Origin of the sequence: Terrabacter sp. Soil810 (assembly GCF_001429645.1) — a bacterium.
In the GTDB taxonomy this organism is placed as follows: Bacteria; Actinomycetota; Actinomycetes; order Actinomycetales; family Dermatophilaceae; genus Terrabacter.
Genome location: NZ_LMSW01000013.1, coordinates 56,738 through 98,863, shown reverse-complemented (window position 1 = coordinate 98,863; position 42,126 = coordinate 56,738). Strand labels below are relative to the sequence as shown.

Sequence of the window (42,126 nt, the reverse complement as noted above, 5' to 3'; positions counted from 1 at the left end):
GCGCCGGCCACGGGCGTGCGTGTGGAGGCGGTCCAGGACCGCGGCGATCGTGGCGGCGTCGGTAGTCACGGTGAGACAGCCCATCCCGTCCTGCGTGAGGCGGCCGAAGACCCCGCGCCGGGACCGGGCGTGCGCGTGCCGCTCCTGGCTGCCGCGGGCATCGACCGACGCGACCGCCCGCCGCAGCCGCGCGGTGAACGTCCGCTGCGGCACGGGTCGACCGTCGCGGGACGGGGCGAGCACGGCCTCGGCGACGGTGGTCACGTCCGGATCGGGCAGCTGGGCGGTCTCGGACGCGACCTGCAGCGCACGCTGCAGCGAGGTCGCCCCGGCGCGCAGCGCGCCCAGGACGACCCGGTGCCGGCGCGGCGCGGTCGCCAGGGACAGCCGGCGGGCGACCTCGCCGGTGCCGACCCCGGTCGCGAGGGCGATCTCCTCGGTCACGACCCGGTCCGGGCAGACCCGCGCGGACACCCGGGCGACGGCGCCGGCGGGGAGGGCGTCGATCTGCTGGGCCTCGATGGTGCGCAGCGCGCCGTAGGCGGCGAGCAGGTCGGCCTCGAGGCGCGCCTTGGCGACCTCGAGCGCCTCGATCTGGGCCAGCACCCGCTCACCCGCACGCGCGAGCCCCTCCAGGGCCGTCGCCGCCTCCGCCCGCCCGCCGTCGGTCGCCGTCACGGGATCGACTCCACGCCCTCGCCCTCGCCCATGCGCTGGCCGCGACGTGGGCTCGACCGTCGATGTCACCGATGACGTCGCACTCGTCATCCCCGTGGTCGTCGTGGCCGCAGCGTCGACGCGCAGCCGGGTCAGGACCGGCTCAAGCGACCGAACGAGAAGCTCATGGCCGGTCGACCACGCCATCCGGTGAACCGGCCACGGCCCTCTCGCGGGCGCGCCGAGCGGCCCGTTCGACGGCGTGGCGTACGGCACGGCGCTCTCCTCCCCTGTGGCGTGTCCAACACCTCAAGTAGAACAGGTGTTCGACTGCTTTGCAAGAGGTGGACGCCATCTGTGGACAACGAATCTGACTGTGCTGCAACCTGTCTCGCGCCGCCATCACTCCATCATCGATGCGAGCAAGTGCGCATCCGCCCCGCCGAACCCCTAGGGTCGGCGGATGGCGAGAACGAGACTGACCGTGACCGACACACCGGTCGGGGACGTCGAGACCGTCGTCGTCTCCCCGGTGGGCACCCGTCGATCCGACCCGCTCCCGCTGCTCGTCGCGCACGACGGACCGGCGTACTCCCGTCGCGCGCACCTGCCCTCGCGGTTGCGCGCGGCCACTGCCGAGGGTCGCGTCCCGCCGACCCGCGTCGTCCTGCTCGAACCCGGTCCCCGCAACGAGCGGTATGCCGCCAACCCGCTCTGGGCCGAGGCGCTCACCGCGCACGTGCTCCCGACGGTGCGGACGGCATACGCCATCGACGGGAGGCCGACCCTCATGGGAGCGAGCCTCGGAGCGCTCGCCTCGCTCCAGGCCGAGTGGTGCCACCCGGGGACGTTCGGCGCCCTCTTCCTCCAGTCGGGGTCCTTCTTCCGCAAGCGCGTCGACGACGAGGAGGACTTCGAGTTCTGGGACCGCGTCACGGCGTTCGTCACCCGGGTGCGTCGGGCGCGCCGGCCGCACACCGACGCCCGCATCGTCCTCACGTGCGGCGCCGACGAGGGCAACCTCGCCAACAACCGCCAGATGGCGCAGTCGCTCGCCGCCAGCGGTCACGACGTGTCGTTCACCGAGCTGCCGGGGCGACACGACTGGCGCTCGTGGGAGGCGGCGTTCGACCCCTACCTGCTCGACCTTCTCGCCCGAGCGGGCACCCGCTGACCGGCGACAGATCCCGCCGTTCCTGCAAGGATCGCAGTCGATGACCCGACCCACGACGGTAGGAGCAGCACGATGACCGACACCGCACAGCAGGACTCGTCCGCCTCGTCGAGCACCTCGTCGACCAGGACGCATCTCGTCGGCCTCCTGCTCGGTGCCGAGGAGGACTGGCCCACGGCGTTCGAGGAGCTGCTCGCGCTCGTCGGACCGATCACGACCGACGACGGCGTCACCCACGAGCTGACGAGCGAGCGCCTCACCATCGAGCCGTTCGACCTGCGCCAGCCGGTGCGCACCGAGCTCGTCATCGACCGCCTCGCCTACTGGTACTACCACCCGCGCGAGTGGCTCAAGAAGGCCGCGCTCATGGACGACACCTACCTGCTCAACAGCCCGTTCACCTTCCAGTCCATGGAGAAGCACAGCGCGTACGTCGCTCTGATGCGCCTGGGGCTCAAGGTCCCCGAGACGTGGCTGGTGCCCTACAAGCACCCCGTCGACAACGTCCGGTGGGCCTACACCTCCGCGAAGTACAACCGTCCCTTCGACCTCAAGGCGATCGCCAACCGGCTCGGCTACCCGATGTACATGAAGCCGTTCGACGGTGGTGGCTGGCGCGGCGTCTCCCGGATCAACGACGAGAGCGACCTCGTCAAGGCCTACGACGAGTCCGGCGAGATGCTCATGCACCTGCAGTCGACCATCGAGTACGACCACTTCGCGCGGGCCCTGTCGATCGGTCCCGAGACGATGGTCATGGACTTCCGTCCCGAGCAGCCGATGCACAACCGGTATGCCGTGAGCTACGACTTCCTCCAGCCCTCGGCGGGCAAGCAGGCAGCCGCGATCAGCCGCATCGTCAACGCCATGTTCGGCTGGGAGTTCAACTCGTGCGAGATGCTCGTCAAGGGTGACGACGTCTACCCGATCGACTACGCCAACGCCTGTCCCGACGTCGCCGTCACGTCGTTGCACTACTACTTCCCGTGGGCCATCAAGGCGCTCGTGCGGTGGTCGACCTTCTGCGTCATCACCGGCCGCCGTGGCCCGATGGACCTCGAGATGCGCCGCTACTTCGACGTCGCCGACCGCGACGACCTCACCGACGCGCAGAAGCTCGACGAGTTCCTCGCGATCGCCGACGAGTACTTCGACACGGCCGCCTACTGGGCGTGGTGCGAGCGCTACCTGCCGCACCTCGACGCCGCGGTGCTCGAGTGGGTGCAGTCCGACGTCTTCACCAACCTGCTCCGCTCGACCGTCGTCACGACCTACCCGGCCCACGAGCGGGACCGGTTCATGGCGCACTTCGGCGGTCTCATCGGCCTGTGGGTCAAGGACGAGAAGGTGCGGCTCGGGATCGCCTAGGGCTCCCGGGGCTCTCAGGGGCCGGCCTAGCGGAGGGAGCCGCCGATGCCGGCGACGAGGTTGATCGTCGAGGCGATGACGATGGTGCCGTAGAGGTAGGCGAGGAGCGTGTGGCCGAGCACGACCCGGCGCACGGCGGAGCTCTTGAGGTCGGTGTCCGAGACCTGGTAGGCCATGCCGAGGTTGAAGGAGAAGTAGGCGAAGTCCGCGAACGTCGGGTCCTCGTCCTGGTTGAAGTCGATGGGTGGGCGCGGACTCGCGTAGTAGACGCGGGCGTAGCGCAGCACGTAGACGGTGTGGACGCAGAGCCAGCCGACCGCGACCGCGCCGACCCCGACGAGCGCGTCGACGACCTCGGCCCCGCCGAGGGCGCGCCCGCCGACGAGGAGGATGGTCACGCCGGCGAGGCTGGCCAGCCCGACGAGGATGACGACCACGTCGTACCACGCGGCGTCGCCGTCGCGGCCCTGCACCTTCTCCCGCGTCGCGGGGGCGTCGTGGCCGAGGATGTGGACGAGCAGCGGCACGGCGAAGGCGAGCCCGGCGACGACGAAACCGGCGAGCCCGTGCACGAGGGCACCGTGCGCGGGTCCCAGCGGCACGAGGACACCGGCGAGCACCCCGACGACGACCGCGAGGGCCAGGCGACGTCGGATGGTGGGCACCTTCGGAGGCTACCGCCGGAGGCGACCCGGCGGCTGGACGCCGGCTGGAGGTGCGCTGGTGGTCGGCTGGGTGCCGGGTCGGGTATGTCTACGACTGGCCCGCTCGACGGCCGCCCCCTCCCGCCCCGAGCCCTAGGATCCGCACATGTCAGACACCCCCAGCGCTCGACGCAGCCTCACCGTCGTCTACAACCCGGTCAAGGTCGACGACCTCGTCGCTGCCCAGGAGCTCGTCGCAAAGGCCGCGGCCCGGCACGGCTGGGAGGACCCCGCGTGGATCGAGACGACCGAGGACGAGACCGGCGAGAAGCAGGGCCGTGAGGCCGTGCGTGCCGGGTCCGACGTCGTGGCCTCGCTCGGGGGCGACGGCACGGTCCGCGCGGTGGCCTCGGCACTCGTCGGCACCGATGTCGCCCTCGGCCTGCTGCCGGGCGGCACGGGCAACCTCCTCGCCCGCAACCTCGGCCTGCCCGTCGACTCCCTCGAGGACGCCGTCGAGGCGATGCTCGGCGGCACCGACCGCCGCATCGACGTCGGCCTGATGCGCGTGGCCGACCAGCCGATCCATCCGCGCGAGAGCCACGGCACCCACGACGGCGGCCCGCAGGTCGACGACGACGAGGAGGTCTTCCTCGTCATGGCCGGCCTCGGCCTCGACGGCCAGGTCATGGCCGGCACCAACGAGAAGGTCAAGGCCGCGGTCGGCTGGGTCGCCTACGTCTTCAGTGCGCTGCGCCAGGTCTTCAGCCGCGGCTTCCGCGTCGACGTCGCCTCGAAGGGCGGCTCCGGCGTGACGGGCGAGAGCGGCGACCACGAGCGCGACCACGACGAGCCGAGCGGGTCGGTGAGCCGGCACGCGCGCACCGTCGTCGTCGGCAACTGCGGCACCCTGCAGGGCGGCATCGAGCTGATGCCCGAGGCGAAGATCGACGACGGCATCCTCGACGCCGTCGTCGTCGCCCCCAAGGGTGCGCTGGGCTGGATCTCCGTGCTCTCCGACGTCGTGACCCGTCACCGGGCCGGCCACGGACGTCTCGACCGCCTCCGGGGCCGTGAGCTCACCGTCACCGCGGCCCGCCCGGTCGAGGCGGAGATCGACGGCGACCCGATCGGCGAGCACGTCTCGCTGGGCATCCGCATCCTCCCCGACTCCCTGGTGGTCCGGGTTGGCTGAGCGACGTCCTCACGGCCGGCGACCCGAGGGTCGCGGCCGCCGCCTGCTCAAGGCCGTCGGTTTCGGGCTCGCGTTCGCGGTGCCCGTCACGGCCCTCGCGTTCGTCGTCCGCGAGAAGTTCCTCCCCGTCATCGAGCTCGACGGGCGGCTCATCGTCGCCGCGACGGACATCACCCGCGACAACCCGTGGCTCAAGACCGTCCTGCTCGTCTGGCAGGAGGCCACCCAGCCGAAGTGGGTCTACATCATCGCCTCGGGCGTGTGCCTCGTCGTCTGGCGCCGGCACCGCGAGCTCGCCACCCGGTGCCTCTGGGCGTTCCTCACGATGATGGTCGCCTGGAACCTCCAGCTCGTCCTCAAGGAGGTCGTCCGCCGGGCCCGCCCGGTCGTCAGCGACCCCGTCTCGCACGCCCCCGGCTACAGCTTCCCGTCCGGTCACGTCGCCAACGCCGCGGCGATCGCGACCGTCATGACGCTGCTGCTCTGGCCGGTGCTGTCGCCCGTGGCGCGTCGGTGGCTGGTGGCCGGCCTGACGGCATACGTCGTCCTCACGGCCCTCGACCGCGTCTTCCTCGGCGTGCACTACCCCTCAGACGTCCTGGCCGGTGTCCTCTTCGGCATCGGCCTGGGTACGGCGTCCTACGTCGGCTACCTCGGGTGGAACCCCCAGGGCCTGGACGAGACCCCTCCGCCGGAGGGGGACGTCGGGCCCGAGTCATCGAAAGGCAGCACGTGAACCACACCTTCATCCACCGATACGAGATCGACTCGTCGCGACCGACCGTGGGGTCGGCGCTGCGTGACGTGGCCCTGCGGGTGCTCGCCCCGGCCATCGTCCTCTTCGGGCTCATCGTCGGCCTGGGCCTGCTGATCATGGGGCCACTCGACAACCTCCCCTGGGAGGACGACCTCAGCAAGTCCGTCGCGGCAGGGCGCACCGAGATGATGAACTCCGTCACCGCGGTCTGGTCGCACATCGGCAACACCGAGATCGTCATCGGTGTCTGCGTGATCGTCGTGGCCCTGGTGTGGTGGCGCACCAAGCAGTGGTGGTATGCCGTCATCCCCGCCATCGCGATCGCCACCCAGGCGAGCGTGTTCGTCGCCGCCACGACCCTCACCGACCGCAAGCGGCCGGCGGTCGAGCACCTCGACCCGGCGCCCCCGACGTCGAGCTACCCCAGTGGTCACATGGGCGCCGCGACGGCGCTCTACCTGACCTTCGCGATGATGGCCCAGCGCATCGAGACGGTGTGGCTGCGCCGCCTCGTCACCGTGGTGTGCGCGATCGTGCCGCTCCTCGTCGGCTACGCCCGCCTCTACCGCGGCATGCACCACCTCGTCGACATCCTCGTCGGGCTGGTCAACGGCGTCATCTGCGCGCTGCTGGCGTGGAACTACCTGCGCCGCCGGACCAGTGGTGACCGGGCGACCTCCGCGGTGCGCGAGGCCGTCTCGCGCTGACGCGTCAGCCCCCGCAGAGACGGCGATGGCCGGAAACCCGGACGGGTTCCCGGCCATCGCCGTTCTCGTGGCTCACCCGGGGGACACCTGCGAACGGCGCGTGCGCCACCCGAGGATGAGGATCATGCCGCGGCGCGGCGTCGACTGCGGGTCGACGACGGGTCGCTGTGCGCGTCGGGTCCGGCGACCGAGGTCGGCGGTGCGCTGACGGGCGATGGCCTCGTTCAGGTATGTCGTGTTCATGGTGCCCTCCTGCACTCGTGATGCGTGCTCACACAGAGCAGGAGAGGGCCGCCGTGATGCAGGCGGACCGAGAACGGCCCCGAGTGCCCGGAAATGTCCGGGTGCTCGGGGCCGTGGGAGTTCTGGCGTCGGGGCCAGGGAGGTGGCTCAGACGTCGATCGTGCTCAGACGTCGGCGTGCCGGGCGCGGCCGAAGGAGTAGACGCCGAACGCGATGAGGCCGAGCGCGACGAGGGCGAGCAGCACCGGTCCGCCGGGGGCGCCGAGCAGGTTGCGCAGCGCACCGTCCAGTCCCTGGGCTTCGCTGGGCTTGTGCCGCACGGCCGCCAGGACGAAGAGGCCGCCGACAATGGCGAGGGCGATGCCCTTGGCGATGTAGCCGATGCGGCCGGCCTTGACGATCCACTCGCTCGGGTGGGTCTCGAGGTCCTCGAGGAACTTCTTCCTCCAGCCCTTGACGACGTGGTAGACGCCGACGCCGATGATGGCGAGGCCCACGGCCGCGACGAGCCACTGGCCGGCCGGCTTCGACATGAGCGTCGCCGTGAAGTCGGTCGACTGCTTCTTGCTCGACGAGCCGCCGCCGCTCGCGAAGCGGAACGCCGTCCACGACAGGAGGAGGTAGACGATCGCCTTGGTGACGGCCTTGACCTTGTCGCTCGTCTCGCGGCCGCCCGAGATGGCCTCGGTGACCTGCCAGACGGCGAGGCCGAGCCAGGCGATGACGGCGATCCAGAGGGTGACCAGGCCGAGGGGGTTCTCAGCCATCGACCCGAGCGCGCCGGACTGGTCGGCACTGGCGCCCTTGGCGCCGAAGGCGAGTCGCAGGGCGATGGCGCCGATGATGATGTGCAGCACGCCGTTGACGGCGTAGCCGATGCGCGCTGCCGTCTCGAGCGCCGGGTGGTCACCCGCGCGCTGTGATGCGGCCTTGACGTCTGTGGAGTCCATTCACGTGATCCTGTCGGTAGAGGGGTCCCCGATGGGCCACTGGGGAACATACCCACGTGGGGTCGGAAACTGGCACCTCGGCCGCAGGCTCTTCTGGACGGCGCAGGCGGGCGCGCTCCGCGCGGCGTCGGAGGTCGGCCTCGCGCTGGGCGAGGAGGGCACTGACGATGTAGGAGGAGAGCATGGTGTGGATCCTTCGAGGTCGGTTCGTGCTGACCTCTCCAGCGTCGTTCTGAGGCGTGCCCGGCCACATCGGGAGATCGGCGTATGCCGGCCGGTCGGGTGCCTCAGATCCGTGACCTCCCGCGTCACTGCAGGTCGAGCACGCGCCGGATCTCGGGCCAGGCCCGCTCGCCGAGCTCGCGGTCGGCCACCTCGGTGCCGCCGCGCGCCATCTGCTGGCCGCTGGCCGCGACGGGTTCGCCGGGCAGGATGACGCGGTGTCCGGCGTCCGGGTGGGTGACGAGTGTCGTCGGCAGGTCGAGGGCTTTCCTCCGGGCCTGCACAGCCCTCGCGAAGGTCACCGACGGCCAGACCTGGTCGTCGCCCCCGGCCACGAGCAGCACGTCGCCGAAGAAGCGCTCGACCGGGATCGTGGCGGCCGCGACCCGGTCGCCCGCGGAGCGCAGGCTCTGGGCGTAGACGGGGGTGAACGCGGGCGGGTCGCCGAGCGGGTCGGCGTCGTCGTCGTACGGCACGAAGGGGAGCGGCGCCCCGCCTCGGGACCACGACGAGTGCTGCGGGCGCAGCTCGCCGTCGGGCCCGGCACCGACGTTGGCCCACACGACGTGGCTCGGCGCGAGCGCGACGACGGCGTCCACGGCGGGGTCGTCGGCGGCATACGCCAGGAAGGCCTCGGCCGTCTTCGAGGCGCCCACCAGCACCACGCGGTCGCACCGCGCGACGAGCGTCGCGACGGCGGGGGCGAAGGCCTCGAGGGGGTACTCCCAGATGGCGGCCGGCCGGCCGTCGCCACCGAACCAGCGGTAGGTCAGGGCTGCGGAGACGCCGGCTCCGGCGAGCACGCGCGCACGGTCGAGCTCGACGCGGCCGCTCGAACCGGACAGCACGAGCACGCCCGTGCCGTTGCCGCCGTCTGCTGCCTCGACGAGGACGCCCTCGTGGTCGGCGGGGTGCTCGCGCAGGGCCATCGTCAGCCTCCGAGGCGTTCGAAGCCGGTGACGGTGAGGACCGCGGCGCCGACGTCGTCGCTCGCCGCGAGGTCGATGACCGCCGTGATGCCCCAGTCCTTGTCGTCATCAGGGTCGACGACGACCTGGCGCAGCCGCCACTCGGTCGGGGTCCGCTCGACCTGGAGCAGCGCGGGTGAGCGGGCCCCCTGGTCGGTCGCGATGGCGTCGTGGTCGTCGTAGTAGGCGCCGAGGGCGTCGTTCCACGCCTGGGCGTCCATGAGCACCTTCTGCGGCGGGTCGGTGAGCTCGGCGACGCGGGACTCGAGCTCGCCGAGGGCCTCCCACTCGTCCCGCGAGGCCAGCTCGACCCGGTGGAACATCGCGTTGCGGATCATGACGGTGAAGGCGCGCTCGTTGGCGGTGATCGGCCGGGCCGGCGGGGCGACGTCGGTCTGCGCGAGCACGGCGTCGCTCGGGTTGACGAGGTCCTCCCACTCGTCGAGCAGGCTCGAGTCGGTCTGCCGGACGAGCTCGCCGAGCCACTCGATGATGTCCTCGAGCTCCTCGGTGCGGTGGCTCTCGGGGACCGTGCGGCGCAGGGCTCGGTAGGCGTCGGTGAGGTAGCGCAGGACGAGCCCCTCGGACCGGGACAGGCCGTAGTAGGAGACGAACTCGTTGAACGTCATGCCGCGCTCGTACATCTCGCGCACGACGGACTTCGGCGAGAGGGCGTCCTGGGAGATCCAGGGGTGGCTCTGGCGGTAGGCCGTCAGCGTCACCTCGAGGAGGTCGGCGAGCGGCTTGGGCCACGTGACCTCCTCGAGCCGCTCCATCCGCTCCTCGTACTCGATGCCGTCGAGCTTCATGGCGGCGACGGCCTCGCCCCGTGCCTTGAACTCCTGGGCCCAGAGCACCTGGCGCGGGTCCTCGAGGATGGCCTCGATGACCGAGACGAGGTCCTTGGCGTAGGCGTCGCTCTCGGGGTCGAGGGTGTCCATGACGGCGAGTGCGAAGGGGGCGAGCGGCTGGTTGAGCGCGAAGTCGCGCTGGAGGTCGATCGTCAGCGCGTGCCGACGGCCGGACGCCTCGACGGTCGCGAGGCGCTCGACGACGCCGGAGGTGAGCAGCTCCTTGGCGAGCACGAGCGCGTGCCGCTGGAGGCGTCGCTGGTCCTTGACCTCGTGGTGGTTGTCGGAGAGCAGCCGCGCCGCGTGGGCGACCGGGTTGCCCTCGCGGGCGAGGATGTTGACGAGCATCGAGTGCGAGACGCGCAGGCGGGGCTGGAGCGGCTCGGGCTCGGCGACGATGAGCCGCTCGAAGGTCTCCTCGGACCAGTTGACGAAGCCGTCGGGGGCCTTCTTGCGCTGGATCTTCTTCTGCTTCTTGGGGTCGTCGCCCGCCTTCTCGACGGCACGGAGGTTCTCGACGACGTGGTCCGGTGCCTGCGCGACGACCCAGCCGCGGGCGTCGAACCCCGCCCGTCCGGCGCGGCCGACGATCTGGTGGAACTCGCGGGCCTTGAGCAGGCGCTGCTTCGTGCCGTCGTACTTCGTCAGTCCGGTCAGCAGCACGGTGCGGATCGGGACGTTGATGCCGACGCCGAGCGTGTCGGTGCCGCAGATGACCTTGAGCAGGCCGTCCTGCGCGAGCTGCTCGACGAGGCGCCGGTACTTCGGCAGCATGCCCGCGTGGTGCACGCCGATGCCGTGCCGCACGAGCCGCGAGAGCGTGCGGCCGAACCCGGCCCCGAAGCGGAAGCTGCCGATGCGCTCGGCGATCGCCTCGCGCTCCTCGCGGGTCGTGATCTTGACGGCCATGAGGCTCTGGGCGCGCTCGAGGGCGGCCGCCTGCGTGAAGTGGACGACGTAGACCGGTGCACGGTCCTTCTCGAGGAGCTCCTCGATGGTCTCGTGGAGGGGCGTCACGGCATACGAGAACTCGAGGGGAACGGGGCGCTCGGTGCCGGTGATGACGGCCGTGGAGCGGCCGGTGCGCCGGGTCAGGTCGTCCGTGAACATCGTGACGTCACCGAGCGTGGCCGACATGAGGACGAACTGCGCCTGCGGCAGCTCGATGATGGGCACCTGCCACGCCCAGCCGCGGTCGGGCTCGGAGTAGAAGTGGAACTCGTCCATGACGACGAGACCCACGTCAGCCGAGCTGCCCTCTCGCAGAGCGAGGTTCGCGAGGATCTCGGCGGTGCAGCAGATGATCGGGGCGTCGGCGTTGACCGATGCGTCGCCGGTGATCATGCCGACGTTGTCGGCGCCGAACTGCTCGCAGAGGGCGAAGAACTTCTCGGAGACGAGCGCCTTGATGGGTGCCGTGTAGAAGGAGACGCGGTCCTCGGCGAGGGCGGTGAGATGGGCGGCCGTCGCGACGAGCGACTTCCCCGAGCCGGTCGGCGTCGACAGGATGAGGTTGCTGCCGCTGAGGATCTCGAGGAACGCCTCCTCCTGGTGCGGGTAGAGGGTCAGGCCGCGTTCGGTCGTCCACTCGGTGAAGACCTCGTAGAGGCCGTCGGGATCGGGATCCCGCGGGATGCGCTCGCTGAGGTTCTTCGTCACCACGTGAGTATGCCGCCGGGCCGGGACGTGTGCCGAATCGCCGGCACGCAGCGGGCCGGTGGTGTCAGAGTGGGACTCGTGCATGCGGAGGCCAGCGCAGTCGTCGAGCCCTTCATAGGCGGGATGCGCCTGCTCGCGACCGGGGTCCCCGGCGGCTACCAGAAGGTCGGACGCGGTGTGGTCCTCAACGTCATCGGGCTGCCCTCGGCGTCGACGAACACCATTCACGTGCTCAGCCCGGACGCCGAGCGCGACGACGCGGAGGCGTATGCCGACGAGCTCGCCGGTGCGGGCCTGCCCTTCGTCGTCCGCGAGCGTCCAGGTGCGCCGTCCTGGGTGGGAGACCTCGCCGCCCAGCGTGGCCTGGGCAGGCGAGCGGACTTCCCGATCATGGTGATGGACGAGCCCACGATCCTGACCCTGACGGCTGGGCCCCGGGCGGACGTCGACTCCATCGTGGAGCTGGACGGCGACGCCCTCGACCTGCTGCCTCGGGTGGCGGAGGCGTTCGCCCTCGGGAACGAGCTGCCGCGAGGCGTCTACGACGCCCTCGTGGGCCGCCGCATGGTCGAGCAGCCGGGCGTGGCGGTCTATGCATCGTTGGCCGGTGGTGCCGTCACCTCGGTCGGCATCCGGCTGCAGGTGCCTGGAGCCGTGGGAGTCTTCGGGATCGCGACGCCTCCCGAGCATCGCCGTCGTGGCCTCGGGCGAGCCGTCACCGCGCGAATCCTGGCCGACGGGGTTCGAGAGGGCGCCACCATGGCGTTCCTCGGTGCGTCGCCGATGGGCTTCGGCATCTACCAGCGGCTCGGCTTTCGTGTGGCGGAGCGGTGGATCTTCCATCTCCCCGGCTGACGTCCGGCTGGTCAGGTATCGCGGTCGGACCGAACGCGCAACGGCTACAAGGACAGCACCGACGCGACGCAGGTCTGGTCGGGCCACGACCTCCTCGCCCTCGGCAACCCGCGTTGGGTCGGGGGCATGGGCGTCTGGACGACCGCCTGCTTCTGCGGCCCCGGCGGCGCCGAGGTCATCAACGGCGGCGGGCGTTGTGGTGTCGGCGGGGGATGGCAGGCTGGGCCCGATGGCCAAGGGCAAGCGAGCCGACGTGCTCGACCGTTTCTCTCCGGCGACCGCCGAGTGGTTCCGGAGCAGCTTCAGCGCGCCCACGACGGCCCAGACGGGGGCGTGGGACGCGATCAGCTCCGGCCACCACACGGTCGTCGTCGCGCCCACCGGCTCGGGCAAGACGCTCTCGGCCTTCCTCTGGGCCATCGACCGGATGGCGAGCGTTCCGGTGCCCGAGGAGAAGCTCGAGCGTTGCCGGGTGCTCTACGTCTCGCCCATGAAGGCCCTCGCCGTCGACGTCGAGCGCAACCTGCGCGCCCCGCTCGTCGGCATCGGGCACGCGGCCACCCGGCTCGAGCTGGCTCCGCCCGACATCAGCGTCAGCGTCCGCTCGGGCGACACCCCCGCCAACGAGCGCCGTGCCTTCGCGCGCACGCCCACCGACATCCTCATCACGACGCCCGAGTCACTGTTCCTCATGCTCACCTCGTCGGTGCGCGAGGCGCTCCGGGGCGTCGAGACGGTCATCATCGACGAGGTCCACGCCGTCGCCGGCACCAAGCGCGGCGCCCACCTCGCCCTCAGCCTCGAGCGGCTCGACGCCATCCTGCCGAAGCCGGCCCAGCGCGTCGGGCTGTCCGCGACGGTGCGCCCCGTCGAGGAGGTCGCGCGCTACCTCGCCGGCGGCCGCCCGGTCGAGATCGTGCAGCCGGTGTCGACCAAGCAGTGGGACCTCGAGGTCGTCGTGCCCGTCCCCGACATGGGCGAGCTGTCCGGCTCGGCCGCCGAGATCTCGCCGGGCGTGCCCGACCTCTCGGGACCGGCCGCGGGACAGGCCCCGCAGGCGAGCATCTGGCCGCACGTCGAGGAGCGCATCGTCGACCTCATCGCCGAGCACCGCTCGACCATCGTCTTCGCCAACTCGCGGCGCCTCGCCGAGCGGCTCACCTCGCGCCTCAACGAGATCTGGGAGGAGCGGCTCGCCGAGCAGGAGGGCCTCCCCGTCCCCAGCCTCGCGGCCCTCTCGACGCGTCCACCGGCCCAGGTCATGGCCCAGGCGGGAGTGTCCCGGGGCGCGCCGGCCGTGATCGCCCGCGCCCACCACGGCTCGGTGAGCAAGGAGCACCGCGCCACCATCGAGGAGGACCTCAAGGCCGGTCGTCTGCCCGCCGTCGTCGCGACGAGCAGCCTCGAGCTCGGCATCGACATGGGCGCCGTCGACCTCGTCATCCAGGTCGAGAGCCCGCCGTCGGTGGCGAGCGGGCTGCAGCGCGTCGGCCGCGCCGGGCACCAGGTCGGCGCCGTGAGCCAGGGCGTGATGTTCCCGAAGTTCCGCGGTGACCTCGTGCAGACCGCCGTCGTCGTCGAGCGCATGCGCGCCGGCGCCATCGAGTCGCTGCGCGTCCCGGCCAACCCCGTCGACGTGCTCGCGCAGCAGGTCGTCGCCATGTGCGCCATGGACGACTGGAGCGTCGCCGACGTCGAGGCGCTGGTCCACCGGACCGCGAGCTTCGCCTCGCTCCCGCGCTCGGTGCTCGAGGCCACGCTCGACATGCTCGCGGGCCGCTACCCCTCCGACGAGTTCGCCGAGCTGCGCCCGCGCATCGTCTGGGACCGCGTCACCGACACGCTCTCCGGCCGACGGGGTGCCCAGCGCCTGGCCGTGACGAGTGGCGGCACCATCCCCGACCGCGGGTTGTATGCCGTGTTCCTCGCCTCCGGGGAGGGGCCCGGTCGCCGGGTCGGCGAGCTCGACGAGGAGATGGTCTACGAGTCGCGCGTCGGCGACGTCTTCACCCTCGGCACCTCGACGTGGCGCATCGAGGACATCACGCACGACCGCGTCCTCGTCACTCCCGCTCCGGGCCAGGCGGGCAAGCTGCCCTTCTGGAAGGGCGACCAGCAGGGCCGGCCCGCCGAGCTCGGCCGGGCGCTCGGGGGCTTCGTGCGCGAGATCGTCGGCCTCAGCCCCGAGCGGGCCCGGGCGCGCGTCACGGCGGCAGGCCTCGACGAGTGGGCTGCCGACAACCTCATCGGCTACCTCACCGAGCAGAAGGAGGCGACGCGGCACGTCCCCGACGACCGGACCATCGTCGTCGAGCGCTTCCGCGACGAGATCGGCGACTGGCGCGTCGCGGTGCTCTCGCCCTTCGGTGGCCAGGTGCACGCGCCGTGGGCGCTCTGCGTCGCGGCGCGCATGCGCGAGAGGTTCGGCATCGACGTCCAGGCGATGCACGGCGACGACGGCATCGTCTTCCGGCTGCCCGACCTCGAGTTCGAGGACGGCGCGGCCGTCGGCCAGCAGCTCGTCGAGCTCGTCACCCTCGATCCCGAGGAGGTCAGCGAGCTCGTCACGCAGGAGATCGGCGGATCAGCCCTGTTCGCAGCGCGGTTCAGGGAGTGCGCGGCCCGGGCGCTCCTGCTGCCACGCCGCCGCCCCGACAAGCGGCAGCCCCTGTGGCAGCAGCGCCAGCGCGCCGCGCAGCTGCTGTCGGTGGCGAGCCAGTACCCCAGCTTCCCCATCGTGCTCGAGGCCGTCCGCGAGTGCGTCCAGGACGTCTTCGACGTGCCGGGCCTCGTCGAGCTCATGGGCGACATCCGCTCGCGCGCCGTCAAGGTCGTCGACGTCGAGTCGAGCCAGCCGAGCCCCTTCGCGAAGTCGCTGGTCTTCGGCTACGTCGCCCAGTACCTCTACGAGGGCGACTCGCCGCTCGCCGAGCGCCGGGCGGCGGCGCTCGCGCTCGACCCGTCGCTGCTGTCCGAGCTGCTCGGCCAGGGCGAGGCGCTCGCCCTGCGCGACCTGCTCGACCCCGAGGCGGTCGCCCGCACCGAGGCCGAGCTCCAGCGGCTGACGCCCGAGCGGGGTGCCCGTGACGCCGAGGACGTCGCCGACCTGCTCCGGGTGCTCGGCCCCCTCTCGGTGCGTGACGTCGTCGCCCGCGCGGCTGAGGGCTTCGAGCCGGCGGCCGTCGAGTCGGCTCTCACCGAGCTCGAGGCGGCCCGCCGGGTCATCGCCGTGCGCGTCGGCAGCGAGGACCGCTGGGCCGCCATCGAGGACGCCGCCCGCCTGCGCGACGCCCTCGGCACCGCGCTGCCCGTCGGCGTTCCGCAGGCCTTCCTCGAGCCGGTGCCCGACCCGCTCGCCGACCTCGTCGCGCGCTTCGCCCGCACGCACGGACCCTTCGCCGTCCAGACCGTCGCGTCCTGGTGGGGCGTCGGGCCGGCCGTCGTCCACGACGCGCTGCGCCGGCTCGTCTCGGCCGGCCGGGTCGTCGAGGGCGAGCTGCTCCCCACCGAGAACGGCGGCGGCCACGGCCCCGAGTTCTGCGACGCCGAGGTGCTGCGCCTGCTCCGGCGCCGGTCGCTGGCCGCGCTGCGGCACGAGGTCGAGCCCGTCGCGCAGCCCGACCTCGCGCGCTTCCTCCCGCAGTGGCAGGGAGTCGGCGGCGGACTGCGTGGCCGCGAGGGTCTCCTGCGCGCCGTCGAGCAGCTGACCGGTGCGATCGTCCCGGCGAGTGCGGTCGAGTCGCTCGTCCTCCCGGCGCGCGTGGCCGACTACCGACCGGCCCTGCTCGACGAGGTGATGAGCTCGGGCGAGGTGGTCTGGCGCGGGCACGGCTCGCTGCCGGGCGACGACGGGTGGGTCAGCCTGCACCTGGCAGACGCCGCGCACCTCACGCTGACCCCGCCCGAGCTCGTCGAGCTGACCGACGACGAGCAGGCCGTGCTCGACGCGCTCGAGGGCGGCGGCGCGTACTTCTTCCGCGCCCTCTCGACCCGCGTGGGTCTCGGTGATCGCGAGCTCAACGACGCGTTGTGGTCGCTGCTGTGGTCGGGCCGCGTCACCAACGACACCATCGCCCCGCTGCGTGCCCTCCTCGCCGGAGGGCGCACGGCGCACAAGCGCACCGCCTCCGGTCCGCGCTCGACGAGGTATGCCGGCCGGCGCGGTTCGCTGGGCCGGTTCGGCTCCCTGCGTGGTCCCCTGGCCGGCACGAGCCCGGCCCGGGTCGAGGCTGCAGAGGACGCGGCGACGTCCAAGGCGCTGGCCGCGGGTCGGGCGGTCGGGTCCGGGCCCTCCACCGGCGTCGGCCGATGGACCGTGCTCCCGCCCGCCGAGTCCGACCCGACGGTGCGAGCCGTCACCAACGCCGAGCTGCTCCTCGACCGCTACGGCGTCCTCACGCGCGGGTCGGTCGTCACCGAGGACGTGCCCGGCGGCTTCGCGGCCGTCTACCGCGTGCTCGCCGCGGCAGAGGAGGCCGGCAAGGTGCGGCGCGGCTACTTCGTCGAGGGCCTCGGCGCCTCGCAGTTCGCCTCGACCGGTGCCGTCGACCGGCTCCGGTCCATGTCGCGCCTGCCGGGCGCGGGGGCTGACGCCCCGGAGCGCTCCGGACCGCCGGCGCTCGTCCTCGCCGCGAGCGATCCCGCCAACCCCTACGGCGCCGCCATCGGATGGCCCGAGCGCGGCCTCACCGACGCCGCCGACGAGCCGGCGACCGATGCGGACGCCGGTGACGAGGCGGGGGCCCGGACGCCGCCGCGTCGCAAGGGCCACCAGCCCGGGCGCAAGGCCGGGGCTCTCGTCGTCCTCGTCGACGGCGAGCTCGTGCTCTACGTCGAGCGCGGCGGCAAGACGATGCTCTGCTGGTCCCACGACCCCGAGCCGCTCCAGGCTGCCGCCGACGCGCTGGCGCTCGCCGTCCGGGAGGGCGCGCTCGGGCGCCTCACCGTCGAGAAGGCCGACGGCGCCTCGGTGCTCGGCTCGGACCACCCGCTCGTGCGGGCCCTGTCGCAGGCCGGCTTCCACCTGACACCGCGGGGCCTGCGCCTGCGCCGCTGACCGGTCGAACGGCGCCTCGAACGGCGACTCGCGCTGCGACGCGAAATGCGGCGATCGTGCTGGTACGACGGGGAATCCGACGTGAGTTGAGTCATGCTGCCCCCAGCATCCTGCCGATTCGCCGGTTCGACAGCCCTTCCGGTGCGACGCTGGCGGGAAGGGGACAGGGAGTCCCCGACGGTCGCCGAGCGCGAGCGGGGACACGCCATTGACCAGTTTCGTCGAACTGGATGGTGAGCACGATGATGGATCCGAAGGACATGGGCCGACTGCAGCTGAGCCGGCGGACGTTCATCAGGGCAGCGGGTGTGGCGGGCGCGGGCTTCGTGCTGTACGTCCATACGCCGGGCGGCACGCCACGTGCCGTCGCAGCGGTTCCGGGCGGGACGCTGGATCCCACGGCCGTCCCGAAGTTCGTGACGCCGCTGCTCATACCGCCCGTCATGCCGCGCGCGGGGACGCTCAAGCTGCCGGGAGGCAAGCCGGCGGACTACTACGAGATCTCGGTGAAGCAGCTCTCGCAGCAGATCCTGCCCGCTGGTCTGCCCGCCACCACCGTCTGGGGCTACGGCGCCGTGACGTCGGCGAGCAAGAGGGGGCTGTTGATCCACCACGCTCCGTCGCTCACGATCGAGTCCAGGTGGGACCGTCCGGTGCGCGTCAAGTGGGTCAACGACCTCGTGGACACGAACGGGAGATACCTGCCGCACCTGCTGCCGGTCGACCCCACCCTGCACTGGGCCAACCCGCCCGGTGGCGACGACGGTCGCGACACGCGGCCGACCTTCTCGGACCCGCCGGGGCCGTACACCGGCCCCGTGCCCATGGTGACGCACCTCCACGGCGCGGTCGGCGTCGGTGACGAGAGCGACGGCTATCCCGAGGCGTGGTTCCTGCCGGCGGCGAACAATGTTCCCGCGGGCTACGCGACCGAAGGCACCTGGTACGACTTCTTCGCGAGCAAGGCATCGTCGAGATACGCCGCCACCTGGGGTCCCGGGTTCGCCGTCTTCCAGTACCCGAACGACCAGCGGGAGTCGACGCTCTGGTACCACGACCACACGCTCGGCATGACCCGCCTCAATGTCTACGCAGGACCGGCCGGCTTCTTCCTCGTGAGAGGGGGTCCGCAGGGCGACAAGGCCATCCTCGACAGTCGCTCCGGCGCCACTGCCCTGCTGCCCGGTCCCGCGCCCATCGAGGGAGACAAGTTCCCCCCCAACAAGACCTACTACGAGATCCCGATCGCGGTCCAGGACCGAGCGTTCAACGAGGACGGATCCTTGTTCTACCCCGACAGCCGCGAGTTCTTCGACGGCGCCACGGCCGAGGACCCGGGTTTCGTGCCCCAGACCGACCTCTCGCCGATCTGGAACCCCGAGTTCTTCGGCAACATGATCATGGTCAACGGCAGCACGTGGCCCTTCCAGGTCGTCGAGCGACGCCGCTACCGGCTCCGCTTCCTCAACGGCTGCCAGTCCCGCTTCCTGATCCTCGACTTCGCTGCCATCCCGGGCGTGCAGGTCTGGGCCATCGGCAACGAGGGCGGCTTCCTGGCCGCACCCGTGAACCTGACCGCGGCCAACGGCAACCGGCTCCTCATGGGGCTCGCTGAGCGCGCCGACCTGATCGTCGACTTCACGAACGTCCCTCTGGGGAACCACGTCCTGCGGAATGTGGGACCGGATGAACCGTTCGGCGGCGGCGAGCCCGACGAGGACTTCGACGAGGCCGACCCGGCCACGACCGGGCAGGTCCTGCAGCTCCGGGTCGTTCCGGCGGTGGCGCCGGACCCGACGACCCCGCCGCAGTTCCTGGTCCTGCCGCCGATCACTCCGCTGCCCGCCGCGACCAACACGCGCCCCCTGGCCCTCATCGAGATCGCATCGACGTACTGGGACGGGCCGGCCGAGGCGATGTTGGGCTTCCTGGACGAGGACGGCATGCCGGTCCACAAGATGTGGGAGGAACCGGTCAGCGAGAACCCGACGGTCGGCGACACCGAGATCTGGGAGTTCCACAACTTCACCGCCGACGCCCACCCGATGCACGTCCACGAGACCACGTTCGAGGTGATCAACAGGCAGGCCCTGGTGACGAACGAGGATGGCGAGACCGAGCCCCCGTCCCGGCTCGAGGGCGAACCGCGATCGCCTGAGCCGTGGGAGAGCGGCTTCAAGGACACGGTCATCGCCTACCCGGGCGAGGTGACCCGCATCAAGGCGAGGTTCAACAACCCGGGGCAGTTCGTCTGGCACTGCCACATCGTCGAGCACGAGGACAACGAGATGATGCGGCCCTACCGGATCGGGCCGGTGCAGCAGGGGCAGCCCACGGCGTGAGGGGCCCGCGGCTCAGTCGAAGGTGTCGCCGTCGGCCATCGTCACGGCGCTCGGCGTGGTCGGGCGCCACGCGAGGGACTCCTGCGTGCCCAGCCGTGCGCGCAGAGCCGGCTGGGCGGCATACCACCCGATGAGCTCGGCGAGCTCGTCGGCGCGCAGCCACAGGTAGGCGACGGGGACCGCGACCCGTCCGGGTGTCGGCTGGTCCGTGACGTCGAGGGGCACGTCGACGGGGAAGGTCCGGGCCGCCGAGGCGTCGGTGGCGCCGGCAAGGCCGTGCGCGAGGTCGTCGGGGCGGCCCGTCATGGACTCCCACGGGACGCTCGCCGAGCGCACGCCCCAGCGCAGCTCGATGGCCGAGGGCGTCAGGTAGACCCCGCCCGCCGCGGCGCGACCCAGGACGAACGGCGCCAGCCGGGCGCAGGTAGCGAGGGTGACCAGGCCGAAGACCGTGGCCGCCCAGGGGGCCGGCGCGGTGAGCACGACCATGAAGACGCACCAAGCCACGACGAGGACCGCGTTCGACAGTGGCGTGGCGAACGACGCCCGCGAGCGGAGGACCGCGGTGGACACGGCCCCGGACGGTGCGGGTGAGACCACGAGGCGGCCCGGTCGGCGGCGGCTCCACCACCACCGGGTGACCGCCTCGAGGACCCACACGGCCGCCCCACAGGTCGCCATCGCGAAGGTGCCGACCCCGAGCGCGCGCAGCCAGAGCGGCTCGTCCACGCTGACGACGAGCAGGCCCACGAGCACGCCGGCGGCGGCCGCGAGGACGGCGAGCTCGGCGAGGAGGAGCAGCACGTAGGTGCCGGCGCGCTCCCGGTCGAGCATCCGCCGGATGAACGCCGGACCGTTGCGGGCCCCCCAGGCACCGGCAGCGGCATACGACCCGATCACGTCGCGATGCTAGCTGCGACGGCGGGGGTCATGGCGCCCTGGCGCCCGGGTACGTCTGCCGACGAGGATGGACTCCCGCCCAGCCCGTCGTCGATGCGCCGACCGAGAGGAACCGGAGATGGACACCGCCGCCACCGCCGCCAAGGCCCACGAGCTCCAGCGCCTGCACCGCGACCCCGAGCTGCTGCTCGTCGTCAACGTCTGGGACGTCATCACCGCCCGCGTCGTCGCCGACACCCCCGGCACGAAGGCCCTGGCCACGGCGAGTCACTCGATCGCAGCCGCCTACGGCTATCCCGACGGCGAGCAGATCCCGCGCGACCTCATGATCGAGGCGGTCGGGCGCATCGCCGCAGCCGTCGACCTGCCCGTGACGGCCGACCTCGAGGCGGGCTACGGAGACGCGGGTGAGACGGTGGCGAGGGCCATCGATGTCGGGATCGTCGGCGCCAACCTCGAGGACCAGATGAAGCCGCTGCCGGATGCTGTACGAGCCGTCGAGGCAGCGGTCGCCGCCGGTGAGCGGGCGGGCATCCCGTTCGTCCTCAACGCCCGCACCGACGCCTTCGTCAAGGCCGGCGACCGCAACCCCGCGGACGTCCTCGCCGAGGCGGTCGAGAGGGGCCGCGCCTTCCTCGACGCCGGCGCGTCGACCTTCTTCGTCCCGGGCATGCTCGACGAGCCGACGGTGAGCCGGCTCGTCGAGGAGCTGGGGCCGCAGAAGGTCAACGTCATCGGCGTCCCCGGCTCGCTCGACCTCGCCACCCTCCAGCGCCTGGGCGTCGCTCGGGTGTCCTACGGCCCGTGGAGCCAGAACGTGGCACTCACCGCGCTCGCCGCGCTCGCCGAGGACGTCTACGCCGGCGGCGGCCTGCCCGAGGGCACCCGCAAGCTCAACTGAGCCGCCTCAGCACTTCTCCGTGTCGGCGACCACTGCGCGAGAAGCGCGGACGCGTCAGAGGCGCTCGGCGCGAGCGGTTGGGGTGACGACGCCACGGGTGTCGAGGAAGCGTCGCGAGCGCGCCGCGAGCGCGTCGACGTCGTAGTCGCGGTGGTGCTGCAGCAGCACGACGACGTCGGCGTCGGCGACGGCCGCCTCGAGGTCGCCCACCGACGTCGCGGCGTCACCGAGCTCGGAGCCCAGCTCGTCCCAGTGCGCGATGAGTGGGTCGTGGAACGACAGCGCCGCGCCCTGCTCGAGGAGCCGCCGGGCGACCGGGACGGCGGGCGACTCGCGCTGGTCGGCGATGTCGGCCTTGTACGTCACCCCGAGCAGCAGCACCCGGGCCCCGCGTAGGGCCGTGCCGTCGCCGTTGAGCGCGTCCTGAACGCGACGCGCGACGTAGGCGGGCATCGAGGCGTTGATCTCCTGCGCGAGCTCGACGAAGCGGAACGGGTAGCCCAGCCGGGTGCGGACGTTGTGCGACAGGTAGTTCGGGTCGATCGGGATGCAGTGCCCGCCGACGCCCGGACCCGGGTAGAAGGCCTGGAAGCCGAAGGGTTTCGTCCTCGCCGCCGCGATGACCTCCCAGAGGTCGATGTCGAGGTCGTGGCAGAAGCGGGCCATCTCGTTGACGAGGGCGATGTTGATGTGGCGGTAGGTGTTCTCGAGCAGCTTGGCCGTCTCGGCCTCGCGCGTGCCCCGGGTCGGCACGACGGTGTCGACGAAGAGCGAGTAGAAGGCCACGGCGGCGTCGGTGCACGCGGGCGTGTGCCCGCCGACGACCTTCGGCGTGTTGCTGATGCCGTATGCCGTGTTGCCGGGGTCGACGCGCTCGGGCGAGAACGCGAGGGGGAAGTCCACGCCGGCCCGCAGGCCGCCGGACTCGAGGATCGGGCGCACCACCTCGTCGGTCGTGCCGGGGTAGGTCGTCGACTCGAGGACGACGAGGGTCCCCGGGGCCAGGTGGTGCGCGAGCTCCGTCATGGCCGACCGCACGGCCGAGAGGTCGGGACCGCCCTCGGAGCCCAGCGGCGTGGGCACGCAGACGACGACCACGGAGGTGTCGGCGAGGCAGGAGGGGTCGGTCGTCGGCTCGAAGCCGGCGCACACCATCTTCGTGACGTCCTCGTCGGACAGGTCGTCGACGTGCGACCGCCCGCCGGCGAGCGAGGCCACGACGGACGCGCTCGCGTCGAGCCCGGCGACGGACAGCCCCGCGCCGACGGCAGCCTGTGCGAGCGGCAGGCCGACGTAGCCGAGGCCGACGACGACGACGTCGTGGCGCCGACGCTCAGACACGAAGCAGCTCGGCGGAGCTGTCGGACGACGCCTCGGCGGCGTCGCTCGGGTCGAAGTCGGGAGCGCGGTGCCCGAGGCCGAGCAGCTCGGCGATGGCCGCGACCGACCGCTCCGCGGCACGCCCGTCGCCGTAGGGGTTCACGGCATTGGCCATGGCGGAGTAGGCCTCGACGTCGTCGAGCAGCTCCTCGACGGCGGCGCGGATCGTGGCGCCGTCGGTGCCGACGAGGCGGACTGTCCCGGCCTCGACGGCCTCGGGACGCTCGGTGGTGTCGCGCATGACGAGCACGGGTTTGCCGAGGCTCGGAGCCTCCTCCTGCACGCCGCCCGAGTCGGTGAGCACGACGGTCGCCCCGGCGAGCGCGTGCGCGAACTGGTGGTAGTCGAGCGGCTCGGTGAGCAGCACGTTGTCGAGCGACCCGAGCAGCGGCTCGATGACGTCGCGGACGATCGGGTTGCGGTGCATCGGCAGGAGGACCTGCAGGTCGGCGCGGTCGCGGGCCAGGTCGCGGATCGCGGTCATCGTCTCGACCATGCGCTGCCCCCACGACTCGCGACGGTGCGACGTGACGAGGAGCAGGTCCCGGCCGCTCGCCGCGTGGTCGACCGCCTCGGCGACGCGCGGGTCGTCGAACTCGACCGGCTGCGCGGTCGTCCACTGCAGGGCGTCGATGACGGTGTTGCCGGTGACCGGGACCCGCGACCCGTCGATCGACTCGCGGACGAGGTTGGCCTTGGACGTCGCCGTGGGTGCGAGGTGCAGGTCGGCGAGGGGCGCGGTGAGCCTACGGTTCGCCTCCTCGGGGAAGGGCGACCGGACGTCACCCGTGCGCAGGCCGGCCTCGAGGTGCACGACGGGGATGTGCTCGTAGAACGCGGCCAGGCCCGTCGCGAGGACTGTCGTCGTGTCGCCCTGGACGACGACGACGTCGGGACGGGTCTCGCGCAGCAGCGCCGAGGTGGCCAGCACCGTGCGGGCCGTGATCTCGGCCAGGGTCGCGCCGGGCGCCATGAGGTCGAGGTCGTGCGCCGGGCGGATCCCGAAGAGGGCGTTGACCTGGTCGAGCATCTCGCGGTGCTGCCCGGTGACGGCGACGACCGGCTCGATCCGGTCGTCGGCCTCGAGGGCGGCGACGAGGGGCGCCATCTTGATCGCCTCGGGTCGCGTGCCGTAGACGGTCATGACGCGGTGGGGTGCAGGGCTCATGGTCTCGGTCTCCTTCAGCGCCAGAGGCCGCGGGTGTCGACGAGCTCCCGGCCGCGCAGGTCGCCGAGGCTGACGGACCGGAAGGCCGCGTGGTCGACGAGCAGGACGACGACGTCGGCCTCGGCGATGGCCTGCCCGGTCGCGGCGAGCTCGACGTTCGGCAGCGCGGCGAGGGACGCGGGCAGTGCGTCGACGTGCGGCTCGACGGCGAGCACCCGGGTGCCGGGCCGCTCGGTCGCGAGGGTCTCGGTGATCAGGAGGGCGGGCGACTCGCGCAGGTCGTCGATGTCGGCCTTGAAGGCGAGACCGAGGCACGCGACGGTGCCGCCGTCGTCCGCGCGACCGGAGGCCGCCAGCGCGTCGGCCACCTTCCTCACGACGGTGCGCGGTCGGGCGTCGTTGGTCTCGCGGGCGGCCCGGATGATCCGCGCCTGCTCGGGCGCGGCCGAGACGATGAACCACGGGTCGACGGCGATGCAGTGGCCGCCGACGCCGGGGCCGGGCTGGAGGATGTTGACACGCGGGTGGTGGTTGGCCATCGAGATGACCTCCCACACGTCGAGGCCGATGTGCTCGCAGATCTCGGCGAGCTCGTTGGCGAAGGCGATGTTGACGTCGCGGAAGGCGTTCTCCGTCAGCTTGGACATCTCGGCCGACTTCGCGTCGGTGAGGATGATCTCGCCGGTGACGAAGAGCCGGTAGACCTCGGCGGCACGCAGCGCGCACTCGGGCGACAGGCCACCGACGACGCGGTCGTTGGAGAAGATCTCGACCATGATCCGGCCGGGCAGCACCCGCTCGGGGCAGTGCGCGAGGTGGACGTCGGAGATCCCACCCATGTGGGGGAGCTTGAGGTCGGGTCGCAGGTCCGAGATCCACTCGGAGATCAGCTCGGTCGTCCCCGGCGGCGACGTCGACTCCAGGATGACGACCTCGCCGCCGCGCAGCATCGGCGCGATGGCCTCGGTCGCCGAGCGCACGTGCCGCAGGTCCGGCTCGTGGTCGCCGGTGAACGGCGTGGGCACGGCGATGAGGTAGACGGAGGCGTGCGGCATCGTCGTCGTCGCCGTCAGCAGGCCGTCGCCCACCGCCGCGGCGATGGCGACGTCGAGGTTCGGCTCGACGATCGGGACGCGGCCGGCATTGATCTCCGAGACGGTGCGCTCGTTGACGTCGACGCCGGTGACCCGGAGGCCGTGGCGGGTGAGGGCGGCGCAGGTGGGCAGGCCGATGTAGCCGAGGCCGATGACGGCGATTCCGTCCTCGAACATGGTGGATCTCCTGTGCTGTCAGTGCTGCTGGTGGGTGGCGGGGTGTGCGTAGGTGCTGGGTCGCAGGGCAGGCTCGTGCGCGCCGCGGTGGCGCTGGGCGAGGTCGGTGACGTGGCGCACGAAGTCGCGGCCGATGACGTTCCAGTCGTGGTGCTCGCGGGCGTACGCGTGCCCGGCCCGTCCCAGGGCCGCGCGTCGCTCGGGGTCGCGGGCCAGCTCGATGAGCGCGGCTGCAGTGGCCTCGGCATCGTCGAAGGGCACGACGACCCCGCAGCCGGACCGCTCGACGAGGTCGGCGGCGAGCGGCAGCGGAGTCGTGATGACGGGCAGGCCGTGGGCCATGTACTCGATGACCTTGGTCGGCATCGAGTGCCGGTAGTTGGGCCGGTCCTCGAGCAGCGAGAGCCCGGCGAGCGCGCCGTCGAGCATCGGCAGGGCGCGGGCGCTCGGCACGAAGCCGTGGTGCACGACGTGACCGCACTTGACGCCCCAGTCGAGGGTGTCGGCGGTGCGGGTGTCGCGGGCCCCGCCGATGATCTCGACCTTGACGTCGCCCCGGGTGGCGACGGTGAGCAGTCTTCCTGTCTGCAGCAGGGTCGCCGCGCCGCGGGCCATCGTCAGCGAGCCGAGGTAGACCGCTCGCGACCCCCCGGGCGCAGCCGCCGTGGCCGGGACGCGCACCGTGTTGGGCACGACGACGTGCTCCCGCTCGAAGCGGTCGGCGTACGCGTACTCCGCGAGGATCAGCTCGTGCCGACGCTCCGCGTGCCGCTCGATGGCGCGGGCCGCGCGGGCGAGAGGGGCCCGGGCCCGCGCCGGCACCCAGGGCTTGGCCTCGATGGCGGCGGCGGTGTCCTCGTGGACGTCCCAGACGAGGTTGTCCAGACGCAGACCCGCTGCGGCAGCGACGATCTCGGGGTCGTGGACGAGCACGACGTCGTGGTCGCGGGCCTCGTGGGCGAGCAGCCGCCGGGCTGCCCGGAAGGCCCGCCGCGGGAGCGTCCGCTGGCGTGCGGGAGGTCGACGGGGCGCAGGCCGGCCACGTCGGGGAGGTCGAGGCCGTGCGCGACGAAGGGGGCGGCATACGTGACCTGCACCCCCGCGTCGAGGAGGGCGCCGATCTCGCGGTGCCGGATGCGAGCGTCCTCGGGGTGGTGCACGACCGTGACGACGAGCGCGCGCAGGGCCCCGTCGCGTCGGGGTGCGGGGTGAGGGCTCACGCGGGAGCCTTCCGGTGGGACTGCTCGTAGGCGCGCACGACCTCGTCGGTCGGCCCGTCCATGACGAGACGGCCCTGCTCCATCCACAGCACGCGGTCGCACGACTCGCGGATCGCGGCGTTGCTGTGGCTGACGAGGAAGACGGTGCTCGCGTCGCGCCGGATCTCGGCGATCCGGTCGCGGCTGCGCGCCTGGAACTCGGCGTCGCCCGTGGCCAGGGCCTCGTCGATCATGAGGATGTCGGGGGCCGCCGCCGTCGAGATCGCGAAGCGCAGCCGCGCGCCCATCCCGGAGGAGTAGGCGCTCATCGGCAGGTTGACGAAGTCACCGATGCCGCTGAAGTCGACGATGTCGTCGTAGCGCTCGCGCACCTGGCGCGGCGTCAGGCCGAGCGCGAGACCGCCGATCATGACGTTCTTCGCGCCGGTCAGGCCCGTGAGCAGGACGGCGTTGACCCCGAGGAGCGACGGTCGCCCGGACGCCCAGACGCGTCCGTTCGTCGGGGGCATGAGCCCGGCGATGGCGCGCAGCAGCGTGCTCTTGCCCGATCCGTTGCGACCGATGATGCCGACGGCCTCGCCGTGGTCGACGACGAACGAGACGTCCTTGACGGCGTGCACCTTGCGCACCGAGCTGACCGGGTTGCGCTTCGTCAGCAGCCGCTCGACGAAGGGCAGCTCGCCGCCCGTGCCGGTGCCCTTCTGCTTGGCGCCGAACACCGTGTAGACGATGTCGAGCCCCGAGCAGACGACGCTCGGACGTGCGGTTGCCCCTGCCTCAGTTGCTTCCATAGCGACCCTCCCCGCGCCAGAAGAAGACGATCCCGGTGATGCTGAGCCCGACTCCCCAGGCCGCGGCCGCGACCCAGCTGCCCCACGTCAGGGGGTACTGGTCCATCAGGGCCTCGCGCGCGGTCGTCATGCTGACCGCGAGCGGCTGGTAGAGCAGCAGGGCGCTGACGAGCCCGTAGCCGGCGTAGTGCGGGATCGAGAAGAAGACGCCCGAGACGTAGCGGGCGAGCCGCACGCCGACGGGCACGAGGTTGGCCGAGTCGCGGGCCGTGTTGACGACGCGGGCGAGGTAGAAGGCGAGGCCCAGGTTGATGAGGCTCTGGAACACGAGCGCGACGGGGAACAGCAGCCAATGCGGCGAGAACGGCTCTCCCGTCAGGGGGATCATGACCATGAGCACGGCGAACGCCGGGACGTTGACGAGGAACTGCGTCAGCGTCACCGAGATGGGCAGGACGGCCCGGGGGAAGCGCAATGCGCGCACGAGCCCGATCTGCCCGACGACGGCCCGCGAGCCGGCGATGATGGCGCTCGCGGAGTAGCCGAAGACGAAGATGCCGATGGTGAGGAACGCGATGTAGTTCGACGTCCCGCCGCGCGTCTTGAGCAGCAGGCCGAAGATCAGGTAGTACGACCCGACGAGGAGCAGCGGGTTGAGCACCGCCCAGAGCTGGCCGAGGTGGTTGTTCTGGTTCGTCGCCCAGGCCTGCGCCGACGACAGGTGCCAGACGAGGTGGCGGTAGCCCCACACCTCGCGGGCGTAGCCGACGAGACCGGGTCGCACGCCGAGCTCCTCGAGGCCGGCACCCCGCGCGAGGGCGGCCGCCTCCTCGGCGGTGAGCCGCGCCGGCTCGGTCCGTGCCTCCGGCGCCTCGACGCTCTCCACCACGCTGCTGCTCCCGATCGTCATGCCGCCACCGCCTGCACCTGCTCGTAGACCTGTCCGTATGCCGCCGCGGCCACCGACCACGTCCGCTCGCTCGCGACGTGGTCGCGTCCCCGGGCCCCGAGCCGACTACGCCGGTCCGGGTCGGAGACGAGCTCGCGCACGGCCTGGGCGAGCAGCTCCGGGTCGGCCTCCGGGACGACGACGCCGCGGTCGGGCCCGACGATCTCGCGCAGGGGCGGGAGGTCGGTCACCACGACGGGGCGCCCGAGTGCCATCGCCTCGACGGGCTTGAGCGGCGGCACGAGCCGCGTGACCGGGGTGGCCCGGCGCGGGAGGCAGAAGACGTCGATGGCCTCGTGGTGCTCGCGGGTGCGGCTGTGCGGCACGCGTCCGGTGAGCACGAAGCGCGTCCTCGTGCCGGACCGGCGCAGCTCGGCGGCCTGTCGGGTCAGTCGGTCGCGGGCCGGTCCGTCACCCACGACGAGGACGACGAGCCGTGCGTCGTCGAGGAGTGCGCCCGCGTCGAGGAGCACGTCGATGCCCTCGTACGCGTTGAGCGTCGACACGGTGCCCACGACGACGTCGTCGGGTCCGATGCCGAGCGCCTCGCGCACGGGGCCGCCGTCGACGGCCTCGGTGAGAAGGGCGTCGGGCACACAGTTGCCGATGACGTGGACCCGCGAGGCGTCGACGCCCCGGGCGACGACGTCGTCGCGCATGCTGCGAGACAGGGTCACGACGGCGTCGGCGAGGGAGAGGCAGCGGGTCTCCGTCTCGCGGGTCCAGCGGTAGAAGTCGCTGTCGGCGTCGCCGCCGCGCGTGCGCCAGGTCTCCTCGAGGAAGCCGCGCGCCTCGTAGACGACGGGTACCCCGAGGCGCCGACCCGCGAGCAGGGCGGCCTGGGCGTTGACGTGCCTGGAGTGCGCGTGGAGGACGTCGGCACCCACGGAACGGCCGAGCGCGGCGACCGTGGCGGCATACGCCTGCAGGTGGCGGTCGGGCAGGTCGAGGCGGCGTCCGGCACCGAGGTCGCGGTGGTAGGGCACGCCCGCGAGCGTCGTGAACGGGGCTGCCCCCAGGTGACCCTGGGCGACGGGGAAGCCGGGGGGCGTGCACACGTGCGCCTCGATCCCGGCGGCGCGCTGGCCCTCGACGAGTCCCTGGGTGCGCACCGTGTAGCCGGCCTGCACCTCGGGCAGCGCGTTCGTGACGACGTGGACGACGCGGCTGTGGCCGGCCGCCTCCCGCGTCGGGCGCGGGCCGATGGCGTCGGCCGCGAGGACGGCCAGGGCCTCACCGGTCAGGACGGAGCGCTCGCCGACGAGCCAGCGGCGGTGCGCTCGGGCCGCGGGGTTGCGCAGCCCCTCGAGGGCACGCTGCGCACCGCTGACGTCACCGGCGGCGTGCGCGAGGTACGCGGCGGACGACCCCCGGGGCACGGCTGCGACGACGGCTGCGCCACGGTCGATCCCGGCCAGCTGGCCCGTCGCGGCGGCAGCAGCGAGGAGGCGCTGCGCCCGTCGTGGACCGGCACCCCGCAGCTCGTCCGTGAGACGACGCCGCGCCAGGTCGCGCTGTCCGGAGGCGGCTGCCGCGATGACCGAGAGCGGTCCCCGACTGCGTCGGCTCAGCTCGCGCCGCGCTCCGGCGGGCAGCACACGGGCGCCGACCCAGACCGCCTGCCACGGGTTGCGGGCGAGGTGGGCGCGGGCCACGCACGCGGCGACGGGGAGGTTCGCGACGAGCAGCGCCGTCGTGGTCGGGACGTCACCAAGTGTTCGGCTCCCCGTTGCATCGCGTGGACCGGGGGCGCCAAGAGCGGATGCCACACTGGCGCCGAGTCTGGAGGTCACGCACCGAACGTTGCAGTCCCACTCCCAACGGCGGACCGGCCCGGGCGGAACGTCAGTCGAACAGAGAGAGAAGTTTGTGGTGAACACGCGGCAGCGGTTGCTGTCTGACCTCGACCGGGCACGGACCGCGGCAGTGCGGGCGGCGCGGGATCCCCAAGCGCGCGAAGCTCTTCCGCGCAAGGTGCGCAAGGAGGTCGAGCGTCGCCTGCCGCGCGTGCGCTCGGCCCGGCTACGCGTCGACCTGCCGCAGCCCGAGGTCCCGAGCGGACCGGTGGCGCGCCCGGACGTCGTCGCGGCCGTGGTCCTCGACGACTTCTCGCGGCTCGCCCTCGGCTACGAGTGGGTCCAGGTCTGCGTCACGCCACAGGACTGGCGCGACCAGCTCACCGCCAGGCCCGTCGACGTCCTCTTCGTCGAGTCGGCGTGGAACGGCAACGGCGGCACGTGGCGCCTTGCGATGACGACGGACGGCGGCCCGTCCCAGGCGCTGCGCGACCTCGTCGAGCACTGCCGCGCGACCGGAGTGCCCACGGTCTTCTGGAACAAGGAGGACCCGCCCAACTACGACCTCTTCGTCGAGACGGCGCGGCTCTTCGACCACGTGTTCACCGTCGACGCGGGGCGCATCCCCGACTACGAGCGGGACCTCGGTCACACGCGGATCGGCTTGCTGCCCTTCGGTGCCCAGCCTCGCATCCACACGCCTGTGCGTCAGGGAGCCGGCCGCAGCCGCGAGGTCGCCTTCGCCGGCAGCTACTTCGCCGACAAGCACGACGAGCGCCGCGCGCAGATGGCCTACGTCCTCGAGCCGGCGCTGCCGCTCGGGCTCGAGGTCTTCTCGCGCCTGGCCGGGCGTGACCCGCGCTACCAGTTCCCGAGGGCGTATGCCGCCGCGCTCGTCGGGAGCCTGCCGTACCGTCGGATGCTCGGCGCCTACACGGCCTACAAGGTCTTCCTCAACGTCAACTCGGTCACCGAGTCGCCGACGATGTGTGCCCGACGCCTCTTCGAGCTCTCGGCCGCGCAGACGCCCGTGCTGTCCGGGCCGGCGGCGTCGATCGACCCCTTCTTCGGCGACACGGTCCGGGTGACGCACGGGGCCGAGGAGACGACGCGTGAGCTGCGGGCGCTGCTCCAGCACGAGGACTACCGCGACCGGATCGGCCTCCGGGCCCACCGCCGGGTGCTCGACGCCCACACCTACGGCCACCGCGTCGACAGCGTGCTCGCGGCCGTCGGGCTCGAGACGCCGGCGCGAGACCTCGGCATCTCCGCGGTGGTCCCGACGATGCGTCCCGGGCAGGTCGACCACGTGCTGGGTTTCCTTGCGGCACAAGCCCACCAGGACGTCGAGCTCGTCCTCGTGACCCACGGCTTCGAGGTGGGGCGGGACGACGTGCGGCGTCGGGCCGAGTCGGCGGGTCTCGACCCGGCACGCGTCGTCGTCGTGTCGCGCCCCTCGACCGACACCCTCGGCGCGTGCATGAACGCCGGCGTCGACGCGGCCACTGGTCGCTACGTCGCGAAGATGGACGACGACAACGTCTACGCGGAGCACTACCTCGGCGACCTCGTCCGCGCCTTCGACTACACCGATGCTGCCGTCGTCGGGAAGTGGGCGCACTACGCGCACCTCACGGCGACCGGGGCGACGCTCCTGCGCTTCCCCGACGCGGAGCACCGCTACGTCGACCTCGTCCAGGGCGGGACGCTGCTGCTCGAGCGCGACCTCGCCCGACGCCTGCGGTTCGAGGACCTGCCGCGCCGGGTCGACACGACCTTCCTCGACAAGGTGCGAGCCGAGGGCGGCCGCGTCTACTCGACCGACCGCTTCAACTTCGTGTCCGTGCGCGCGTCGAACCCGGACGGCCACACGTGGCCGATCTCGGACGTCGAGCTCCTCTCTCGCCGTGGGGTGCTCGCCTTCCACGGCGACCCCACCGTCCACGTCACCGTCTGAGAGCTGGTCCACGTGCCCGTACCTGCCCGGCGCCTCGTCGCCTCCTACTGCTTCCCGCCCTACAGCGACACCGCCGCCGTCGTCGCGGCCAAGCGGGTCCACGACCGGGGCGAGCCCGTCGACGTCATCTGCAACGCGATGGACTCGATCCGCCACCAGGACCCGGACCTCGTCCAGCTCTGCGGCGGTCTCGTCCGACGCTTCGCCGCCGTGCCGTCGCGCACGGCCTTCAGCTCGTGGGGTTCGATCGTCGACTACCAGCACCTCGGACTGGAGACCTTCCTCCGATGGGAGTCGCTGCAAGGGCAGTACGAGTCCGTCTACAGCAGAGCGCAGTTCGCGGCGTCCCACTTCCTCGCGGTCGCGCTGAAGACGGCCCGCCCTGCCATCCGGTGGGACGCCGAGTTCTCCGACCCGCTGTCGCACGACGTCCTCGGCCAGGTGCGCGCCGCCCCGGCCCACGACGACCGGACCCTGGCCCGGCTGCGGTCGGCCGTCGAGGCGGCCGGCTACCGGCCGCCGACCGGCCTCAACGCCTTCGAGTGGTGCGAGGTCGCGGCCTTCGCCCTCGCCGACTCGGTGATGTTCACCAACACCCGTCAGCGCGACTTCATGCTCGAGAGCTGCCACGACCGCGAGCTCGCTGCCCGGGCCGAGCGAGTGGCTGTCGTGTCGCCGCACCCGACGCCGCCGGCCGCCCTCTACGACGCGAAACCGTCTGCGCACCAATTCGACCCGGGCCGTCGGCACATCGGCTACTTCGGCAACTTCTACGCCAACCGAGGCGTCTCGGGTGTGCTCGACGCCCTGGCACTGCTGCCGCGCGAGTCCCGGGACCGCGTGGTGCTCCACGTCTTCACCTCGAAGCCGGAGGAGCTGCACGACGTCGTCGTCGCCCGTGGTCTCGCCGACTGCGTCCGCGTCGGACCCTTCGTCGGCTACCTCGAGTTCCTCGCGCTCTCACGCCGGATGGACTGCCTCCTCGTCAACGACGCGGTGAGCCCGCCCGGCGCGCCGAACCCCTTCCTGCCCTCGAAGTGGAGCGACTACCGCGGCAGCGGCACCCGGGTCTGGGGAGTCGTCGAGGAGGGCAGTGCCCTCGACGAGCAGCCGCTCGACCACCGCTCGCCGATCGAGCACGTCAGTGCGGCCGTGCAGGTGCTCCGCCGGATCAGCGCTCTCCCAGCACGATCCGGCGCAGCCGCTCTGCCGAGTCCGTCCCGCTGAAGCGCTCGCGCACCGTGTCGACGGTGCGTCCGCTCGCGTCGTCCCACGTGCCGGAGCCGCTGATCCGCAGGATGCGCTCGGCGGCCTCGGCGGGGGTGGTGGCCACCCAGTCGCCGGGGAAGAGTCCGGTCGCACCTCCGATGCCGGCATACACCGGCCAGTCGCGCACGACCGGGACGGCGCCGCTCGCGGCCATCTCGACGAGGCCGATGTGGAAGCCCTCGCGGCGGCTCGAGCTGACGGCCCAGCCGACCTCGCGGAGGTGCTCGGGCAGGCGCGTGGTGTAGCCGACGAAGTCGACGCCGTCGCCGACGAGCGGGTCGGCCATCCGGGCGTGGAAGGCGCGGGCGGCGTCGCGCTCGACGGGGTTCGGGTTGTCGACCGCGAAGTCGGCGCCGATGAGGCGCAGCCGCCAGCGGGGGTCCTGCCGGCGCAGCTCGGCGAGCACGTCGAGGGTCCAGAGGGGGTCCTTGACCTGCTGCGCCCAGCCGACCATGCCGAGCGTCGTGCGGGCGGCCTCGGACTTGGGCCGGACGTAGCGCTCGACGTCGACGGGGTTGGCGACGACGTGCTGGCGTATGCCGTCCAGACGGCCGCCCAGCGCCGCCGCGGCCGCGCGCCGCAGGTGGTCGCTCGGGAAGATGACGTCGTCGACCTTGTCCCACTCGGCGGTGTGCAGCCAGGCGCTGAGGGTGTCGACGCCGTGGAGGCGGACGACGACGCGGGTCCCCTCCGGCACGACCTGCGTGACCCAGGTGAGGCCCTTGTCGGCCCAGTCGACGAAGACGACGTCGGCCGAGAGCGCCTCGGCGGTGGCGAGGTCGAGGGCCGGCGGGTGCCCTGTCGCGGCGAGCAGCCGCTCGCGCACCGTCACCGGGTCGACGCCGGTGTTGGCGAAGCGCTTCTGCCGGGCGGCCAGGTCGAGCACCTCGACATCGGCGTGGTCGGAGAGGCCGGCGACGACGGCGGTGGCGAACTTCGGGTAGGCGCCCGGCAGCACGGTGACGCTCGGGCGGGTGCTCCCGGGAGCCCGGGACGGTCGCGGCTGGCGGACCGTCGGGCTCGTCGTCCGGCGGCCGAGCAGGCGACCGACCTCGGTCTCGCGCAGGGGAGCGAGGAAGGTGTCGGGCTCCGACACGATCGCCGAGCGGGTCTCTGCCGTGTGCAGCCGCCGGGTGAAGAGCAGGTCGAGCGCCACCGTGGTGAGGAAGGCGGCGCGGTCGAGGTCGCCGTCGGCCAGGGCCTCGTCGGCCTCGCGCATCGTGGCGCCGGCGGCGCCGACCACGTCGACCGCCCCGGGGTCGGTCCCGGTCAGCACGGACCGGAGGGCCGCGAGCGCCGGGTGCCCGAGCGGGCCGAAGACGGCCTCGCGGTCCTCGAGCAGCTGGCCGGCCGCCTCGAGCCGGCCGGCCCGCAGCAGGCGGTAGGCGACCATGGTCCACAGCTCGGGGTCGAGCCCGGCGCGGGTGCGTGAGGCGTCGTCGCGCAGCAGTCGGGACGCCCGGCGGGCGGCATGGGCGTCGGCGAGCGAGCCGCGCAGCTGGCTCGCGGCCGTGCGCAGCACGAGACCGGCGAGCTCGGGCGCGCCGACGGCCGGGCTGTCGTCGCGCCACGTGCGCAGCAGGGTCGAGCCGGCGCGGTCGAGGACGACGCGCGTGCCCGGCTCGGCGAGGAGCGCGGCCGCCCGCGTGTCGACGCGGGCGTAGGCCGGCGCCGCGAGCCGGGCGGGCACGAGCTCGGGGAGGGCGCGACGGCCCAGGCGCAGGCCCTCCTGCGACGCGCGGAGCGCGAGCCGACGGCTGCGGGGCGCACCGGCGGTGACGCGGGACTCGATCCACCCGAGGGACGTGGGGAGCACCTCCACCCGGTGGGTCTCGGGGAGCTTCCGCAGGCTCTGCTTGAGCCGCCCGCGGTAGTGCAGGACGCGTATGCCGTGCCCGCTGCGGGCGAGGAAGCCGAGCATCCGGGCGTGCTCGTTGACGGACCCCGCGCTGCCCGCGACGACGACGAGCGACCGGGCGCCGGACGGCTGGGTGAGGAAGAGGCCGAAGCCGTCGGCCGTCCCGTCGACGTGGCTGGGCGCCAAGGACGTGAGGCCGACGATGCCCGCGTCACGGAGGGCTCCCTCGACGTGGGCGCGGCCGTCGGGGTGGAGCCCGGCGACGCGTCGCAGGTCGGCGAGCTCCGAGGCCACGAGCGCGTTCGTCACGGCGCTGCGGTCGACCGGGTCCGCCTGGGTCCCGGTGGTCAGGGCCGTGAGGACGGACAGGTGGGCCCGGACGGCCGCCTCGGGGTCGACGTCGACGGGTGCGCCGGGGTCGTCGACGCGCGTGTGGAGCGGCGCGGGTGTCAGGTCGAGCTCGGCGAACTGGCGGTCGAACCGGCTGAGCAGGTGGCCGTGGAGCACCGTGTCCTCGCTGCCGCACAGCCCCCCGACGAACGGGGTGTCGGCGAGCCACCGCGTCGGGTAGAGCCTCCCGCCGCGACCCCGCAGGCTCTCGGCGGCGAGGTGTGGCGCGACGTGCCGTGGGGCGTCGTCGCCCGCCGGCGTGGTGGCGACGACGATGCGCTCGGGGTGGCGGGCGGCATACAACGTCTCGAGGTGGGTCGGCGCGAGGGTGTCGGTGCCGTCGACGAACGTCGTCCACGGCGCTCGCGCGAGCCCGACGCCGACGTTGCGGGTGGCCGCGGACGATGCGGCCACGGCGTCGACGAGCTCGACCTCGTGGCCGGCCAGCGGTCCTCGCGTCACGCGCTCGACGGCATCACGGGCGCTCGACCCGGCCCCGTGGACCACGACGACGACCTCGAACCGGTCGGCCGGGAGGGTCTGGGCCGCCAGCGCACCGAGGCACGCGGCCACCCGGTCGCAGGAGCCGTGGGCGGACACCACGACGGAGAGGTCACGCACCCGGCGAACGTAGTCAGACGATGTGAATAGGCTGGACGGAGCCGCGACCGCGGGGGTGAACGACCGGTGACGAGGAGGTGGCGTGCCCGAGGGAGACACCGTGTGGCGCACCGCCACCCGCCTCGACGAGGCCCTGGCCGGCCGCGAGATCGTCGAGTCCGACCTGCGCTGGCCCGACATCTCGACCGCGGACCTCACCGGCCGCACGACGCTCGAGGTGGTCAGCCGCGGCAAGCACCTGCTGCACCGCATCGAGGGCGGGCTGACCCTGCACTCGCACCTGCGCATGGAGGGCCAGTGGCGCGTCGAGGCGACGCGGGGGCTGTCGCCCCGGTGGCGCCGCAACCCGCAGCTGCGCGCCCTCGTCGCTGCGCCGGACTGGACCGCACTGGGGCTGCGTCTCGGCATGCTCGACCTCGTGCCGACCGCCCGCGAGGGTGACGTCGTCGGACACCTCGGGCCCGACGTGCTCGGCCCGGACTGGGACCTGGTGCTCGCCGTCGACCACGTCGCCGGCGCCCGGGTCCCGATCGGGCAGGCGCTGCTCGACCAGCGCAACCTCGCCGGCATCGGCACGATGTGGTGCGCCGAGACGCTCTTCCTCGAGCGGGTGCCCCCGTGGAGCCTCGCCGACGAGCTGGGCCGCGAGACCGTCGAGCGGGTCGTGTCCCGCGCCCACCGTCTCATCGACAACGGCCGCCGTCGCGCCGTGCAGTCGAGCACCGGCAGCCCGCGCCTCGACGAGGCCCACTACGTCCACGCCCGCAGCGGCCGGCCCTGCCGACGCTGTGGCGCGACGGTGCGCGTCGCGATGATCGGCGAGCCCACGCGGGAGCGCACGATGTTCTACTGCCCCGGCTGCCAGGGCGGCCTGGCACCGACCGACGACGGCCGGCCCCAGGCACCCCTCGGCTCGAACCGCGGTGCGAAGCGCTCGCGACGCTCCTCCTGAGCGGTGGGCGTCGGTGCCCACCGAACGCAACCACGTGTCGGCGGTCGGTCCTAGGGTGTTTGGGACCGCAGCACTTCGAGAGGAGCACGGCCATGGCATCCCGCCTCAACCCCTACATCGGTTTCAAGGACAACGCCCGAGCGGCGATGGAGTTCTACAGGTCCGTCTTCGGCGGCGAGCTCGTCGTCTCGACGTTCGGCGAGTTCGGTGACAACGGTCCCAGCGCCGACAACGTCATGCACGCACAGCTCGAGACGCCGAGCGGCTACACGATCATGGCGTCCGACACCCCCGAGCAGATGCCCTACCAGCCGGGCACCAACATCTCCGTCAGCCTGAGCGGCGACGACAGCGACGAGCTGCACGGCTACTGGGACAAGCTCGCCGATGGTGGCACCGTCATGATGCCCCTCGAGAAGCAGGCGTGGGGCGACGAGTTCGGCATGCTGACCGACCAGTTCGGCATCGGCTGGATGGTCAACATCGGCAGCGGGCAGCCCGACGAGGCACCGACGGGGTGACCTCGGGCGGGTCCGGTCGGGAGCTCAGTCCCGGCCGGGGCCGCCGTAGTGGCGCGCCAGCTGACGGGTGAGCTCGTCCGGACCGATGAGGCTCGAGTGCGTGCCCGCGGTGCCGCACGCCCACGCGCCCGCCACGGTCCCGGCCCGTGCCGCCGCGCGGGCGTCGCCGCCGGCGAGCCACGCGTGCAGGAACGCCGAGACGTACGCGTCGCCCGCTCCGTTGGAGTCCACGGCCGGGCGGCCTTCGATGTCGACGGCGGACACGGCGAACGACCCGCCCTCGCGCACCGTCACCCGGCTGCCGCGGGCGCCGTCCATGACGACGACGAGCCGCGCCCGCCCGCGGTCGAGGACGTCGGAGACGACGTCGTCCTCGACGCCGTCGAGGCGCGAGCCCGACACGAAGACGAGGTCGGCGGCATACGCGAACGGCCGGTGGTGCGGGTTGCGCCCGTCCCAGTCGTGCAGGTCGGTCGAGCTCGTGGCCCCCGCGGCCGTGGCGTCCTCGAGGGCACCGACGGTCCACGGCATGATCGAGGCGTGCACGTGCCGCGCCTCCGCGAGCGGGCCGCGCCAGAGCGCCGGGTCGGGTGCGAGGTCGTAGGGGTGGCGCGGGTCGTAGAAGGACATGCGGCGGCCGGTGGCGTCGACGAGGTTCACCGCCCGACGGGTGCCGCTCTCGTGGACGACGTGCTCGAAGCGGAGGCCCTCGGCGGCGAACCGGTCGAGGAGCATCCGGCCCTCGTGGTCGTCGCCGATGACGTCGACGAAGAGCGTGCCGAGGCCGAGGCGGTGGCAGCCGAGGGCGACACCGCTGCCCGTGTGGCCCACGACGGTGTCGATCGGCGGGACGACGTGCGAGTCGGCGAAGGGGACCGGCAGGGCGTCGACGCGCACGATGGTGTCGACGCCGGCACCGCCGACGACGAGGACGTCAGTCATCACGGCCTCATTGTGCACGGCCGGGCGCGATCAGGGGCGCGTGACGCTGAGCAGACCGAGGCACATCTCGTCGGTCGTGCCCTCGCCCCAGACGACGTAGCGCTCGGGCAGGCCCTGCAGGTCGGGAAGCTTGTCGCGCCAGGCCTGGTCGTGGGTGCAGCTGACCCGGATCGAGTCACCGGGACGGATCGCCGTCGCAGGGATCGGGACCGACCCCTGGTTGTCGAAGTCCCAGACCTTGATGTCGAGGAGCGTCTTCGCCTTCGCCGTGTCCGGGTTGAGCTCGATGCGCAGCGACGAGCCGAGCAGGTGCATGTGGCCGGCCACGGCGCGGATCGTCGCGGGTTGGTCGACGCGGCGCGTGCACGACTGGGTGGCGCCCGGGGTCGGGATGAGGGTGCCGTTGCAGACGAGCAGCAGTCCGTTGACGATGCGTGACGACATCGGGCCGAAGCGCTCGGTGACGTCGGCGACCGCCGCCTCGCGGTCGCAAAGCGGACCGGACTTGCCTGCGCGACAAGGCAGCTCGACCGGCGCCGGGTAGAGCATCGTCTCGAGCGGCTTGAGCTTCGGCGAGGCGGACAGGCGCAGCTGGACGGACGTGCGGTCGGGCGTCACGCCGTGCCGGAGGTTGTAGTGGACCTGCATGACGAGGAGGGAGCCGCGCTGCAGGGGGATGCCGACGTCGGCCGGCAGGACGTTCGCGCGGCCGCCCGGGGCCCACGCGCCCACCCATGGGGCGTCGTCAAGGCTGGCGCCGCGCGACCCGAGGCCGGTGCCGCCGAAGCAGGTCCAGCCGTTGCCGCCCGACTCGGCGTCCTTGGCTCGGGCGGCCGCCGCGGCCGACGGCGGCACGCGGAAGAGGATGACGTGGTGCACCTCCTGCGGCTGGCCCGGCGCGATGTCGAAGCCGGTCACGAACTCGTCGCGGGTGACCTCGGGGTCGAGGACGAAGCACCGGTAGTCGTCGGTGCCGGTCGTCGGCGCCTTCGGCGTGTAGGACACCGGGGACGTCACGGTCCGCATCGACTCGCCGGCTCGCAGCGCCGCCGGCTTGGCCGGGCCGACGGGCTTCGCGGCGTGGCCGGTGGCAGCCGTCGTCGGGTGGTCGGTGGCGCCCACCGAGTGCCCGGCCGCGTGCCCCTCGAGCCGGGCCTGGGCGGCCGGGTTCGGGGAGCCGCAGCCCGCCACGAGCAGGGCGATCGCCGCGACGGCCGCCGCGACCGCCGGGGTCGCCCGCATCGCTGGCCGGCCGCGTCGAGTCCTCATCCCTGCAGTCTAGGAACGTGACCGCGCCGCGGAGCCGTTGTCGAGCCTTTGCCCGGGTCAGGACTGCTCAGGCGCCCGGCTCACGGGTATCCGGCGCACGTCCGGGGCGCTCAGCCGCTCGGCGTTGGCCTCGGAGTCGGCGAGCTCCTTCTGCGACTCGAGCTCCGCCTCGACCCGGGCGATGTAGGCGGACACCTCGGCCTCGACCCGCTCGGCGTCCCAGCCGAGGACGGGGGCCACGATCTCGGCCACGGCCCGGGCGCTGTCGGCGCCACGGCTCGAGGTCTCGATGGAGATGCGCGTGCGGCGGGCCAGCACGTCGTCGAGGTGCAGCGCGCCCTCGTGCGTGGCGGCATACAGCGCCTCGACCCGGAGGTACTCCTCCGCGCCGGGGAGCGGCTGGTAGAGGGAGCGGTCGTCCTCGGCGAGGGCGAAGAGCTCGTGGACGAGCGAGCCGTAGCGCTCGAGCAGGTGGGTGATGCGCCACACCGGGAGGTCCTGGTGGCGCGCGAGCCGGTCGATCTGGTTGACGAGCGCGACGTAGCCCTCGGCGCCCGAGAGCGGGATGAACTCGGTGACGCTGTCGGAGACGTCGCCGCCGATGTCCTCACGGGCGGCGTCGACGGCGTCGGCGGCCATGACCCGGTAGGTGGTGTACTTGCCGCCGGCGATGGAGATGAGGCCGGGCTGCGGGCGCGCCACCGCGTGCTCGCGCGAGAGCTGGCTCGTGTCCTCGCTCTCTCCGGAGAGCAGGGGGCGCAGACCGGCGTAGACGCCCTGGATGTCGTCGTGTGTCAGCGGCACCTTCAGCACGGTGTTGATGTGCTCGAGGATGTAGTCGATGTCGGCCCGGGTCGCCGCGGGGTGGGCGAGGTCGAGCTCCCAGTCGGTGTCGGTCGTGCCGATGATCCAGTGGGTGCCCCACGGGATGACGAAGAGGACCGACTTCTCGGTGCGCAGGATGAGCCCGGTCTCGGAGTTGATCCGGTCGCGCGCGACGACGATGTGCACGCCCTTGCTGGCGCGCACGTGGAAGCGGCCGCGGCCACCGGCCATCGTCTGGATGTCGTCGGTCCACACGCCGGTGCAGTTGATGACGACGGAGGCCCGGACCTCGGTGCGTTCGCCCGTCTCGACGTCCTCGACGAGGGCGCCGACGACGCGCTCGCCCGCGCGCAGCAGCTCGACGACGCGGGCCGAGGCCAGCACGGTGGCGCCGTAGGCCGCAGCGGTGCGGACCGTCGTCAGCGTGTGCCGCGCGTCGTCGGCCTGGGCGTCGTAGTAGAGCAGGCCGCCGGTGAGGGAGTCGCGCTTGAGGGCCGGCGCGAGCTTGAGGGCGCCGGTGCGGGTCAGCTGCTTGTGCCGCGGCACCGACCGGGCGCCGCCCATCGAGTCGTAGAGGGTCAGGCCCGCGGTGACGTAGGGGCGCTCCCACCCGCGGTTGGTCAGCGGGTAGAGGAAGGAGACCGGCTTGACGAGGTGCGGGGCGATGCGGCTCAGCATGAGCTCGCGCTCCTTGAGCGCTTCGCGCACGAGGTCGAAGTTCATCTGCTCGAGGTAGCGCAGGCCGCCGTGGAAGAGCTTGGACGACCGCGAGGACGTGCCCGAGGCGAAGTCGCGCTGCTCGACGAGGGCCGTCGAGAGGCCGCGGGTGGCCGCGTCGAGGGCCACCCCACCGCCGGTCACGCCGCCACCGACGACGAGCACGTCGAACTGCTTGGTGGCGAGACGCTTCCACGCCCGCGCCCGGTAGTCCGCGTCCAGCCGCACTGGGCTCGTCATCGGTTCCCCTTCACGTCGCTGGTGAGACAGACACTCTAACGAGCGCACCCTGCGGGACGCGGGGCCGTCCGACCTCCCTCACGCACGGGTCTCGTGGGCGACACTGTGGAGGTGAGGTTCATGTGGGTCATCTGCCTTTTCGCCGGTCACCGGTGGCTCCGTGAGAGCCGCGACGGGGAGGCGATCATCGTCTGCGGGCGGTGTGACGCGATCAGCAGGGTGGCGGAGGCACGCGAGCGCCACCGCCTCCGCCAGCTCGGACGTGGCCACGGCGAGATGTAGGCGCGCGGCGGTACGGTCTGGTCATGCCGACGGAGCAGCGCAGCCATGTCGTGTCGATCGACCAGGGGACGACGAGCACCCGGGCCATGGTCTTCGACCGGAGGGGCCGCGTCGTCGCCGTCGACCAGATGGAGCACCGGCAGATCTTCCCGCGGGCCGGGTGGGTCGAGCACGACGCGATGGAGATCTGGCAGAACTCCCGCGTCGTCGTCGGAGGCGCGCTCGGCAAGGCGAACCTCAACGCCACCCACATCGCCGC

32 protein-coding genes and 1 pseudogene (1 of these 33 running past the window's edge) are annotated in these 42,126 nt (G+C 72.6%); 15 read left to right on the top strand and 18 right to left on the bottom strand.

Going from position 1 to position 42,126, the window contains the following annotated elements:
- Positions 1-678: pseudogene (locus ASG96_RS23645) on the bottom strand (HNH endonuclease); the annotation flags it as partial.
- Between the two features lie 463 nt (positions 679-1,141).
- On the opposite strand from ASG96_RS23645, the gene ASG96_RS17215 reads away from it, so the two are divergent.
- Both ASG96_RS17215 and ASG96_RS17210 read left to right on the top strand, forming a co-directional pair.
- Positions 1,142-1,831, top strand: coding sequence for an esterase family protein (locus tag ASG96_RS17215; protein WP_057588736.1), 690 nt, complete (start codon positions 1,142-1,144; stop codon positions 1,829-1,831).
- 72 nt (positions 1,832-1,903) lie between these two features.
- Positions 1,904-3,199, top strand: a complete 1,296-nt coding sequence (locus tag ASG96_RS17210) for a RimK family alpha-L-glutamate ligase (protein WP_056751202.1) — start codon at positions 1,904-1,906, stop codon at positions 3,197-3,199.
- Positions 3,200-3,225: 26 nt separating this feature from the next.
- Here ASG96_RS17210 and ASG96_RS17205 read toward each other — a convergent pair whose 3' ends face one another.
- Positions 3,226-3,864, bottom strand: coding sequence for a DUF1345 domain-containing protein (locus ASG96_RS17205; RefSeq protein WP_056751206.1), 639 nt, complete (start codon positions 3,862-3,864; stop codon positions 3,226-3,228).
- Between the two features lie 145 nt (positions 3,865-4,009).
- Between ASG96_RS17205 and ASG96_RS17200 the strand changes: the two genes are divergently transcribed.
- Genes ASG96_RS17200 through ASG96_RS17190 form a run of 3 tightly spaced genes read left to right on the top strand, consistent with a single transcriptional unit; the run spans position 4,010 to position 6,502 of the window.
- Positions 4,010-5,038, top strand: coding sequence for a diacylglycerol kinase family protein (locus ASG96_RS17200; protein ID WP_057588735.1), 1,029 nt, complete (start codon positions 4,010-4,012; stop codon positions 5,036-5,038).
- Positions 5,031-5,774, top strand: coding sequence for a phosphatase PAP2 family protein (locus ASG96_RS17195; protein ID WP_056751212.1), 744 nt, complete (start codon positions 5,031-5,033; stop codon positions 5,772-5,774). Before ASG96_RS17200 ends, ASG96_RS17195 begins: the two co-directional genes overlap by 8 nt.
- Positions 5,771-6,502 carry a phosphatase PAP2 family protein gene (locus tag ASG96_RS17190; RefSeq protein ID WP_056751216.1) on the top strand — a complete coding sequence of 244 codons (732 nt, stop codon included), beginning with the start codon at positions 5,771-5,773 and terminating at the stop codon, positions 6,500-6,502. The genes ASG96_RS17195 and ASG96_RS17190 overlap by 4 nt, the downstream gene beginning before the upstream one ends.
- A 72-nt stretch (positions 6,503-6,574) precedes the next feature.
- Here ASG96_RS17190 and ASG96_RS23365 read toward each other — a convergent pair whose 3' ends face one another.
- From ASG96_RS23365 to ASG96_RS17175, 4 genes are all read right to left on the bottom strand, one after another.
- Positions 6,575-6,745, bottom strand: a complete 171-nt coding sequence (locus ASG96_RS23365; RefSeq protein WP_157610968.1) for a hypothetical protein — start codon at positions 6,743-6,745, stop codon at positions 6,575-6,577.
- Between the two features lie 164 nt (positions 6,746-6,909).
- Positions 6,910-7,695, bottom strand: coding sequence for a DUF1206 domain-containing protein (locus tag ASG96_RS17185; protein WP_056751217.1), 786 nt, complete (start codon positions 7,693-7,695; stop codon positions 6,910-6,912).
- Between the two features lie 308 nt (positions 7,696-8,003).
- Complete coding sequence (locus ASG96_RS17180; RefSeq protein WP_200962712.1) at positions 8,004-8,846, bottom strand: acyl-CoA thioester hydrolase/BAAT C-terminal domain-containing protein; 843 nt, start codon at positions 8,844-8,846, stop codon at positions 8,004-8,006.
- Positions 8,847-8,848: 2 nt separating this feature from the next.
- Positions 8,849-11,398 (bottom strand): RNA helicase, encoded by a 2,550-nt coding sequence (locus ASG96_RS17175; protein ID WP_056751220.1) that lies wholly within the window; start codon positions 11,396-11,398, stop codon positions 8,849-8,851.
- Between the two features lie 75 nt (positions 11,399-11,473).
- On the opposite strand from ASG96_RS17175, the gene ASG96_RS17170 reads away from it, so the two are divergent.
- The 3 genes from ASG96_RS17170 (at position 11,474) to ASG96_RS17160 (ending at position 19,648) form a co-directional block, all read left to right on the top strand.
- Positions 11,474-12,250, top strand: a complete 777-nt coding sequence (locus ASG96_RS17170; protein ID WP_162260166.1) for a GNAT family N-acetyltransferase — start codon at positions 11,474-11,476, stop codon at positions 12,248-12,250.
- Between the two features lie 229 nt (positions 12,251-12,479).
- Positions 12,480-17,306, top strand: a complete 4,827-nt coding sequence (locus ASG96_RS17165) for an ATP-dependent helicase (RefSeq protein WP_057588734.1) — start codon at positions 12,480-12,482, stop codon at positions 17,304-17,306.
- Between the two features lie 242 nt (positions 17,307-17,548).
- On the top strand, positions 17,549-19,648 hold the full coding sequence (locus tag ASG96_RS17160; protein WP_235509211.1) for a multicopper oxidase family protein: 2,100 nt from the start codon (positions 17,549-17,551) through the stop codon (positions 19,646-19,648).
- Positions 19,649-19,660: 12 nt separating this feature from the next.
- On the opposite strand, the gene ASG96_RS17155 is transcribed toward ASG96_RS17160, so the two are convergent.
- The gene (locus ASG96_RS17155) at positions 19,661-20,548 is read right to left on the bottom strand and encodes a hypothetical protein (protein WP_057588733.1); all 888 of its coding nucleotides are present in this window, start codon (positions 20,546-20,548) and stop codon (positions 19,661-19,663) included.
- Between the two features lie 118 nt (positions 20,549-20,666).
- On the opposite strand from ASG96_RS17155, the gene ASG96_RS17150 reads away from it, so the two are divergent.
- Positions 20,667-21,449 carry an isocitrate lyase/phosphoenolpyruvate mutase family protein gene (locus ASG96_RS17150; RefSeq protein WP_057588732.1) on the top strand — a complete coding sequence of 261 codons (783 nt, stop codon included), beginning with the start codon at positions 20,667-20,669 and terminating at the stop codon, positions 21,447-21,449.
- Between the two features lie 54 nt (positions 21,450-21,503).
- Here ASG96_RS17150 and ASG96_RS17145 read toward each other — a convergent pair whose 3' ends face one another.
- The 4 genes from ASG96_RS17145 to ASG96_RS17130 are packed head-to-tail and all read right to left on the bottom strand — an operon-like array spanning position 21,504 to position 26,201.
- Positions 21,504-22,790, bottom strand: coding sequence for a nucleotide sugar dehydrogenase (locus tag ASG96_RS17145; RefSeq protein WP_057588731.1), 1,287 nt, complete (start codon positions 22,788-22,790; stop codon positions 21,504-21,506).
- The gene (gene wecB, locus ASG96_RS17140) at positions 22,783-23,997 is read right to left on the bottom strand and encodes a non-hydrolyzing UDP-N-acetylglucosamine 2-epimerase (RefSeq protein ID WP_057588730.1); all 1,215 of its coding nucleotides are present in this window, start codon (positions 23,995-23,997) and stop codon (positions 22,783-22,785) included. The genes ASG96_RS17145 and wecB overlap by 8 nt, the downstream gene beginning before the upstream one ends.
- 14 nt (positions 23,998-24,011) lie before the next feature.
- Positions 24,012-25,268, bottom strand: coding sequence for a UDP-N-acetyl-D-mannosamine dehydrogenase (gene wecC / locus ASG96_RS17135; protein WP_056751242.1), 1,257 nt, complete (start codon positions 25,266-25,268; stop codon positions 24,012-24,014).
- An 18-nt stretch (positions 25,269-25,286) separates the two neighbouring features.
- Positions 25,287-26,201: a glycosyltransferase gene (locus ASG96_RS17130; RefSeq protein WP_235509210.1), complete on the bottom strand. Its 915-nt coding sequence runs from the start codon at positions 26,199-26,201 to the stop codon at positions 25,287-25,289.
- Positions 26,202-26,278: 77 nt separating this feature from the next.
- Here ASG96_RS17130 and ASG96_RS24285 point away from each other — a divergent pair, with 77 nt between their 5' ends.
- On the top strand, positions 26,279-26,518 hold the full coding sequence (locus tag ASG96_RS24285) for a hypothetical protein (protein ID WP_235509209.1): 240 nt from the start codon (positions 26,279-26,281) through the stop codon (positions 26,516-26,518).
- Here ASG96_RS24285 and ASG96_RS17125 read toward each other — a convergent pair.
- Genes ASG96_RS17125 through ASG96_RS17115 form a run of 3 tightly spaced genes read right to left on the bottom strand, consistent with a single transcriptional unit; the run spans position 26,485 to position 30,021 of the window.
- The gene (locus tag ASG96_RS17125) at positions 26,485-27,279 is read right to left on the bottom strand and encodes an ABC transporter ATP-binding protein (protein WP_057588729.1); all 795 of its coding nucleotides are present in this window, start codon (positions 27,277-27,279) and stop codon (positions 26,485-26,487) included. The two genes, ASG96_RS24285 and ASG96_RS17125, sit on opposite strands and share 34 nt — an antisense overlap.
- Positions 27,266-28,189: an ABC transporter permease gene (locus ASG96_RS17120; RefSeq protein ID WP_057588728.1), complete on the bottom strand. Its 924-nt coding sequence runs from the start codon at positions 28,187-28,189 to the stop codon at positions 27,266-27,268. Before ASG96_RS17120 ends, ASG96_RS17125 begins: the two co-directional genes overlap by 14 nt.
- Positions 28,186-30,021, bottom strand: coding sequence for a glycosyltransferase family 4 protein (locus tag ASG96_RS17115; protein WP_235509208.1), 1,836 nt, complete (start codon positions 30,019-30,021; stop codon positions 28,186-28,188). Before ASG96_RS17115 ends, ASG96_RS17120 begins: the two co-directional genes overlap by 4 nt.
- A gap of 79 nt (positions 30,022-30,100) precedes the next feature.
- On the opposite strand from ASG96_RS17115, the gene ASG96_RS17110 reads away from it, so the two are divergent.
- Positions 30,101-31,981: a glycosyltransferase gene (locus tag ASG96_RS17110; RefSeq protein ID WP_056751256.1), complete on the top strand. Its 1,881-nt coding sequence runs from the start codon at positions 30,101-30,103 to the stop codon at positions 31,979-31,981.
- 12 nt (positions 31,982-31,993) lie between these two features.
- Positions 31,994-33,208 carry a hypothetical protein gene (locus tag ASG96_RS17105; RefSeq protein WP_057588726.1) on the top strand — a complete coding sequence of 405 codons (1,215 nt, stop codon included), beginning with the start codon at positions 31,994-31,996 and terminating at the stop codon, positions 33,206-33,208.
- Here ASG96_RS17105 and ASG96_RS17100 read toward each other — a convergent pair.
- Positions 33,153-36,119, bottom strand: a complete 2,967-nt coding sequence (locus ASG96_RS17100) for a glycosyltransferase (protein ID WP_057588725.1) — start codon at positions 36,117-36,119, stop codon at positions 33,153-33,155. The genes ASG96_RS17105 and ASG96_RS17100 overlap by 56 nt on opposite strands.
- An 82-nt stretch (positions 36,120-36,201) precedes the next feature.
- Between ASG96_RS17100 and ASG96_RS17095 the strand changes: the two genes are divergently transcribed.
- Positions 36,202-37,071, top strand: a complete 870-nt coding sequence (locus tag ASG96_RS17095; protein ID WP_057588724.1) for a DNA-formamidopyrimidine glycosylase family protein — start codon at positions 36,202-36,204, stop codon at positions 37,069-37,071.
- A gap of 92 nt (positions 37,072-37,163) precedes the next feature.
- Positions 37,164-37,592, top strand: coding sequence for a VOC family protein (locus ASG96_RS17090; RefSeq protein ID WP_056751266.1), 429 nt, complete (start codon positions 37,164-37,166; stop codon positions 37,590-37,592).
- A gap of 24 nt (positions 37,593-37,616) precedes the next feature.
- On the opposite strand, the gene ASG96_RS17085 is transcribed toward ASG96_RS17090, so the two are convergent.
- From ASG96_RS17085 to ASG96_RS17075, 3 genes are read right to left on the bottom strand one after another with little or no spacing between them, the layout of a single operon-like run.
- A complete protein-coding gene (locus ASG96_RS17085; protein WP_056751269.1) occupies positions 37,617-38,534 on the bottom strand; it encodes a carbohydrate kinase family protein in 918 nt (305 codons plus the stop codon).
- 30 nt (positions 38,535-38,564) lie between these two features.
- The gene (locus ASG96_RS17080) at positions 38,565-39,803 is read right to left on the bottom strand and encodes a hypothetical protein (protein WP_235506358.1); all 1,239 of its coding nucleotides are present in this window, start codon (positions 39,801-39,803) and stop codon (positions 38,565-38,567) included.
- A gap of 57 nt (positions 39,804-39,860) precedes the next feature.
- Positions 39,861-41,585, bottom strand: a complete 1,725-nt coding sequence (locus ASG96_RS17075) for a glycerol-3-phosphate dehydrogenase/oxidase (protein ID WP_056751276.1) — start codon at positions 41,583-41,585, stop codon at positions 39,861-39,863.
- 305 nt (positions 41,586-41,890) lie between these two features.
- On the opposite strand from ASG96_RS17075, the gene glpK reads away from it, so the two are divergent.
- Positions 41,891-42,126 carry the 5' portion of a glycerol kinase GlpK gene (gene glpK / locus ASG96_RS17070; protein WP_056751280.1) on the top strand. The gene runs 1,291 nt beyond the window's last position, so the window shows 236 of its 1,527 coding nt (coding positions 1-236); its start codon is at positions 41,891-41,893; its stop codon lies off the right edge, out of view.

Excerpts from the sequence above, each read along its gene's own strand:
- ASG96_RS17080 (WP_235506358.1), bottom strand. The coding sequence starts at position 39,803 with ATGAGGACTCGACGCGGCCGGCCAGCGATGCGGGCGACCCCGGCGGTC.
- ASG96_RS17165 (WP_057588734.1), top strand. The coding sequence starts at position 12,480 with ATGGCCAAGGGCAAGCGAGCCGACGTGCTCGACCGTTTCTCTCCGGCG.
- wecB (WP_057588730.1), bottom strand. The coding sequence starts at position 23,997 with ATGAGCCCTGCACCCCACCGCGTCATGACCGTCTACGGCACGCGACCC.
- ASG96_RS17180 (WP_200962712.1), bottom strand. The coding sequence starts at position 8,846 with ATGGCCCTGCGCGAGCACCCCGCCGACCACGAGGGCGTCCTCGTCGAG.
- ASG96_RS17200 (WP_057588735.1), top strand. The coding sequence starts at position 4,010 with ATGTCAGACACCCCCAGCGCTCGACGCAGCCTCACCGTCGTCTACAAC.
- ASG96_RS17150 (WP_057588732.1), top strand. The coding sequence starts at position 20,667 with ATGGACACCGCCGCCACCGCCGCCAAGGCCCACGAGCTCCAGCGCCTG.
- ASG96_RS17085 (WP_056751269.1), bottom strand. The coding sequence starts at position 38,534 with ATGACTGACGTCCTCGTCGTCGGCGGTGCCGGCGTCGACACCATCGTG.
- ASG96_RS17125 (WP_057588729.1), bottom strand. The coding sequence starts at position 27,279 with ATGGAAGCAACTGAGGCAGGGGCAACCGCACGTCCGAGCGTCGTCTGC.
- ASG96_RS17090 (WP_056751266.1), top strand. The coding sequence starts at position 37,164 with ATGGCATCCCGCCTCAACCCCTACATCGGTTTCAAGGACAACGCCCGA.
- ASG96_RS23365 (WP_157610968.1), bottom strand. The coding sequence starts at position 6,745 with ATGAACACGACATACCTGAACGAGGCCATCGCCCGTCAGCGCACCGCC.
- ASG96_RS17120 (WP_057588728.1), bottom strand. The coding sequence starts at position 28,189 with ATGACGATCGGGAGCAGCAGCGTGGTGGAGAGCGTCGAGGCGCCGGAG.
- ASG96_RS17075 (WP_056751276.1), bottom strand. The coding sequence starts at position 41,585 with ATGACGAGCCCAGTGCGGCTGGACGCGGACTACCGGGCGCGGGCGTGG.
- ASG96_RS17185 (WP_056751217.1), bottom strand. The coding sequence starts at position 7,695 with ATGGACTCCACAGACGTCAAGGCCGCATCACAGCGCGCGGGTGACCAC.
- wecC (WP_056751242.1), bottom strand. The coding sequence starts at position 25,268 with ATGTTCGAGGACGGAATCGCCGTCATCGGCCTCGGCTACATCGGCCTG.
- ASG96_RS17160 (WP_235509211.1), top strand. The coding sequence starts at position 17,549 with ATGATGGATCCGAAGGACATGGGCCGACTGCAGCTGAGCCGGCGGACG.
- ASG96_RS17210 (WP_056751202.1), top strand. The coding sequence starts at position 1,904 with ATGACCGACACCGCACAGCAGGACTCGTCCGCCTCGTCGAGCACCTCG.